Origin of the sequence: Pseudomonas sp. ANT_J28 (genome assembly GCF_008370005.1) — a bacterium.
GTDB lineage: Bacteria > Pseudomonadota > Gammaproteobacteria > Pseudomonadales > Pseudomonadaceae > Aquipseudomonas > Aquipseudomonas frigoris.
The window spans coordinates 170,047-211,093 of record NZ_VOBM01000003.1 but is presented as its reverse complement, the minus strand read 5'-3'; the positions used below and the strand labels follow the sequence as shown (position 1 = coordinate 211,093).

Genomic DNA, 41,047 nt, shown 5'->3' with positions numbered 1-41,047 from the left:
TCGCGAAGGCGGTGTGTCAGACACATCAGATGCGACTGACACACCGCCTTCGCGAGCAAGCCCGCTCCCACAGGGTCTGTGCTATGACAGACATGTCGGTTAAATTGCCAATGTCCCAACCCGTATCCATGAGGAGAGCGCGCGTGTCGCCAAGCCTGTTCCGACGATAACCATCAGCCCGCTGTGCGTTTTCTGTTTCGCCCATTTTTTGGCTGCTATTTATTACAGGCCCAGGTTCATGCCCGAATACGTTAATTGGCTTCGTCATGCTTCGCCTTACATCAACGCCCACCGCGATTGCACCTTCGTCGTCATGCTGCCCGGCGACGGCGTGGAGCACCCGAATTTCGGCAATATCGTCCACGACCTGGTGCTGTTGCACAGCCTGGGCGTGCGACTGGTGCTGGTTCACGGTTCCCGTCCGCAAATTGAAACCCGCCTGGCTGCGCGCGGCCTGACCCCGCATTACCACCACGGGATGCGCATCACCGATGCCGCGACGCTGGAGTGTGTGATCGATGCGGTGGGCCAGTTGCGTATCGCCATCGAAGCGCGGCTGTCCATGGACATGGCTTCATCGCCGATGCAGGGCTCGCGTCTGCGGGTGGCCAGCGGCAATCTGGTGACGGCGCGGCCGATCGGCGTGCTCGAAGGCGTCGACTATCACCACACCGGCGAAGTGCGCCGGGTCGACCGCAAGGGCATCAATCGCCTGCTGGATGAGCGTTCCATCGTGCTGTTGTCGCCACTGGGTTACTCGCCGACCGGTGAGATTTTCAACCTCGCCTGCGAAGACGTCGCCACCCGCGCGGCCATCGATCTGGGGGCGGACAAACTGCTGTTGTTCGGCGCAGACCTGGGTCTGATCGATGAACACGGTCGTCTGGTTCGTGAGTTGCGCCCGCAACAAGTGCCGGCGCATCTGCAGCGTCTGGGCAGCAACTATCAGGCTGAGCTGTTGGATGCGGCCGCTGAGGCCTGCCGCGGCGGTGTGGCTCGCAGTCATATCGTCAGCTACGCCGAAGACGGCGCGCTGCTGACCGAACTGTTCACCCGCGACGGTGGCGGTACGCTGGTGGCCCAGGAGCAGTTCGAGGTTGTGCGCGAAGCGGCGATCGAAGATGTCGGTGGTTTGCTGGATTTGATCAGCCCGCTGGAAGAGCAGGGCATTCTGGTGCGGCGTTCCCGCGAGGTGCTGGAGCGTGAGATCGAGCAGTTCAGTGTGGTCGAGCGCGAAGGCATGATCATCGCCTGTGCGGCGCTGTATCAGATTGCTGATTCGGATGCGGGGGAGTTGGCGTGTCTGGCGGTGAACCCGGAATACCGCCATGGCGGTCGTGGTGACGAGTTGCTGGAGCGCATCGAAACCCGCGCCCGGGCGCAGGGGCTGAAAACCTTGTTCGTACTGACGACCCGGACCGCTCACTGGTTTCGCGAGCGTGGATTTGTGCCGAGCAGCGTAGAGCGTCTGCCATCAGCGCGGGCTTCGCTGTACAACTATCAGCGTAATTCGAAGATCTTCGAAAAAACCCTCTGACCTGATCGTTCCACCCAGAGCGTGGTAACGATCATCAAACCTCTGGGTGCTTCTCGGCGTATTTGCACGTCGCCGGAAGCAATGGCCGTAACCACTTCCGGGCCGCTATTGAAACGACGCCAATCAATTTTCTGTCCTATGGTTTCTCGTACAGTCCGTCTGCCAGGGGACTTTGCTGGGGTCGATACCGGTTTGATAGCCGATCGTGAGGTTCGCCGCGTGAGCGTTCGAAGAAATTACTAGCGATACACAAACTGTAACAATTAGACTGGATAGTGCGCGTTTGGTCGTCATGGCGCTGCCTTCCGACATGGATTGATTGCGAATTGCGTCAAAGCTAATCGATCTAAATAAAGGCTAACAAATACCGGTCAGAGCTAAATGCCTAAACGGTATGAAAAAGAGCTGGGTGATTCTTTTTGGGTTTATGACGCGTTCATTACCCGGCAAGGAGCGAATTCACGGGGGATTAGACCATGGTCGTAGACGCACATAGTTACGATTGACTTGTGAGTCACGGTCTGGCGCTAATCGCGCATCTTCGGATCCCGGGCATACGACCCAGGGCCAGGAACACAAGAATTAGAAACGATAGGAGCGAAACAATGAACAAGTCCACCTTGGCCTTGGCCGTGGCTGTAGGGGTTTTGGCGCAGCAGGCAGGCGCCGCCGGTTTCCTGGAAGACAGCAAGGCTTCCGTTAGTTCTCGCACCATGTATTTCAACAACGATAACCGTGAAACCGGTCCGGATCAGAAAGAGGCCGGTGAAGGCCTCAAGTTCGATTACCTGTCCGGTTTCACCCAGGGAACGGTCGGCTTCGGTATCGACGCCCAAGCCCTCGTCGGTATACATTTGGACGGCGGCAAAGGTCACCACCCAGCCAACAGCTCGTTCTCCCCAAGTGACACCGATGGTTCTGCTGTGGGCGAGTGGAGCCGCGCGGCGGCCAACGTCAAGGCCCGCTTCTCGAAGACCGAGGCCCACCTGGGTGGCGCTCTGCAGCCTAACATGCCGATTCTGGTAGCGAACGACAGCCGCCTGCTGCCACAGACCTTCGACGGTGGCACCATCACCTCGAAGGAAATCGACAACGTGACCTTGAACGCAGGTCAGCTGGAACACTCGACGGGTCGCGCCTCGTCAAACGCCACCGGCCTGGCCGTGTCTGGCGGTACTCATGACAGCAACCAGTTCCGCTACGGCGGTGCTGACTGGAAGGTCACCAAGGACCTTACCCTGCAGTACTACCACTCGGATCTGAAGGACTACTACAAGCAGGACTTCTTTGGCTTGATCCACGTCTTCCCGATCAACGCCAACCAGTCCTTCAAGACTGATATCCGCTATTTCGACAGCAGCTCCGACGGTAAGAACGGTGACGCGGGTTATCGTTTCAACAACAACGGCGGTTACGCCAGCAAGCCGGGCGAGGTCGATAACAAGACCTGGAGCGCAATGTTCACCTACACCCTGGGTGGCAATGCCTTCTTGTTGGGCCATCAGCGCGTCAACGATGACGGCGGCTTCGTCTACCTGAACCAAGGCAGCGTGGTTGATGGCAATGGCCATGCGGAAGGCAATGCTGGCGCGAGCTTCTACCTGTTCACCGACTCCATGATCAATGGTTTCGTCCGTGCCGGTGAAAACACCACCTTCGGTCAGTACTCCTATGACTTCGCAGCGTTGGGTGTGCCGGGCCTGAAAACCTCGATCTCCTACCTGCACGGCGATAACATCAAAGCAACAAACGGCAGAGGCCCTGATGCGTCCGAGTGGGAACGCGACATGCGGATCGACTACACCATCCAGCAGGGTACTCTCAAAGGTTTCGGCGTGACGTTGCGTAATGGCGTCTACCGTGGCAGTGAAGTCAGCAACAACCCTGATGTTGACCAGACCCGTCTGATCTTCAACTACACCTACAGCTTCTTGTAATAGCCGTCAGAAAAAGCCTCGCCCGCCGGCGAGGTTTTTTTTGTGCTTTTTTCAATATTCCAAACAGATCTTATTTAGTAATTTTTTATTCTTTTTAGCTTTTAGGCCGAACGCCTAAAGTGGGTGGCTTATGAGTCGATACCTTGTGTCCCGACTCAGAGTAATAGCGCGAAGCTATATTCCTGAATGGCATGAAAAATGATGAAATAATTCTTTTTGTGTTTATCATGCGGGCCAAAATCACAGGGGCTGGCCATCGCCGTAGTCACACGGTCTGGCACTGACCGAGCATTTCAGGATCCAGGGCATTCGACCCAGGACCTCAAGAATTAGAAACGATAGGAGCGAAACAAATGAACAAGTCCACCTTGGCCTTGGCTGTGGCCGTAGGGGTTTTGGCGCAGCAGGCAGGCGCCGCCGGTTTCATCGAAGACAGCAAAGCTACTTTGGGGCTGCGTAACTTCTACATCAACACGGATTACCGTGACGGCACTGCCAGCCCAAGTCGAAACGAAGAGTGGGGCCAAGGCTTCGATCTGCGCTTCACTTCCGGCTATACCCAAGGCACTGTCGGCTTTGGTATCGACGCCATCGGCCTGCTGGGTGTACGTCTGGATTCGGGCGGCGGCACTAACGGCAACGTTAACGCCAATGGCACCCCTGGTAGCGCTTATGGCGGCACTGTTTTCCCAAGCGAGTCCAACGGCCAAGCGGTGGATAACTTCTCCAGCCTGGGCCTGACTGCCAAAGCCAAGATCTCCCAGACCGAACTGAAGCTGGGTACCCTGCAGCCGAAGAACCCGGTAATCGTGACCAACGACGGTCGTCTGCTGCCACAAACCTTCCAGGGTGGCCAGATCACTTCGGGCGAGATCAAGGACCTAACACTGGTCGGCGGTCAGATCGAGCACGCCAAAGGTCGTAACTCCAGCAACAACGAAGAGTTGTCGATCGCTGGTGCCAACGGTCGCACTGCGGCTGGTCGCGACAGCAACAAATTCTATTACGGTGGCGGTGACTACAAAATCACCAAAGACCTGACTGCCCAGTACTACTACGGCAACCTGGAAGACTTCTACAAGCAGCACTTCCTGGGTCTGGTTCACAACTGGGCAATCGGCCCGGGCGTTCTGAAATCCGACCTGCGCTACTTCAACAGCCGGGATGACGGTGCCAACGGTCACGACGCCAACTACTTCACCTCTGGCAACTACAATGCGCCAAACGGTAAAGGCAAGGTCGACAACAACCTGTATAGCGGTCTGTTCCTGTATACCGTTGCCGGCCACACCTTCGGCGGCGGCTATCAGGTCAGCAACGGTAGCAGCGACTTCCCTTACTTGAACCAGGGTGACGGCGCTTCGGCTTACCTGACTACCGACATGCAGATCCAGAAGTTCGCCCGTGCCGGCGAGCGCACTTGGCAAGCACGCTACTCGTATGACTTTGCCAAGGTCGGTGTACCAGGTCTGACGGCCGGTCTGGTCTACCTGAAAGGTGATGAAATTGATACCGTCAACGCTCGCGGTGGCGAGTTGGCTAACGGTGCTTCCGAGTGGGAGCGCGACCTGACTCTGGCTTACGTCGTACCAGAAGGCCCGCTGAAAAACCTTGGTTTCATGTGGAAAAACGCTATGTGGCGTACCGACCTGCCGAGCACTCGTTCGCAGGACGAAAACCGCCTGATCGTCAGCTACTCGATCCCGCTGTTGTAATAGCACTCGCGTAACTGAAGTAAAAAAAGCCCCGCCCGGCATCTCGCCGGGCGGGGCTTTTGCGTTTTCAAGTCAGGCTCACCCCCATAAACCTTCCTCGACATTTCGTCCCTGGACCCGGTGGATTCGCACCACAAGTGGATCGAAGACATCAACGAAACCCAGAACACCCTCGTCAACTTCCCCATCCTTGCCGACGCCGACCGCAAGGTCTCGGACCTCTACGACCTGATCCATCCCAACGCCAACGACACCCTGACCGTGCGTTCGCTGTTCGTGATCGACCCGAACAAAAAGGTTCGGCTGACCATCACCTACCCGGCGAGCACCGGCCGTAACTTCCATGAAATTTTGCGAGTGATCGACTCGCTGCAACTCACCGACAACTTCAAGGTGGCCACCCCGGCCAACTGGCAGGACGGTGATGAAGTAGTGATCGTGCCGTCGCTCAAGGACGAAGACGAAATCAAGAAACGCTTTCCCAAGGGCTATCGCGCGGTGAAGCCGTACCTGCGTCTGACGCCACAGCCGAATCGTTGAAGATCAAAAGATCGTCCACAAAGCAGGGGATTTCAGGCCGTTTTTACGGCCTATTTTTTTGCCCGGGAGAAGCCATTTCATATAGACCTACAAGGAATAACCAAATGAATAAATATGATTTATGGATATAAAAATCACCTGTTAAGGTCACTTCCATCAAAGCGAGATCGCAAACCGCGAATCGCCAACACCGTTCAAGGAATCGTCTGAATGCTGGTCGTCTCACTCGGTGGCAGTCCCAGCCAACGTTCCCGTTCCGGGGTGCTGCTGGAGCGCTCCCAACGCTGGTTGCAGGAGCAAGGTGTGGAAGTGGTGAGTTACCAGGTACGGGACTTCCCGGCCGAAGACTTGCTGCATGCGCGCTTCGACAGCCCGAAGGTGATCGACCTGCTGCAACAGATTGAAAACGCCGATGGCCTGCTGATCGCCACGCCGGTCTACAAAGCGTCGTTCTCCGGCGCATTGAAAACTGTGCTGGACCTGCTGCCCGAACGCGCCCTGGCCCACAAAGTGGTTTTGCCCATGGCCACCGGCGGCAGCATCGCCCACATGCTGGCGGTGGATTACGCGCTCAAGCCGGTGCTCTCGGCGTTGAAAGCCCAGGAAATGCTCCACGGGATTTTCGCCGTAGACAGCCAGATCGCTTACGGCGAAGGCAGCGCCCAGGCGCAGTTGGCACCGGAGCTGGAAGAAAGACTGAATGAATCACTGGAGCTGTTTTTCAGCGCCATGGCCCGACGGCCCAAGCCGATCGATCCGAACCTGCTGAATGAACGTTTGTTGAGCGCTCGCTGGAGCATTTAAGCCAGCACCTAAGCCACACCTGAATTTGAAGTACTCACCTTACTCAGCCGCCAACGGCCAAGCAGGTGCAGCCAAAACCCAACTGCAAAAAGGAGAGCGCCATGCGCACTGTCATTTTGCGTCGTGGTCTGGTCGCTCTGTTAGTTGCGGCTGTGTCCTTCGGCGTTATTTCTCAAGCACAAGCCGAGACGTTACGAATCGGCTATCAAAAATACGGCACCCTGGTGCTGCTCAAAGCCAAAGGCACTTTAGAAAAACGCCTCGCCGCCCAAGGCGTGGATGTGCAATGGACTGAATTCCCCGGCGGCCCGCAACTGCTTGAAGGCTTGAACGTCGGCTCCATCGACTTCGGTGTTACGGGCGAAACTCCACCGGTATTCGCTCAAGCCGCTGGCGCCGATCTGCTCTATGTCGCCTACGAACCACCAGCGCCTCACAGCGAAGCGATCCTGGTGCCGAAGGACTCGCCGATCAAATCGGTGCAGGACCTCAAGGGCAAGAAAGTCGTCCTGAACAAAGGCTCCAACGTTCACTACCTGTTGGTCCGCGCACTGGAAGATGCCGGCCTGAAATACACCGACATCCAGACCGTATTCCTGCCGCCGGCCGATGCCCGCGCTGCGTTCGAGCGTGGCAGCGTAGATGCGTGGGTGATCTGGGACCCGTATCAGGCCGCCGCCGAACAACAGTTGCAGGCACGCACCCTGCGTGATGGCCAAGGCATCGTCGACAACCATCAGTTCTACCTCGCGACCAAGCCTTATGCGCAGAAAAATCCGGAGGTGATCAAGACCCTCGTGGAAGAAGTGCGCGCGGTCGGCGAATGGTCCAAGGCCAATCCCGAAGACGTGACCAAACAAGTCTCGCCACTGCTCGGCCTACCGGCGGACATCACCCTGACGTCGGTGAAACGCCAGGGCTACGGCGCGCTGTTCCTCACGCCTGAAGTGGTCGCCGCGCAACAGAAAATCGCCGACAGCTTCTACCAGCTCAAGCTGATTCCAAAGCCGCTGAGCATCAAAGACGTGATCTGGACGCCTCCGGCGGCCGTTGCCAAAGCGCAGTAATTCGAATCCCTAAGGAGACCACTCCATGAGCCTCAATATCTTCTGGTTCCTGCCTACCCACGGCGACGGCCATTACCTTGGCACCGCCGAAGGCGCTCGCGCCGTCGACCACGGTTATCTGCAACAAGTCGCGCAAGCGGCAGATCGTCTGGGCTTCGGCGGGGTGCTGATTCCTACCGGGCGCTCTTGCGAAGACTCGTGGCTGGTGGCCGCGTCGCTGATCCCGGTGACCCAGCGTTTGAAATTCCTCGTCGCCCTGCGCCCCGGGATCATTTCCCCGACGGTGGCAGCGCGTCAGGCCGCAACGCTGGATCGCCTGTCCGGCGGCCGTGCGTTGTTCAACCTGGTAACCGGCGGTGATCCGGAAGAATTGGCCGGCGACGGTTTGTTCCTGACTCACGAAGAGCGCTATCAAGCCTCGGTGGAATTCACCCGCATCTGGCGCCGCGTGCTGGAAGGCGAAACCGTCGATTACGACGGTCAGCACATCAGCGTGAAGGGCGCCAAATTGCTCTACCCGCCGATCCAGCAACCGCGTCCGCCGCTGTACTTCGGCGGTTCTTCGGAAGCGGCGCAAGACCTCGCGGCAGAGCAGGTCGAAATGGTCCTGACCTGGGGCGAACCACCGGCCGCCGTTGCCGAGAAGATCGAACAAGTACGCGCTAAAGCCGCAAAGCTCGGTCGTACCGTTCGCTTCGGCATTCGTTTGCATGTGATCGTTCGTGAAACCAATGCCGAAGCCTGGCAAGCGGCGGATCGGTTGATCTCTCATCTGGACGACGAAACCATCTCCCGTGCCCAAGCCTCGCTGGCGCGCTTCGATTCCGTTGGTCAGCAACGCATGGCCGCGCTGCATGGCGGCAGCCGTGACAACCTGGAAGTCAGCCCCAACCTGTGGGCCGGTGTCGGCCTGGTGCGCGGCGGGGCCGGTACAGCGTTAGTGGGCGATGGTCCGACCGTGGCCGCCCGCGTGAAGGAATACGCGGACCTGGGCATCGACACGTTCATCTTCTCCGGTTACCCACACCTGGAAGAGTCGTACCGCGTCGCCGAATTGCTGTTCCCGCACCTCGATATCGAGCGTCCGGAACTGCCAAAAAGCGCCGGTTACGTCAGCCCGTTTGGTGAGATGGTTGCCAACGACATCCTCCCCAAAGCCGCGTCCCAAAGCTGAGGCGCGCCATGAAGAAACTTATCCATAGCCTCGCGCCTTGGGCGTTTCCGGTGTTGCTGCTGGCGGTGTGGCAGTTGTCGGTGTCGGCGGGCTGGTTGTCGACACGGATTCTGCCGGCGCCGATTGCGGTCATCGAAGCCGGCGTCCGTCTGGTGCGCAGCGGGGAAATCTGGACGCACCTGGCGATCAGCGGCTGGCGTGCGGCGCTGGGCTTCGCTATCGGCGGCAGCATCGGTCTGGCCCTGGGCTTTATCACTGGCCTGTCGAAGTGGGGCGAGCGCCTGCTTGACAGTTCGGTGCAGATGATCCGCAACGTGCCGCACCTGGCGCTGATTCCGCTGGTGATCCTGTGGTTCGGCATCGATGAGTCGGCGAAAATTTTCCTGGTGGCATTGGGCACGTTGTTCCCGATCTACCTCAACACCTATCACGGCATCCGCAACGTCGATCCGGCGCTGGTGGAAATGTCCCGCAGTTATGGCTTGTCCGGTTTCAGCCTGTTCCGTCAGGTGATTCTGCCGGGTGCGCTGCCTTCGATTCTGGTCGGCGTGCGCTTTGCGCTGGGCTTCATGTGGCTGACGTTGATCGTCGCGGAAACCATTTCCGCCAGCTCCGGCATCGGCTACCTGGCGATGAATGCCCGGGAGTTCTTGCAGACCGATGTGGTGGTATTGGCGATTCTTTTGTACGCCGTGCTTGGCAAACTCGCCGACCTCGCGGCCCGCGGGCTTGAACGCGTGTGGTTGCGCTGGCACCCGGCCTATCAGGTTGTTAAAGGAGGTGCGGCATGACGGCTCAACAACCTCCACGCCTGCTGCGCGGGATTCCGCTTGCGGTGCGCAAACTGCAAAAAACCTTTGGCTCGCGGCAAGTGCTGCGTGAGATCGATCTGCACATCCCTGCCGGTCAGTTTGTCGCCGTGGTCGGTCGTAGCGGTTGCGGCAAAAGTACCTTGCTGCGCTTGCTCGCCGGTCTCGACAAACCCACGGGCGGTGAATTGCTCGCGGGCTCCGCACCACTGAGTGAGGCGCGGGAAGACACCCGGCTGATGTTCCAGGAAGCGCGTTTGCTGCCATGGAAAAAGGTCATCGACAACGTCGGCCTCGGGCTCAAGGGCAACTGGCGGCCACAAGCGTTGAAAGCCTTGGAGTCGGTCGGTCTGGCCGACCGCGCCAATGAATGGCCGGCCGCCTTGTCCGGCGGCCAGAAGCAACGTGTGGCCCTGGCCCGCGCGCTGATCCATCAACCGCGGTTGCTGTTGCTGGACGAACCGCTGGGCGCGCTGGACGCACTGACCCGAATTGAAATGCAGCAGCTGATCGAACGGCTCTGGCAGAAGCACGGCTTCACCGTGTTGCTGGTCACCCACGACGTCAGTGAAGCGGTGGCGATTGCCGATCGGGTGATCCTGATCGAAGAGGGCGAAGTCGGCCTCGATCTGCACGTGGAACTGCCGCGCCCTCGGGTTCGTGGCTCCCATCGGCTGGCGGCGCTGGAAACCGAAGTCCTCAATCGCGTGCTGGCGTTGCCCGGCGAACCGCCGGCACCGGAACCTGTTTCACCATTGCCTACGCAATTGCGTTGGGCTCAATAACTCAAGCCTTATCCAACGACAGGAATCATCATGACGATCAAAGCCATCAACGTTCGCAACCAGTTCAAAGGCTCCATCAAGGAAATCGTACTCGGCGACGTTCTGTCCGAAATCGACGTACAGACCGCTTCCGGCATCGTCACCTCGGTGATCACCACTCGCTCGGTGAAAGAGCTGGAACTGGTGGTCGGCAGCGAAGTGATCGCGTTTGTGAAATCCACCGAGGTATCGATCGCCAAGTTGTAAGCGCGTGCATTGCGCTAAACCCCGAAGGGTGTGAACCCTTCGGGGTTTTTTATGCGCGGGTGTTCAGGGCTCGGGTGCGCAGCGCCAACCGGCTACGGGCGTGTAGGTGCCGAGTGAAGACAACAGGCGTGGGTCGCTGAATAGTTCGCTGGCGTGCGGATCGATGTCAGCCGACAACAATGGTTGGCCGACTTGCCTAGGCAGTGTGGAGTGGTCGATGTGCCACGGCGTTTGCCCTCCGTGGTGACGACCGAAGGACAGTTCGCAGGCGAGCCGTTGTTGCGCAGTTGCTCCGTCGATGTGTTCACGCAAATGACCACCGGGTTCCAGCGCGACAACCCGGCTGGCGGCGAACAGAAAGTAGTCACCGGCCAGCACCAGGCAGGCAAATCGCGCCGGATCATCGACCGCCTGCAACCACTGACCGCGACAGGTGCCGCGAGAGTCCGGCAGTCGCTCCCAAATCTCATAGTAGTTATCGTCCAGGGCGGTTTCGATCAGGCGCTCGCTGGTTTCAAAATGCATGCGCCCGATGTCGTCTTCGGTGCTGACGGGCTGGTAGTCGAGTTTGCGATGCCACTGGCAAATGTCGCCGTTGACCTCGGTTACGCCGGCGAAGCCTTTTTGCTCGCTCAGGGTCAGCAAGTCAGCGTGACTCAGTTGCTCCAGCGGCAGCGCCGCAAGCGTTGCCGGCGGGATGCGCAGGTCGGCAAACAAACGCGGGGTTTGCAGCCAGTACACGGCTGTTTCGCTGTCGACGCGCCCCGACTGGAATTTGATCAGGCGTCTTTGCCACACGCCAAGGTAGTTGTCTGGAACGTGTGCCATGAACACCTCGTTGCGTTATGCGTCGCGCTTGGACAGGTAGGGCGGCAAATACAGACCCAGATAGGCGTCGAATACCCGCATGCCTTCTTCGGCCATGCGTGGGGTGATCTGTCCGTGTTGTTGCACTGAGCGCGCATAGACGCGGTCGCCGAGCTCCATGGCCAAGGCAAACACATCAACGTCCGTCGGCAGTCTCGGCAGCTCGAAGTGGTGGTCGAAGAGTTTGTGCATCAGGTCGCCAAGTTCGATGTCGTGCTGACGGTCGGCCTGGGTGACTTCGGTCAGCCCGTGCTGGGCGAGAATGAGCTGGCGGGCGGCGGCGTCTTCGCTGTAGATCGCGAGCATGCGTTGTTCCACCAGTCGCGACAGATCGCGCCAGCCGTTCAGGGCTTCGTGGTCGATGGGTGCTTGCAGGCAGGCACGGAACGCAGCGTGGACGTCGGCCGTCAGGGCTTCGAGCAGCGCCGGGACACTGGCAAAGAAGTGGTAGACGGAGGAGGGCGGGATCTCCGCGCGTTCGGCGACGCTGTAGATCGACAGGCTGGCCACGCCCTCGGCAGCCAGCAGCGTGCGGGCGGCATCGAGTATCGAATCGATCCGGGCCTGGCTGCGGGCGCGGGGTTTGCGTGGGGTGGCGAGTCGGGTCATTGGTGTCTCCTGCGGGGCAGCGGGCATTGTACGAGCAGGGTTTGATGTTGTCTGCCCGGACGCCTTCGCGAGCACGCCCGCTCCCACATTTGATCTCCAGTGAACATAGTGTTTGTGTACGGCAGAGATCAAATGTGGGAGCGGGCTTGCTCGCGAAGCAGGCGCCTCGGTCCCGCTGAAAAAAAGCCATAAAAAAACGCCGCAGGCCTTTTCAGCCTGCGGCGTTGTTTTTACTGCAACCGCTTAAACGGTATGCAGGTACCAGTTGTACTCGAGGTCGGAGATGGAGTGTTCGAACTCCTCCAGCTCGCTCTCTTTACACGCGACGAAGATATCGATGTATTTCGGATCGATGTACTTGGCCATGACTTCGCTGTCGTCCAGCTCACGCAATGCGTCGCGCAGGTTGTTCGGCAGGCTTTGCTCGTTCTGCTCGTAGGAGTTGCCTTCCACGGGGGCGCCCGGCTCGATCTTGTTGGTCAGGCCGTGATGCACGCCTGCCAGGACCGAAGCCATCAGCAGGTAGGGGTTGGCATCGGCGCCGGCAACGCGGTGTTCCAGACGGACCGCGTCGGCGGAACCGGTCGGCACACGCACCGCAACAGTACGGTTGTCCAGACCCCAGCACGGTGCATTCGGCACGTAGAACTGTGCGCCGAAACGACGGTAGGAGTTGACGTTCGGGCAGAGGAAAGCCATCTGCGCCGGTAGGGTCTCGAGCACACCGCCGATCGCGTGACGCAGTGCGGCGTTCTGCTCGGGATCCTCACTGGCAAAAATGTTTTTGCCGTCTCTATCAAGAATCGAGATGTGGACGTGCAGACCGTTACCCGCCTGGCCCGGGTAAGGCTTGGCCATGAAGGTGGTGTCCATTTCATGGTCGTAGGCGATGTTTTTGATCAGTCGCTTGAGCAGGACCGCGTAGTCGCAGGCCTTGATCGGGTCGGCCACGTGGTGCAGGTTCACTTCGAACTGCGCCGGGGCACTTTCCTTGACGATCGCGTCGGCAGGGATGCCTTGCTCTTTCGCACCTTCCAGAATGTCCTGGAGGCAGTCGACGTATTCGTCGAGGTCGTCGATCAGGTAAACCTGTGTCGAATGCGGGCGCTTGCCGGAGATCGGCGAGCGAGGCGGTTGTGGGCGACCGTTTACGTTCTCCTGGTCGATCAGGTAGAACTCCAGTTCGAACGCGGCGCAGATGGTCAGACCCATCTCGTCGAACTTGGCAACAACTTGACGCAGAACTTCACGGGGATCCGCGAAGAAAGGTTCACCTTCAAGTTCGTGCATGGTCATTAACAGTTGCGCGGTAGGACGCTTCTGCCAAGGCTCGTTGCACAGGGTGTCAGGGATTGGATAGCAGATTCGGTCAGCATCGCCGATGTCCAGACCCAGGCCGGTGCTTTCCACCGTCGAGCCATTGATATCCAGAGCAAATAGAGAGGCCGGCAGGTTGATGCCTTTCTCGTAAACCTTGTGAAGACTGGTGCGTTCAATGCGCTTGCCGCGCACCACACCATTCATATCCGCAATCAGAAGGTCAACGTACAGAACCTCAGGATGTTCCTTAAGGAACGCGTTCGCTTCGTTAAGCTGAACGGCACGCGGGGGTACCGACATGATGCAACACCTTTGTTGTTAAAAATATCAATCATTGATCTCTTCGGATTCCAGTCAACCCGAACGGCATGCCGAAGTCAAGCGAGGCCTTTTTTGCCCTAAAAAAGCACCCATTGGGCTTTTTTGAGGCACTTTGGGGCGTTTTTACGCCTGTGAGCGCTTTAGCGTCTGCAGGCCGTGTTGTATTTTTTACGGGGGTGTTGTGTAAAAAAATGAACAAGGCTAAGCTCGATTCAAACCCATAACACCAATAATACCGGGGTGCTTCATGTCTCGCCTGCCGTTAATCGGCGTCACCAACTGCTCTAAGCAGATCGGTCTGCATGCTTATCACATCAGTGGCGACACCTACGTCAGCGCAGCGGCCTCTGAGGCTTCTGGTCAGCGGGTGATTCTCCCGTCCCTGGCGGAACACCTGTCTCCGTCCGATATTCTGGACGGCCGGGATGGCACCCCCATTACGGTTACTTCGTTCAATATAGAACCGATTCACAATAGCGGCCCGGCTATCTTACAGGGCGCCGCTCGTGATTCTGCACGCCCGGCATTTGCCGCGCAGCCCGGGGAAACACGATAGCCTGTCGCAGACACCCATTTCAACGCGACGCCGATGCGTCAACCATTGCCTGACGCATGCAAGCATCAGGAAACTCAAAGCCTAGAGGCATTTATGAGTAACAACCTCGACCAGCTCACCGATTGGTTGAAAGACCACAAGATCACAGAAGTCGAATGCATGATCGCCGACTTGACCGGGATCACCCGGGGCAAGATTTCGCCGACCAACAAGTTCATTGCCGAAAAAGGCATGCGCCTGCCCGAGAGCGTTCTGTTGCAGACCGTGACCGGCGACTATGTCGAAGACGACATCTATTACGAACTGCTCGACCCGGCCGACATCGACATGATCTGCCGCCCCGACCAGAACGCGGTATTCCTGGTGCCCTGGGCCATCGAGCCCACCGCTCAGGTGATCCACGACACCTACGACAAGCAAGGCAACCCGATCGAGCTGTCGCCGCGCAACGTGCTCAAAAAGGTGCTGAAACTCTATTCCGACAGGGGCTGGCAGCCGATTGTGGCGCCAGAAATGGAGTTCTACCTGACCAAGCGCTGCGAAGACCCGGATTTCCCGCTGCAACCGCCGGTTGGCCGTTCCGGTCGCCCGGAAACCGGTCGCCAGTCCTTCTCGATTGAAGCGGCAAACGAATTCGATCCATTGTTCGAAGACGTCTACGACTGGTGCGAATTGCAGGAGCTGGACCTCGACACGCTGATCCACGAGGACGGCACGGCGCAGATGGAAATCAACTTCCGTCACGGCGATGCCCTGTCCCTGGCCGACCAGATCCTGGTGTTCAAACGCACCATGCGTGAAGCCGCGCTCAAGCACAACGTGGCGGCGACGTTCATGGCCAAGCCCATGACCGGCGAGCCGGGCAGTGCGATGCACTTGCACCAGAGCATCATCGACATCGAGACCGGCAAGAACGTCTTCTCCAATGAAGACGGGACCATGAGCCAGTTGTTCCTGAACCACATCGGTGGTTTGCAGAAATTGATCCCCGAGCTGTTGCCGCTGTTCGCGCCCAACGTGAACTCTTTCCGCCGCTTCCTCCCGGACACTTCGGCACCGGTGAACGTGGAGTGGGGCGAAGAGAACCGCACCGTGGGCCTGCGCGTTCCGGATGCCGGGCCGCAAAACCGTCGGGTGGAAAACCGCCTGCCGGGCGCCGACGCCAACCCGTACCTGGCGATTGCCGCGAGCCTGCTCTGCGGTTACATCGGCATGGTCGAAGGCCTGAACCCGAGTGCGCCCGTGGTGGGCCGTGGCTATGAACGCCGCAACCTGCGCCTGCCACTGACCATCGAAGACGCGCTGGAACGCATGGAACACAGTGCGACTATCGAGAAGTACCTGGGCAAGAAATTCATCACTGGCTACGTCGCGGTCAAGCGGGCCGAGCATGAAAACTTCAAGCGCGTGATCAGTTCGTGGGAGCGGGAATTCCTGCTCTTCGCCGTCTGATGCGCCGGGCGCCGCTGATGTTGGCGGCGCTTCCACTGAAATCTTAGGAGAATTCGCATGACCAGCAACAACCCGCAAACCCGTGAATGGCAAACCCTGAGCAACGATCACCACCTAGCCCCGTTCAGCGATTTCAAGCAACTGAAAGAGAAAGGCCCACGGATCATCACCAACGCCAAGGGCGTTTACCTCTGGGACAGCGAAGGCAACAAGATCCTCGACGGCATGGCCGGCCTGTGGTGCGTGGCGATCGGCTACGGTCGCGATGAACTGGCCGATGCCGCCAGCAAACAAATGCGCGAACTGCCTTACTACAACCTGTTCTTCCAGACGGCTCACCCGCCCGTGCTGGAACTGGCCAAGGCCATCTCCGACATCGCGCCACAAGGCATGAACCACGTTTTCTTCACCGGTTCCGGTTCCGAAGGCAACGACACCATGCTGCGTATGGTTCGTCACTACTGGGCGATCAAGGGCCAGCCGAAGAAGAAAGTCATCATCAGCCGCAAGAACGGTTACCACGGTTCCACCGTGGCCGGCGCGAGCCTGGGTGGCATGACCTACATGCATGAGCAAGGCGACTTGCCGATTCCGGGCATCGTCCACATCGCGCAACCGTACTGGTTCGCTGAAGGCGGCGAGATGACGCCGGAAGAGTTCGGTATCTGGGCGGCCAATCAGCTCGAAGAGAAAATTCTGGAAGTCGGCGTGGACAACGTCGGTGCGTTTATTGCCGAGCCGATCCAGGGTGCCGGCGGCGTGATCATTCCGCCAGACACCTACTGGCCGCGCATCAAGGAAGTCCTCGCCAAGTACGACATCCTGTTCGTGGCTGACGAAGTGATCTGTGGTTTCGGCCGCACGGGTGAGTGGTTCGGTAGCGATTTCTACGACCTCAAACCCGACATGATGACCATCGCCAAAGGCCTGACATCCGGCTACATCCCTATGGGTGGCCTGATCGTGCGTGACGAAGTGGTTGCGGTGCTCAATGAAGGGGGCGATTTCAACCACGGTTTCACCTATTCCGGGCACCCGGTGGCTGCTGCGGTGGCACTGGAGAACATCCGCATCCTGCGCGAAGAAAAAATTATCGAGCGCGTTCATGCAGAAACGGCACCCTATTTGCAGAGTCGCCTACGAGAACTGAACGATCATCCCCTGGTGGGTGAAGTGCGTGGGGTGGGTCTGCTGGGGGCGATCGAGCTGGTGCAGGACAAGGCCACTCGCAAGCGTTACGAAGGCAAGGGCGCCGGCATGATTTGTCGCACGTTCTGCTTCGAAAACGGCCTGATCATGCGCGCCGTCGGCGACACCATGATCATCGCTCCGCCACTGGTGATTACACCGGCTGAAATCGATGAGTTGGTGACCAAGGCACGCAAGTGTCTGGACCTGACCCTCAGTGCATTGCAGGGCTAAGTGCTAGGCTCTGAGCGGGGTGTGAAGTTCGCATTTCGCTCAGAGCAAACGAAGGATAGGTCTTTCCTTGAAAGCCTGCCTTGGATCTTGCCAGACTACCGGTTGTTTTAGTTGCCCAGGAATAGGCCGCTGGCTCTTGGTTAACAAGAACGTGGTTAAAAAGAAAAATTGGAGCATTACGCATGAAGGCATTAGGTATGAAGATAGCTGGCAAGACCCTCCTCGCCATGTCCCTGATGGGCGTGATGGCGGGCGCAGTTCAGGCGGACGACAAAGTTCTTCACGTGTACAACTGGTCCGATTACATCGCGCCGGATACCGTCAAGAAGTTCGAAGCCGAGTCGGGGATCAAGGTTGTTTACGACGTGTTCGACAGTAACGAAACCCTGGAAGCCAAGTTGCTGGCAGGCAAGTCCGGTTATGACATCGTCGTACCGTCGAACAACTTCCTGGCCAAGCAGATCAAGGCCGGCGTTTACCAGAAGCTGGACAAGTCCAAGCTGCCTAACTGGAAAAACCTGAACCCTGACCTGCTCAAAGCGGTATCGGTGAGTGACCCGGGCAACGAACACGCTTTCCCGTACATGTGGGGTTCGATCGGTATCGGCTTCAACGCCGAGAAGGTCAAGACTGCACTGGGTGCCGATGCGCCAACCAATTCCTGGGATCTGATCTTCAAACCTGAAAACGCCGCCAAGTTGAAGTCGTGCGGTATCAGTGTCCTGGACTCGCCAACCGAGATGATTCCGGTGGCGTTGCACTACCTGGGCTATCCAACCGACAGCCAGGACAAGAAACAACTGGCTGAAGCCGAAGCGCTGTTCCTGAAAGTCCGTCCTTCGATCGCCTACTTCCACTCGTCCAAGTACATCTCCGACCTGGCCAACGGCAACATCTGCGTAGCCGTGGGTTATTCGGGCGACATCTACCAGGCCAAGACCCGCGCGGCTGAAGCCGGTGACAAGGTGAAAGTCAGCTACAACATTCCGAAAGAAGGTGCGGGCAGCTTCTACGACATGGTCGCCATCCCTAAAGATGCCGAAAACGTCGAAGGCGCCTACAAGTTCATGACCTTCCTGCAGAAGCCGGAAATCATGGCTGAAATCACCAACGCCGTACGCTTCCCGAACGGTAACGCGGCAGCCACCGCATTGGTCGATAAAGAAATCACCGCCGACCCAGGCATCTACCCGCCGGCAGACGTGCTGGCCAAGCTGTACGCGATTGCCGACTTGCCGGCCGCGACCCAGCGGATCCTGACTCGCAGCTGGACCAAGATCAAATCCGGTAAGTAAGTAAAACCCTGTAGCAGCTGCCGAAGGCTGCGTTGAGGTCCGAAGGACCTCCGCTTTTCGACAGCACAACTGCTTCGCAGTTGAACGCAGCCTGCGGCAGCTGCTACAGGGATCTTCATAAAGTTTGCTGGAACGGTTTTTCGAGGGTAAGTTGCGCGCCGGTTTTGTTGCCTGGCCGCCATGGCTGTCATGTAACGCTGGGCAACTTGGGCCCAACTAATTTTAGAGGACCTCCACGTGCCAATTTTTTCTTTGTTGCGCAATGCGCTGCTCATCGGTGCCGGGCTGACGCTTGCCGTTAGTGTCCAGGCCGCCGGTACTGTGCATATTTATAATTGGTCGGACTACATCGGTTCGACGACCCTGGCCGACTTCCAGAAAGAGACCGGCATCAAACCGGTTTATGACGTTTTCGATTCTAACGAAACCCTGGAAGGCAAGTTGCTGGCCGGGCGCACCGGTTACGACGTGGTCGTGCCGTCCAACCACTTCCTCGGCAAGCAGATCAAGGCGGGCGCGTTCCAGAAACTCGACAAGTCCAAGCTGACCAACTATTCCAACCTCGACCCGGTGCTGCTCAAGCGCCTGGAGCAAAACGATCCGGGTAACCAGTACGCCGTGCCGTATCTGTGGGGCACTAACGGCATCGGTTACAACGTCGACAAGGTCAAGGCTGTACTGGGCCTCGACAAGATCGATTCCTGGGATGTGGTGTTCGAGCCGGAAAACATCAAGAAACTACACAGCTGCGGCGTGGCGTTCCTCGACTCCGCCGATGAAATGATGCCCACGGTCCTCAACTACTTGGGCCTGAACGCCAACAGCACCAATCCCGAAGACTACAAAAAGGCCGAAGCCAAGTTGCTGGCGGTGCGGCCTTACGTGACCTATTTCCACTCGTCCAAATACATCGCGGACCTGGCCAACGGCGATATCTGCGTCGCGATCGGCTTTTCCGGCGACATGTTCCAGGCCAAGGCCCGCGCGGCTGAAGCCGGCAAAGGCATGAACATCGCCTACTCGATTCCGAAAGAGGGCGGCGCGCTCTGGTTCGACATGCTGGCGATCCCCAAGGATGCGGCCAACGTCAAGGAAGCCCATGCCTTCATCAACTATCTGCTGAAACCTGAGGTGATCGCCCAGGTCAGTGATTACGTGGGTTACGCCAACCCTAACCCAGGGTCGGACACACTGATGGAACAGTCCATTCGCACCGACAAATCGGTTTATCCACCGCAAGCCGTCCTCGACAAGACTTACGTGTCTATCGAGTTACCACCAAACATTCAACGTTTGATGACTCGCAGCTGGACCAAGGTCAAGTCGGGTAAATAGCAACAAGGCTCAAACTATCCAAGGTTCGCTCGCCTCGGGCGAACTGAAAATTTTGTTGGGAGTTTCGTAAATGGCAGTTGCCTCCGGCGCCTATAAGAAAGCCCTCGAGGGCGACCAGTCACCTAAACAGGTGTTGGTCAAAATCGACCGGGTCACGAAGAAGTTCGACGAGACGATTGCCGTGGACGACGTGTCCCTGGAAATCAAGAAAGGCGAGATTTTCGCCCTGCTCGGCGGTTCGGGATCGGGCAAATCCACGTTGCTGCGCATGCTCGCAGGCTTCGAACGGCCCACGGAGGGGCGCATTTTCCTCGATGGCGTAGACATCACCGACATGCCGCCATACGAGCGGCCGATCAACATGATGTTCCAGTCCTACGCCTTGTTCCCGCACATGACCGTGGCGCAAAACATCGCCTTCGGCCTCAAGCAGGACAAGATTCCCGCCGCTGAAGTCGATGCGCGCGTGGCCGACATGCTCAAGCTGGTTCAGATGACGCAATACGCCAAGCGCAAGCCGCATCAGTTGTCCGGTGGTCAGCGTCAGCGTGTGGCCCTGGCGCGTTCGTTGGCCAAGCGACCGAAGCTGTTGCTGCTCGACGAACCGATGGGTGCTCTGGACAAAAAGCTGCGTTCGCAAATGCAGCTTGAGCTTGTCGAGATCATCGAGCGGGTCGGCGTAACCTGCGTCATGGTGACCCACGATCAGGAAGAGGCCATGACCATGGCCGAGCGCATCGCGATCATGCACCTGGGCTGGATCGCTCAGATCGGCAGCCCGATCGACATCTACGAAACCCCGACCAGTCGTCTGGTCTGCGAGTTCATCGGCAACGTCAACATCTTCGACGGTGAAGTGATCGACGACGCCGAAGGTCACGCGACCATCACCTGCAAGGACCTGGACCGCCAGATTTACGTGGGCCACGGCATCAGCACGTCGGTGCAGGACAAATCCGTGACTTACGCGATCCGTCCGGAAAAACTGCTGGTTACGCCGACCATGCCGACCTGCGAATACAACTGGTCCAGCGGCAAGGTGCACGACATCGCCTACCTCGGTGGCCACTCGGTGTTCTACGTCGAACTGCCGAGCGGCAAGATCGTCCAGTCTTTCGTCGCCAACGCCGAGCGCCGCGGCCAGCGCCCAACCTGGGGTGACCAGGTTTACGTGTATTGGGAAGACGACAGCGGCGTGGTACTTCGCTCATGAACATGCGCAAATTCAAACGTCGACTCAGTCGAATAATTCCCGGTGGCCGTCAGCTGGTCATCGGGGTTCCGTTCATCTGGCTGTTCATGTTCTTCATGTTGCCGTTCTTCATCGTTCTGAAGATCAGCTTTGCCGAAGCCGACGTGGCCATTCCGCCGTACACCGAGATCTACAGCTACCTCGACCAAAAAGTGCAGTTGCTGCTTAACCTGAGCAACTACGCGATGCTGGCCGGCGACGAGTTGTACATCGCCGCCTACCTCGGCTCCTTGAAGATGGCACTGATCAGCACCGTCCTCTGTTTGCTGATCGGCTACCCGATGGCCTACGCCATCGCCAGCGCCCGCAAAGAGATGCAAACGGTGCTGGTGCTGCTGATCATGATGCCGACCTGGACCGCGATCCTGATCCGCGTCTACGCGTGGATGGGCATCCTCAGCAACAACGGCCTGCTCAATGGTTTTCTGATGAGCATGGGCTGGATCGACGAACCGCTGCAGATCCTCAACACCAACCTGGCGGTCTATATCGGCGTGGTTTATTCGTACCTGCCGTTCATGATCCTGCCGCTCTACGCCAACCTGGTGAAGCACGACAACAGCCTGCTGGAAGCCGCGTCGGACTTGGGTTCGAGCACCTTCAACAGTTTCTGGAAGATCACCATTCCACTGTCCAAGAACGGCATCGTCGCAGGCTGCATGCTGGTGTTCATTCCGGTGGTGGGCGAGTTCGTGATCCCGGAACTGCTCGGCGGTCCGGAAACGCTGATGATCGGTAAAGTGCTCTGGCAAGAGTTCTTCAACAACCGTGACTGGCCGGTGGCGTCTGCCCTGGCGGTGGTGATGCTGGCGATCCTGATTGTGCCGATCATCCTGTTCAACCGCAGTCAGGCCAAAGAAATGGAGGGTAAAGAATGAAGCGCTTCCGTTTCTCAAGCTTGATGCTGGTGCTGGGTTTGTTGTTCATCTACGCGCCGATGCTGATCCTGGTGATCTACTCGTTCAACGCCTCCAAACTGGTGACGGTGTGGGGCGGCTGGTCGATCAAGTGGTACGTCGGTTTGATGGACAACACTCAACTGATGGGCTCGGTGGTGCGCTCGCTGGAAATCGCCTGCTACACGGCGGTGGCGGCGGTGGCACTGGGTACATTGGCCGCGTTCGTCCTGACCCGTATCACCCGCTTCAAAGGTCGCACGCTGTTCGGTGGCCTGGTTACCGCGCCGCTGGTGATGCCTGAAGTGATCACCGGTCTGTCGCTGTTGCTGCTGTTCGTGGCGATGGCGCAGATGATCGGTTGGCCGCAGGAGCGTGGCATTGTCACCATCTGGATTGCCCACACTACGTTCTGTGCGGCGTATGTGGCGGTGGTGGTGTCGGCGCGTTTGCGTGAGCTGGACCTGTCCATCGAAGAAGCGGCCATGGACCTCGGTGCGCGGCCGTGGAAGGTGTTCTTCCTGATCACCATCCCGATGATCGCGCCATCGCTGGGTGCAGGCGGCATGATGTCGTTTGCCCTGTCGCTGGATGACCTGGTGTTGGCAAGCTTCGTATCGGGCCCGGGTTCCACGACCCTGCCGATGGAAGTGTTCTCGGCGGTGCGTCTGGGCGTGAAACCCGAGATCAACGCCGTGGCCAGTCTGATTTTGCTGGCGGTATCGCTGATGACGTTCCTGGTCTGGTTCTTCAGCCGTCGTGCCGAAGAAAGTCGCAAACGTGCGATTCAGCAGGCGATCGAAGAAGGCGCTGCCGACTCCTGGAAACAACCGGACGTGCGTCGCGCCCCGGCGCCGGAAGTGGCTTAAAGGTTGGCCACAAATGTGTGGCCAACCCAGATCCAATGTGGGAGCGGGCTTGCTCGCGAAAGCGGTCTATCAGTCAACATCATCGTTGAATGTTAAGCCGCCTTCGCGAGCAAGCCCGCTCCCACATTTTGCTTATGCCACCCAAGGCGATTTACGGATGATCTCCACGAAGTTCATCGGTTTGAAACCCGGCTCGCTGTCGACCAACACATCCGCGTTTACAGTGCCGAACGTGGTGTCCGGTTTGTGCTTGAAGCCATTGGCAAACGCACACAGGATGCACTCCTTGAACCCTTCGCCACGCGGGTGGGCGTGCACGACTTCTTCGCGTTGCGCGCTGGGGAACGCTGCGTAGTCGATACCCAACACATCCATTTCAACGCCAGCAGTCACCAGCGCCACGTTAGGCCGCAGGTGTTGCGGCACCCCCGGTGTGGTGTGCAGAGCAATCGACAACCAGACCTGTTCGATATCATCGTCGGACAAACCGTAAGGCTTGAGGAATGCTTTGGCAGCGTTGGCGCTATCAACTTCGAAGCGCTCGTCGTCAGTGCGATGACCTTCCACCAGACCCAAGTCATGGAACATCGCGCCGACGTACAACAGTTCGGGGTTGTAGGCCAGTTGCTTGCGTTCACCGCTCAATGCGCCGAACAGAAACACGCGACGCGAGTGGTGATACAGCAGGTCTGATTCGACGTCGCGAATGTATTCCGTGGTGGCCTTGGCCAACGCGCTGTCGGGGATTTTGATACCGGCAATGGTGCTGCTCATGGTGCTGTCCTCGTGGGGAACGCCGTGGCGGCGCTGATGGGTTCAGTCTGTCCGCGCACCCGAAACCGGACAATCGATCCATGGCTGCGATCCCGGCCAATGAGCATGCATATCGCGCCAACCTCGCTTGTTGGGCGAGGATTGGCTAGGGTTGATAGTGATCAGCCAGAAAAGATCGCAGCCTTCGGCAGCTCCTACATGGAAACGGCGCGCACCTGTAGGAGCTGCCGAAGGCTGCGATCTTTTTCACATTCAAGGTGATTTCCTGTCATGCAGAAAACCGTTGCCATCGTGGTCTTCGCCGGCGTTCAGTCCCTGGACGTCACCGGTCCCATGGATGTGTTTTGCGAAGCCAATCGTTTCCTTGAGCCGCCAGATCACTATCGACTGGAAGTGATCGGCGTCGAGCGCGGGGTGATGCCGTGTTCCAACGGTTTGGCACTCAATGCCCATCGGCATTTCAGCGAAGCGCTGGAGGCCTACGACTTGCTGCTGGTGGCCGGTGGGCCGCAGTTGCCGTTCATGGATTTCGGTGCGGCATTCGATGCCTGGCTGCGCGATGCCTGCGCGCTGGCGCAACGCTTTGGCTCGATCTGTAACGGCGCGTTCATGCTCGCCCGGGCCGGATTGCTGGAAGGGCGAACGGTCACCACCCACTGGCGCGACGCCGCGGCGCTGGCGCAGTTGTGCCCGTCGACTCAGGTCGAGGCGGATCGCCTTTACGTGGAGGATGGCGAGCTCTACACCTCGGCGGGTGTCACGGCCGGGATTGATCTGTCGCTGTACTTGCTGGCCAGGGATCACGGGCCGGAAGTAGCGCTGAGTGTGGCAAAGCGACTGGTGGTGTTCACTCAGCGCTCGGGCGGGCAGTCACAGTTCAGCCCATTCCTCACGCCACACGCTGAACCCACTTCTGCCGTGGCGTTGGCGCAGCTCTACGTGTTGGCCAACCTGACGGGCGACCTGACAATTGCCGACCTGGCCAACGCCGCCAACATGAGCGCCCGCAACTTTTCCCGGGTATTTGCCAAAGAGGCGAAAGTCACCCCGGCGGAATTTGTCGAACGGGCCAGGGTGGATGCGGCGCGTGTGCTGCTTGAAAGCACCCAATCGCCGCTGAAGACCGTGGCTTATCAGTGCGGATTTCGCGATGCCCAGCATATGCGCAGTGTGTTTAATCGCAGGCTGGGCGTGACGCCGCAGCAGTTCAGGCTGAGCTTTGCGGCGATGGTTTGATTTTTAGGGGGCAGCCCGCGCCGGCAACAGCTTCAACGTACTGCGCGTGTTGGCCGTAACTTCTTCGTCGTTGAGATGCGCCTGGTAGTAGATCCCTTCGATGTACGCCTCCGCCTGATCGTCATAGTGGCTGTCGAACGGCACGCCACTTTGGCCGACCGGGTTGACGGTCAGGCTGTGGGTCGGGTCGGCGAAGTCGATCAGGCGGCGGGTTGACGGACCATAAGTTACTGGCCACGGCGCCGGGCCGATTTTGGCCGAGAGGTTGTTCGGCACTTCGTGAGTGCCGGGTGCCGCGAACGGGCCGACATTGAAGATCCGGTCCAGCGGCTTTTGCTGCCCCAGCGGATGGCCATGGGTCAGCGTGTGCGCCTTGCCCCACTGCCATTGCGCGAAATCGGCGCCGAGGGTGGTCTTGAGGTGAGCAATGCTCGCCTGCCACGCAACCTTGACCGTATCGGCGCGGGTTTCCTTGCCGAGGGTGTTGCGGTTGTCCCACCACGGTGAATCGGCCGTCGCGGTCAGGCGAGGCAGTGCGGAATCAATCACCCGGGTCGACAGCAAAGTCTCGAAGAAATCATTGCCCAGCTCATCGTGCATCGTCGCGTCAGCCAAGTTGAACAGGAACTGGTTGAACAGCGTGGCGCTGGTGGAGTCGAGCGGGTAGTCGCCTTTCCACTGGGCCAATTGCTCAACCAGTTTGAGTTCGGCGGGATCGCTCACCACCTCACGCAGTACGGGCAACAACGGCGCGAGCAAGCGCGGGCCGTAAGCGGTGGTGGTGCCCAGTTGCAGCTTCTGACTGGCGTCCAGATCCCACTTGATGGTTTTGTCGCTGAGTTGGCGATTGAGCTGCTGACCACGATCGGCCAGGTTGTAGTAACCGGGAATCTCCATGCCGGTCGGCGACACTGGCTGGAAGTTGGCCGAGACGATGTAACCGCGTGCCGGGTTCTCTTCCTGTGGGTTGGCACTGAACGGGTAAAAACCTTCCTTGTCCGCGTCGGCGGTGCTGCCATCGAGGATGAACCCCGGACGCACGCCCGCCGGACGTTTTGGCAACTGCGCCGCTGCCCACCAGCCGATGTCGCCCTTGGCGTTGGCCCAGACGATGTTCAGGCCCGGCGCCTGGATCTTTGCGCAGGCACTGCGGGCCTTGGCCAGGGTGTCGGCGCGGTTGAGCTGGTAGAAGCCCTCGAGGATCGGATTCTGGCTTTCAAGAAAACCCCACCACATGGCGATCGGCGTTTTGCCGACGCCGCTGCCCAGCGCATCGTTGACGATCGGACCGTGGGGCGACTGGCGCAGCACCAGTGTCACCGGTGCCTGGCCCTTGACCGCGATCTGCTGTTCGCTGGTCACCATGTCCAACCACTTGCCGCGATACCAGACCTGATTGGGGTTGTCTGGATTGACCTTCTCGGCGATCAGGTCCAGGTCGTCGTTCTGGAACATGGTGATGCTCCAGCCGAAGTCGCGGTTCATCCCGAGAGAGGCGAACGGCATCAATGCCTGATAGTGGCCATAGAGCTCAAAACCCGGCGCCGAGAGCTGCGCTTCATACCACACCGACGGCGCGGAAAAACGAATATGCGGGTCGCCGGCCAACAGCGGTTTGCCGCTTTTGGTCCGACTGCCGGAGACAGCCCAGGCGTTGCTGCCCTCGAACTGCGGCAAGCCGTTGTCGGCCAGTGCCTGTTCGCTGAGACGGGCGAGGGCGTTGAGGTCTTTCCAGTCGGTACTGGCAAGGGGTGGCATGGCACCGCTGCGGTTTTTCGCCAGCACGCCCTTGGGCTGCCAGTCGAGATCGAAGACGTTCAGGTAGTTGGCGCCCAGATGATCGCGCACGTAGGTCAGCAACGGTTCGGTGCGAAATGCCGCGGCAAAACTGTAGGCCATGTAACCGGTAATGCTGATGGTGTCCTGGGCGGTGAATGGGCGTTTGGGAATGCCCAGTACATCAAACTCCGCAGGTTTTGGATGGCTGTCCTGATACTGGTTGATGCCATCCAGATAGGCTTGCATGGCGATAAAGGCCGGCGACTGTTTGTCCATATTCGCCAGGTAGGTGTCGGCGCGTTCGCGAATGCGCAGGCTGCGCATCAGCTTGTCGGTGTCGAGCAGTTTCGGGCCCAGTACCTCGGCCAGTTCGCCGCGGGCGAGGCGACGCAAGGCTTCCATCTGAAACAGCCGATCCTGGGCGTGCACGTACCCGAGGGCGCGGTACAGGTCGGTTTCGTTCTCGGCGCGAATGTGCGGGATGCCGCGCTCGTCATAGCGCACGGTGACCGAACCTTGCAGGTGTTGCAGTTCCACCATGCCCTGACGTGACGGCTGCTTGCTGAAAACGTACCAGCCTGTACCTGCGGCGAGCGCGGCAACCAGCAGGGCGAGGACGGTCAGGCTACGTTTCATGGTGATTCCTTGTTGTTATGAGTGGCAGCAGTTCCCTGGCGCCACTGTTTAACACGGCTTGGCGATAGGGCCATCGCACTTAGGAGGGATTCACGTCTCCTGTCAGCCTTACTTCACGGCGTCGACAGGCCACGGGCAGTAACAACCCACGGCCAGTGTGTGCGTGGCGTTCACCGCGCGGCCTTCGTTCAACGCTTGCAGAATCGGTTCGATAAAGCTGTTACTGGAATTGCAGGTCAGGCCTTCGCTGTACGGGCCGAAATACGCCAGTTTGCCGCTGCGATCCCAGATCGCCACGGCTGGGCTCGCGGGGATCTGTTCGGAACCTGGTAAGACGACGATGCTTTTCAGGCGGCTTAAGGTGCTCGGCAACTGACCGTGACTGCCAGGCTTTTGTACCGCATAAAACTCCACGCCTTGCGGTGCATAGTGCTCAACCAGTTCGCTCAGGTGTTGTTGGTTACCGACGTTGCACGGGCAGGCCGGGTCCCAGAAGTGCACGAGGCGGATGGCGCCGGGGCCCGCGAGGTTGTCGGGCAGGCGCAGCGGGTCACCGGAGAACACCGCGGTGTGCTCGCTGAACGCTCGCAGGTAGCGGCCCTGAAACCAGTCGTAGGCAGCCCACAGCGCGCCGGCACACACGAGGGCGAGCAGGCTGGCAAGCAGTGTGGCGCGGTAGGGCGAGCGCATGGATTTCAGTCCTCGAAGGTGCGCTAGCTTGCCATGCTTGCCTCAACAGATGAATATCGCAGGCCCATAAAGTCCGTTTCGCGTTCTGGAATTGCTCATGTCTGCCACTTTCGACTCCGATCATCTGCGTGCCAGCCTGCGGCCGCTGGCCGACTGGCAGCCGCTGTCGGTGGAAGCGCTGGCTTACCAGCGTTTCTACGGGCTGGATTTTGCGGGGCGGAACGTGCGCAGTGGTCTTGGGCGTTTCGCGGTCGATGGTTATGAAGTGGTCAGCCAGGTCTGGTGGCCCGAGCGGACGAAGGCGACGCTGTTTTTGTTCCACGGTTTTTACGATCACACCGGGCTTTACCGGCATGTGATCGAATGGGCGCTGGATCAGGATTTTGCGGTGATTGCCTGCGACCTGCCGGGACACGGGCTGTCCAGTGGCGAACGGGCCAGCATCAAGGATTTCGCCGAGTATCAGGACACGCTGCAAGGGTTGTTCACCGAAGCGCAATCCCTCGATCTGCCGCAGCCGTGGCACCTGTGCGGGCAAAGCACTGGCGGCGCGATCGTGATTGATCATGTGCTCAATCAGGGCGCCCACAGTCCGGCCCAGGGCCAGGTCATTCTGCTGTCGCCGTTGGTAAGGCCGCGGGCCTGGGGTTGGTCGCAACTCAGCTATTACCTGCTCAAGCCTTTCGTCAAAGCCATCGCCCGGCGCTTCAGCGAGAACTCCAACGACCCGGATTTTCTACCCTTCCTGCAAGCGGACCCGTTGCAGCCGCTTCGTTTGCCGACCGCCTGGGTCGGTGCGCTGGCACGCTGGATCAAGCGCATCGAAGCCGCCCCGTACAGCATGCGGCGACCGCTGATTGTGCAGGGGCAAGCGGACATGACCGTGGATTGGGAGCATAACCTTGAAGTGTTGCGGGGCAAGTTCGATCGGCCGCAGGTGCTAATGTTGCCTGAGGCGCGGCATCACCTGGCGAATGAGACGCTGGCGTTGCGGCGGGAGTATTTCGGGTTTTTGACGAAGCGGATCAAGGGGCGGAATCTTTAGTGGCAGTGATGGCCTCTTCGCGAGCAAGCCCGCTCCCACAGGAGAATGCATTCCAATGTGGGAGCGGGCTTGCTCGCGAAGGGGCCCTTTCAGGCGCTAAAAATTACTGGCGAAGCGTTGAAGTATCCTGCCCCACCGCCAACCCCGCGCGAATCGCCGCCAATGCTGCCTGGTAATAAGCCTTGCCCTCGGTGGACTCGGCGAAGGTGGCGAACTCTTCCAGTTCTTCATCCGACAGGTCGCGATAGACATACAACAGCGTGTTGTTCAGGTCGTTGCCGATCTGGTCCATCAAACGCTGACGCTGACCATTCAACATGCCTTGAGCCTGACCACCGCCGAGCAGGCCGGGGATCATTGAACTGAGGCTGTCGGCCGCGACGCCGGCAATCGCCAGGCTGACTTCCGCGCCAGCCTCGCGAGCGGGCAGGGCCTGGGCCAGATGGCCGATGATCAGCATGCGGCTGTCGCTGGCCTGGATCTTGGGCAAACCCTTGGCGTTTTTTGCCAACTGATCGCGACGGGTCGCCAGCAATTCGGCGGCCACGATTTTCTTGCCCAAGGGTGACTGAAAGAACGTCAACGCTGGTTTCGGATCGGCGAGGGTCTTGCGCAATTGCGCTTCGGCGCGCTGGTCCACGGCCTGGGGGGCAAAGCGCCGATTGCTGTTATTCACCAGCGCTTGGAACACTGCCGGAGGCAAGCTGTTCTGGTATCGCTGCTGAGCGGCCGAGAGAGCGTCGTTGAAATGCGCGCGTTGTTCTGGCCAACCGGCGACCTTGTACAACTGGTCGTGGCCGTCTGCCCAAGCGGGCAATACACAGAACATCAACAGTGAAAAAAGCAAACGGCGCATAGGGACTCCTGTCAGCAGGCGACTATTCTCCGTGTGGCATTCGTCCTTGTCGAGAATTCGTATCAACCCGCTGCGCGGCTCTGTCGGATTTTCAGGCACAGGAATACTATGCGCGGCATGCGAATACCCTCTGATCACCCGCTGCTGTTACGTATCGTCGATGACCTGGCTGAGAACGGCTGGTCGCAGCAGAATATTTTCCTTCCTCTGGGTCTGACCCGGGAACTGGCGGCTGAGTGCCGTAAACGGGCTGCCGAGGGCGAATTGGCCCCGGCCGCCGTGGGGCGCGGGTCGACATCCGAGATTCGCGAGGGGATTCGCGGCGACCATATCCAGTGGATCGAGCCCGGCCAGGCGTTGGCGTGCGACAGCTATCTGGATTTGATGGACAGCCTGCGTGAAGCGATGAATCGTGGTTTGTTTCTGGGCCTGGAAGATTTCGAAAGCCATTTCGCGCTGTACCCGCCCGGTGCTTTTTACCTCAAGCATGTCGACCGTTTTCGTGATGACGACCGGCGCATGGTGTCGGCGGTGGTCTATCTCAATGACGCCTGGCTGCCCGAGCACGGCGGCCAGTTGCGCATGTACCTGGATGAATGCGTCGAACATGATGTGGTGCCCACAGGTGGATGCCTGGTGGTGTTTCTGTCGGGTGAAGTGCCCCACGAAGTCCTGCCCGCGAACCGCGATCGCCTGTCGTTGACCGGCTGGTTCCGGCGGCGTGGCAACGAGCCGTTCTGATCATGCAAAAAATTCTGGTTAGCCGCTGTCTGCTGGGCCACCGCGTACGTTATGACGGCGGGGCGAGTGGGCCGTTCGATCAGCTTCAACAGTGGCTTGATGAAGGTCGGGTGGTGCCGTTGTGTCCGGAGGTGGCCGGCGGGTTGCCGACGCCAAGGGCAGCGGCCGAGATTCCGGGCGGGCAGGGTGCTGAAGTGCTTGATGGCCACGCCTCAGTGATCACCACCGAGGGCGAGGACGTCAGCGCCGAGTTTCTCTCGGGGGCTTATCAGGCGTTGGAACTGGTGCAAAAGCACGGCATCCGCATTGCCGTACTCAAGGCCAACAGCCCGTCTTGCGGGAATCTGTTGACCTATGACGGGACGTTCAGTGGAGTGAAGGTCAGTGGTGAAGGCGTGACTGCGGCGTTGCTCAGGCGCCATGGCGTGCAAGTCTTCAGTGAGCTGGAGTTGCCGCAAGCGGCGGCAGTCCTGGCAACCCTGACCTAACGCCCTACACAAAACCACTGTGGGAGCGGGCTTGCTCGCGAAAGCGTTGAATCAGACAACATTCATTTGACTGACACACCGCTTTCGCGAGCAAGCCCGCTCCCACATTGGATCTCCATGAATTGATCTATTTCCAGAACATCAGGGTTGCGGCGCCACACTCGTATCCGTCCCCAACCACTTCTGCGACAACGCCTCCAATCGCCCATCCGCCTTGATCCGCTGCAGTGCATTTTCCAGGCTGGCACGAAACGCCGGGTTACCCTTCTGAAACGGAATCGCCAGGTTCACTGCCGGGCCAGCCTTCGGCTTCTCTTCCGTCAGCGACTGCACCAGCAGCATCGAGCGAGGTTGCTCTTCCTTCTGCGCGATCAATTGCGCATCAGTGTGAATGTAAGGTTCGCTGAAATCGAAACGATCCTTGAGGTCCGGGGTCACTGCTATGTGGTTGATGGCGATGTCGTATTTACCGCTTTCGACACCGGTCAACAGATCGCCTGAATCGGTAACGACGAAGTCGGCCCGCACATCCAGCTCGTTGGCCAGCAGTTGACCCAACTCGACTTCGAAGCCCGAGAGTTGACCATCGTCCTTGAAATTGAAGGGCGGTGTATTAGCCTCAAGGGCAATACGCAATTCGCCTCGGTCGTTTACATCGTCAATCAGTTCGGCATGAGCCAAAGGGCTCAGAAGGGGTAGCAGGCAGATCAGGCCAGGCAAAAAACGCATGGTCACTCCTTTGAATTCATTATCGCGATGCTCTGATTCAGGCTCGCTTTGCTATGGTTGTCGAATGCCTTCGACAACGAATGACCGTGAAGTTGTCATGGCCACACGGATTTTACGAAAAAACTGGAGAAGAGAATGAAAACCTTTATGTCACGAGCAGCATTGGCTGGCCTGTTGATGGGTGCTTCGATGCTGGCAACGGCTGCGACTCCGGCCCCCAAAGGTGCAGAAGTGTCCATCGTTTCTCCTGCGGACGGAGCTACGGTTCCGCAAACCGTCGTCGTCAAGTTCGCTGTCGAGAACATGGCGCTGGCGCCTGCGGGCGATGTCACCAAGAACACCGGCCATCACCATTTGCTGATCGATGTCGACAAACTGCCCGCCGCTGGCACCCCGATTCCGAATGATGCCAACCATATGCATTTCGGCAAGGCGCAGACCCAGGCTGAAGTAAAGCTGACGCCGGGCAAACACACCTTGCAGCTGGAGCTGGGAGATAGCGGCCACATGCCGTTCGATCCGCCGATCGTGTCGGAGAAAATCACCGTCAACGTTAAGTAACCTGCTCGGAATAAAGAACCGCGCCCATGAAAAAGGAGCCCCCAAGGGCTCCTTTTTTTGTCACTCAAGTCACTATCAGAACAACACGCGGCAACGAATGGTGCCGTTAATGTGCTGCAGCTTCTCTTGCGCCATTTCCGAGTACTCGGCGTCGACGTCGATCACGACGTAGCCGACTTTCTCGTTGGTCTGCAGGAACTGACCGGAAATGTTGATACCGTTTTCGGCGAAGACCTTGTTGATCTCGCTCATCACACCCGGAATGTTCTCGTGGATGTGCAGCAGGCGGTGCTTGCCAGGGTGAGCCGGCAGGGCCACTTCCGGGAAGTTGACCGAGGACACCGACGTACCGTTGTCGCTGTACTTGACCAGTTTTTCTGCCACTTCCAGACCGATGTTGGCTTGCGCTTCAGCGGTAGAACCGCCGATGTGCGGGGTCAGGATCACGTTGTCCAGGCCACGCAGCGGGCTTTCGAACTCTTCGTCGTTGGAGCGAGGCTCCACCGGGAAGACGTCGATGGCCGCGCCGATCAGGTGCTTGTCCTTGATCGCGTCCGCCAGCGCTTGCAGTTCAACTACAGTGCCGCGAGCCGCGTTGATCAGAATGCCGCCCTTCTTGATCGCACGGATTTCTTTCTCGCCGATCATCCACTGGGTCGCAGCGGTTTCCGGAACGTGCAGGGTGACGATGTCGGACATGCCCAGCAGCTCGGTCAGGTTGCCGACTTGAGTTGCGTTGCCCAATGGCAGCTTGGTCACGGTGTCGTAGAAGTACACCTGCATGCCCAGGCCTTCAGCCAGAACCGACAATTGCGTACCGATCGAGCCGTAACCGACGATACCGAGCTTCTTGCCACGGATTTCGAAGGAGTTGGCTGCGCTCTTGATCCAGCCGCCACGGTGGCAGGAAGCGTTCTTCTCAGGGATGCCGCGCAGCAACAGGATCGCTTCGGCCAGCACCAGTTCCGCGACGGAGCGAGTGTTGGAGTACGGAGCGTTGAACACTGCGATGCCGCGTTCGCGGGCAGCATTAAGGTCAACCTGGTTGGTGCCGATGCAGAAACAGCCGACAGCGACCAGTTTCTTCGCGTGATCGAAGATCTCTTCGGTCAGTTGAGTGCGGGAGCGAATGCCGATGAAGTGCGCATCAGCGATCTTTTCCTTCAGCTGGGCTTCCGGCAGAGAACCTGTGAGGTACTCGATGCTGGTGTAGCCCGCCGACTTGAGGACGTCGACAGCCGATTGGTGGACGCCTTCGAGAAGAAGGAACTTGATCTTGCTCTTATCGAGAGAAGTCTTGCTCATCTGCGTAAACCTGTATCCCGGAGAAAAATGGCAGGAAATGGTCAACAGATGCTGACCCGGACGGCAAAAAAGCCGTCGCCGCAGAACAGCCGTCGGGCACTATCCTGCGGGGTCGGTATGCTAGCATATGCACCCCGCTAAACACTCATTCCTGCGACGTGAAGCGTTCTCAGGATGACCATGAATTGTTCGAGAGTTCTGTCGATGACCAATCCTGCCCTGATTGAAGAGCTGAAGACCCTGGTTGAGCCTGGCAAGGTCCTGACCGATGCCGACTCCCTGAATGCTTACGGTAAGGATTGGACCAAGCATTTTGCCCCGGCCCCGACCGCCATCGTGTTCCCCAAGACCACCGAGCAGGTCCAGGCCATTGTCCGTTGGGCCAATGAGCACAAAATTGCGCTGGTGCCGTCCGGCGGTCGCACCGGTCTGTCCGCTGCTGCCGTGGCCGCCAATGGCGAAGTCGTTGTGTCCTTCGACTACATGAATCAGATCCTCGACGTGAACATGACCGACCGCACCGCGGTCTGCCAGCCGGGCGTGGTCACCGAACACCTGCAGAACGTCGCCGAAGAAAAAGGCCTGTACTACCCGGTGGATTTCGCCTCGGCGGGTTCGAGCCAGATTGGCGGCAATATCGGCACCAATGCCGGCGGGATCAAGGTGATTCGCTACGGCATGACGCGCAACTGGGTGGCCGGCATGAAAGTCGTCACCGGCAAAGGCGATCTGCTGGAACTGAATAAAGACCTGATCAAGAACGCCACCGGTTACGACCTGCGTCAGCTGTTTATTGGCGCGGAAGGCACCCTGGGTTTCGTAGTCGAAGCCACCATGCGTCTGGACCGTGCCCCGAAAAACCTCACCGCCATGGTCCTCGGCACCGCCGATTTCGATTCGATCATGCCGGTATTGCACGCATTCCAGAGCAAACTCGACCTGACCGCCTTCGAATTCTTCTCCGACAAGGCTCTGGCCAAGGTCATGGCCCGTGGCGATGTCCCGGCCCCATTCGAAACCGATTGCCCGTTCTACGCGCTGCTGGAATTCGAAGCGACAACCGAAGAAGTGGCCAACCACGCCCTGGAAACGTTCGAGCACTGCGTTGAGCAGGGCTGGGTGCTGGACGGCGTGATGAGCCAGAGCGAAACCCAGCTGCAAAACCTCTGGAAGCTGCGCGAATACATCTCCGAGACCATTTCCCACTGGACGCCGTACAAGAACGACATTTCGGTCACTGTGTCGAAAGTCCCGGCCTTCCTGAAGGAAATCGACGCGATCGTCGGCGAACACTACCCGGATTTCGAAATTGTCTGGTTTGGCCACATCGGCGACGGCAACCTGCACTTGAACATCCTCAAGCCGGAAAACCTGAGCAAGGACGAGTTCTTCGCCAAGTGCGCGACCGTCAACAAGTGGGTGTTCGAAACCGTCGAGAAGTACAACGGCTCGATTTCCGCCGAACATGGCGTGGGCATGACCAAGCGGGACTACTTGACCTACAGCCGCTCGCCGGTTGAGATCGAGTACATGAAAGCCGTCAAAGCGGTGTTCGACCCGAACGGCATCATGAACCCGGGCAAAATTTTCGCTGTTTGACTTTTGAATTTAAGAGCTACGAAACAGGAGTCGGTAATGAGCTATCAGCACCAGTATGTCGACGGTACGCGTATTCATTTCCCGCTGGGGAAAGTGGTGTGCATTGGCCGTAACTACGCCGAACACGCCAAGGAACTGGACAACCCGGTGCCTACAGAACCGCTGCTGTTCATCAAGCCGGGCAGTTGCGTAGTGCCGTTGGAAGGTGGTTTCAGCATTCCGACCGAACGTGGCTCGGTGCATTACGAAGCGGAAATCGCGGTGTTGATCGGCAAACCTTTGTCGACCAAACCGAGCCGTGAAGAAGTGCTCGATGCTATCTCCGGCTTCGCTCCAGCCCTGGACCTGACCCTGCGCGACAAGCAGGCCGAGCTGAAAGCCAAGGGCCTGCCGTGGGAAATCGCCAAGTCCTTCGACGGTGCGGCGGTGATTGCGCCCTTCGTGTCCGGCAGCACGTTCGCTGACCTGACCGACATCGGCATCCGCCTGACCATCAACGGCGAAGTGCGCCAGGATGGCAACAGCAGCGCAATGCTCAACCCGATCGTGCCGATGATCCAGCACATGGCCGGCTGCTTCTCGCTGCAGGCCGGTGACGTGATCCTGACGGGTACGCCGGTTGGCGTTGGTCCGCTGAATGTCGGTGATGAACTGGTGATTGAATTGCCAGGCGCCAGCAGCTTCACCAGCAGCGTCCGCTAACCAAGACACTGCCAAACCCAGTGTGGGAGCGGGCTTGCTCGCGAATGCGGTGTGTCAGGCAACTCATATGTCGACTGATACACCGCATTCGCGAGCAAGCCCGCTCCCACATTGATTTTTTAGTTGCCGATGCAGGGCAATCCCGCCATTTCCCGTTTTTTTCACATCTCGTCCGGATAATTCCGGGACTTGCCGCGTCTGAGCCGGTCCCACTTGTGCTATTACCCATAGCCTGAATTTCTGGAACGCATCCCTCGATGTTCACCCAACCACTGCCTAAGCTTAAAACTGCCCGCCGCTCGCGTTTCGTCATGCGTTGGTATTACTGGCTTTTGCTGGTCGCGGCTGCTGTGTATGGCCTGGCGTTTGCGATGCATTGGGATGATCGCGGTGTGCTCTGGGTACGTGAGCGTTTCGAAAGCCCGGCTGAGCGTCAGAAAAGTGTCTGGCTGCCGGACTACCGCGCGGTGATCGACGCCAAGCTGCTACCGGGCATGGAGAAGGACGAAGCGTCCGACCTGGCCTACGACCCTCAAACCAAAACCCTGTTCTCGGTCATGGGCAAGAATCCGTTCCTCGTCGAATTGACCCTGCAGGGCGACGTGCTGCGAAAAATGCCGCTGGTGGGCTGGAGCAACCCGGAAGGCGTGACTGTGATGGGCAACGGTCTGTTGGCCATCGTCGATGAGCGTGACCACATGCTCTCCATCGTCAAGGTTGACGCTGACACCCGCGAGCTGAACATCGCTAACTTCCCGAAATACGACCTCGGCCCCTCGAAAGACCAGAACAAGGCCTTCGAAGCAGTCGTTTGGGATTCGCGCAATCAGCAGATGTTGCTGGGTGAAGAGCGTCCACCGGCGTTGTTCACCTGGAAAAGCAACGATGGCCAGACACTCACTGGTGACAAGCAGAAACTCGCCAGTGACGAACTGGACGTCCGCAACCTCTCGGCGCTGGCCATCGACCCGCGCACTGGCCACACCCTGGTGCTGTCTGCCGACTCCCACTTGTTGCTGGAGCTGGACGAAAAGGGCGAGCAGGTCAGCTTCATGACCTTGCTGGGCGGCTTCAATGGTTTGAAGAAGACCATTCCTCGCGCCGAAGGCGTGACGATGGACGAGGCGGGGACGCTGTACATGGTGAGCGAGCCGAACCTGTTCTATCGCTTCGAAAAGCAGAAATAAGGCCTGAATGCGTCGACTTGCCCGCCCCAAGCCTCTGCTTTTGATCCTGTCGGTCATTGCGTTGATCGCGCTGGTTGCGGCCGGCCAGTACCTGCGCCTGTTCGAGCGCGCCTGGTTCAACCTGCACACGCTATGGCAACCGGAGAATGGTCAGTCCATCGCTCTGGATCAATACCAGGTGACGCTCGAAGCCCGAATTATCGAAGGCCTGGCCGACGATGTGTCGGCGCTGACCTTCGATCCGGTGCGCAAAAGCCTGTTCACCGTCACCAACAAAAACTCAGAGCTGATCGAACTGTCGCTGGACGGCCAGATTATTCGACGCATTGCGCTGGTCGGGTTTGGCGATCCGGAAGCGGTTGAGTTCATCAGCGCCGACACTTACGTAATCACTGACGAGCGTCAGCAGCGGCTGATCAAGATTCATCTGGAGAACGACACAACGTTCCTCGACGCAGCGGATGCCGAGCAGATGACCCTTGGCGTGCACATGAGCGGAAACAAGGGCTTCGAAGGCCTGGCTTACGACTCGGTGGGCAAGCGGTTGTTTGTCGCCAAGGAGCGCGACCCGATGCTGATCTACGAAGTGCAGGGCTTTCCCCATTACAACCCGGAAAAATCCTACGCGGTGCACGTAGTGAACAACCCCAAGCGCGATGCCGGGATGTTCGTGACGGACCTGTCGAGCCTGCAATACGATGAGCGCAGCGGCCATCTGCTGGCATTGTCGGATGAGTCGCGGCTGATTCTGGAACTCGATGTGGACGGGCGACCGCTGAGCACCCTGTCACTGAACAAGGGGCGTCAGGGGTTGCAGAAGACGGTGCCACAAGCGGAAGGGATCGCCATGGATGACGACGGTACGATGTACCTGGTGAGCGAGCCGAACCTGTTCTACGTCTTCAAAAAACCAGTACAAAACTAACTAACACCCTAAAACCAATGTGGGAGCGGGCTTGCTCGCGAAAGCGGTCTGTCAGTCGACATCTCTATCGACTGACACGGCCTCTTCGCGAGCAAGCCCGCTCCCACAGGTTTTGCTATGTGTTCGGCTTACTTTGCGCGCAGGGTTTTCACGCCTTCGCTGGTGCCCAGCAGCAGCAAATCCGCTGGACGTGCCGCGAACAAACCGTTGGTGACCACGCCGACGATGGCGTTGATCTGCGTCTCCAGCTCCACCGGGTTGGTGATCTGCATGTTGAACACGTCGAGGATGATGTTGCCGTTGTCGGTCAACACGCCTTCACGGTAAACCGGGTCGCCGCCAAGCTTCACCAGCTCGCGGGCCACGTGGCTGCGGGCCATCGGGATCACTTCCACCGGCAGCGGGAACGCACCGAGCACCGGCACCAGTTTGCTGGCGTCGGCGATGCAGATGAAGGTCTTGGCCACAGCCGCCACAATCTTCTCGCGGGTCAGGGCTGCGCCGCCGCCCTTGATCAGGTTCAGGTGCTCGTCGCTTTCATCGGCGCCGTCGACGTAGAACTCCAGGTCGCTGACCGTGTTCAGCTCATACACCGGAATGCCATGGCCCTTGAGGCGGGCAGCAGTGGCTTCGGAACTGGCGACTGCGCCGTCGAACGCGCCTTTGTGCTTGGCCAGTGCATCGATGAAGCAGTTGGCGGTGGAGCCGGTGCCGACCCCGACGATGCTCTTGTCGTCGAGTTTCGGGAGGATGAAGTCGACGGCGGCCTGAGCCACTGCCTGTTTGAGTTGATCCTGGGTCATGCGGGCTCCGAAGCGGGCAAGGGGAGAACGGAAAGGCCGGCATTATAGCCCCATGCCGGGCTAAAACCTCTTGATTCGTGTGGTCGCCCGCCCGAAAGCCGGGTTAGACTCGTTGGCCCTGCCCAACCCGCTCAGTGATGCTTTCCGATGCTCGAACAGTACGTCAAAAAGATCCTCACCTCGCGCGTTTATGACGTTGCCGTAGAAACCCCATTGCAGACTGCCCGCCAGCTCTCCGAGCGGCTGGGCAACAGTATTTTGCTCAAGCGCGAAGACTTGCAGCCGGTGTTCTCGTTCAAGATTCGCGGCGCCTACAACAAGCTCACGCAGCTTTCCGATGAAGAGCGCGCTCGCGGCGTGGTCACCGCTTCGGCGGGCAACCACGCGCAAGGCCTGGCCCTGGCGGCGAAAGTGTTGGGCGTGAAAGCGACCATCGTGATGCCCAAGACCACCCCGGAAATCAAAGTCGAAGGCGTGCGTTCACGCGGCGGCAAAGTGGTGTTGCACGGGGATTCGTTCCCGGAAGCCCTGGCCTACTCGCTGAAGCTGGTGGACGAAAAAGGCTACGTCTACATTCACCCTTACGACGATCCCCACACCATTGCCGGGCAGGGCACGGTGGCGATGGAGATTCTGCGCCAGCACCCTGGCCGTCTCGACGCGATCTTCGTCCCGGTGGGCGGTGGCGGATTGATCGCCGGGATCGCGGCGTACGTGAAGTACCTGCGGCCTGAAATCAAAATCATCGGCGTCGAGCCGGACGATTCCAACTGCCTGCAAGCCGCAATGGCCGCTGGCGAACGCGTGATTCTGCCAACCGTGGGCCTCTTCGCCGATGGCGTCGCAGTGGCTCAGATTGGTCAGCACACCTTTGATATCTGTAAAGACTATGTCGATGAAGTGATCACCGTCAGCACCGACGAGATCTGTGCGGCGATCAAGGACATCTACGACGATACCCGCTCGATTACTGAACCTGCTGGCGCCTTGGGTGTGGCCGGGATCAAGAAATACGTCGAGCAACGCGGCGTCACCGGTCACACCTTTGTGGCCATCGATTCCGGCGCCAACGTCAACTTCGACCGTCTGCGCCACGTCGCCGAACGCGCTGAACTGGGCGAGGGCCGCGAAGCGATTATCGCCGTGACGATTCCCGAGAAACCGGGCAGCTTCAAGGCGTTCTGTGAGGCCATCGGCAAGCGCCAGATCACCGAATTCAACTACCGCTACAACACCGGCAGCGAGGCGCACATCTTTGTTGGCGTGCAGACGCATCCGGAAAACGATCCGCGCAGTGCGCTGATTGTCAGCCTGACCGAACAGGGTTTCCCGGTGCTGGACCTGACCGACAACGAACTGGCCAAGTTGCACATCCGCCACATGGTCGGCGGCCGTGCGGCTCATGTGGTTGATGAAGTGATTCTGCGTTTCGAATTCCCGGAGCGTCCGGGCGCGCTGTTCAACTTCCTCAACAAGCTCGGCGGGCGCTGGAACATCTCGATGTTCCACTACCGCAACCATGGTGCGGCGGATGGCCGTGTGGTCGCGGGCTTGCAAGTACCTCACGATGAACGCCACCTGGTGCCCGCAGCGCTGGAAGAAATCGGCTACCCGTACTGGGACGAAAGCGATAACCCGGCCTATCAGCTGTTTCTCGGCTGAGCGGCTACGCTGATGGCCAGGCCATAAGGAAATCGAACAATGGAAACGTTAACCGCCCTGAAAGTCGCTCATATGGTGGCGACTGTGTTGCTGCTGGTCAGCGCACTGGGTCTGGCGATCTGGGTCTGGCGTACACGCCGTAACGGTGACGCAACCGCTCACGCGCGCACGTTGCAGCGGCCGCGGGTGTTTATCTGGCTGGTGATGGGGCTGGCGCTGCTGAGCATGCCGTTTACCGGCTGGTGGATGGTGCACCTGGTGGGCTGGCCGTTGGGGCAGATCTGGTTGTTGGCTTCCAGTGTGCTTTATACCGTTGCGGCGTTGGGCTGGTTCTGGTTGCTGGTGCGGCTAAACAAACTGCGCAAGGCGCCGGCAGCGGGCAATGGGAAATTTACCTTTGCCTTGGCGTTGTTCAGTTTTGTCTGCTTTATCGCAATTGCGGGGTTGATGGGCGCCAAACCGGTTTAAGGTTTGGGACCGCGGCGGCCCCTTCGCGAGCAAGCCCGCTCCCACACTAGATC

37 protein-coding genes and 3 pseudogenes are annotated in these 41,047 nt (G+C 58.9%); 29 read left to right on the top strand and 11 right to left on the bottom strand.

What is annotated here, in order from left to right; genetic code table 11:
• The first annotated feature begins 238 nt into the window (after nucleotides 1–238).
• Nucleotides 239–1,537: an amino-acid N-acetyltransferase gene (gene argA / locus FQ187_RS03195; protein ID WP_134420805.1), complete on the top strand. Its 1,299-nt coding sequence runs from the start codon at nucleotides 239–241 to the stop codon at nucleotides 1,535–1,537.
• A 59-nt stretch (nucleotides 1,538–1,596) separates the two neighbouring features.
• Here the strand turns inward: argA and tauA are convergent.
• Nucleotides 1,597–1,831, bottom strand: a pseudogene (gene tauA, locus FQ187_RS30220) (taurine ABC transporter substrate-binding protein); the annotation flags it as partial.
• A 311-nt stretch (nucleotides 1,832–2,142) separates the two neighbouring features.
• Here tauA and FQ187_RS03185 point away from each other — a divergent pair.
• The 9 genes and pseudogenes from FQ187_RS03185 to FQ187_RS03145 all read left to right on the top strand — a co-directional run bounded on the left by FQ187_RS03185 (nucleotide 2,143) and on the right by FQ187_RS03145 (nucleotide 10,614).
• Entirely contained in the window at nucleotides 2,143–3,474 is a 1,332-nt protein-coding gene (locus FQ187_RS03185; protein ID WP_149628371.1) for an OprD family porin, read from the top strand.
• Between the two features lie 353 nt (nucleotides 3,475–3,827).
• Nucleotides 3,828–5,189: an OprD family porin gene (locus FQ187_RS03180; protein WP_149628370.1), complete on the top strand. Its 1,362-nt coding sequence runs from the start codon at nucleotides 3,828–3,830 to the stop codon at nucleotides 5,187–5,189.
• Nucleotides 5,190–5,297: 108 nt separating this feature from the next.
• A pseudogene (locus FQ187_RS03175) lies at nucleotides 5,298–5,729 on the top strand (redoxin domain-containing protein); the annotation flags it as partial.
• A gap of 210 nt (nucleotides 5,730–5,939) precedes the next feature.
• Nucleotides 5,940–6,533 (top strand): NADPH-dependent FMN reductase, encoded by a 594-nt coding sequence (gene ssuE, locus FQ187_RS03170; RefSeq protein WP_149628369.1) that lies wholly within the window; start codon nucleotides 5,940–5,942, stop codon nucleotides 6,531–6,533.
• Between the two features lie 101 nt (nucleotides 6,534–6,634).
• A complete protein-coding gene (locus tag FQ187_RS03165; RefSeq protein WP_149628368.1) occupies nucleotides 6,635–7,600 on the top strand; it encodes a sulfonate ABC transporter substrate-binding protein in 966 nt (321 codons plus the stop codon).
• 25 nt (nucleotides 7,601–7,625) lie between these two features.
• The gene (gene ssuD, locus FQ187_RS03160; protein WP_134420791.1) at nucleotides 7,626–8,774 is read left to right on the top strand and encodes an FMNH2-dependent alkanesulfonate monooxygenase; all 1,149 of its coding nucleotides are present in this window, start codon (nucleotides 7,626–7,628) and stop codon (nucleotides 8,772–8,774) included.
• A gap of 8 nt (nucleotides 8,775–8,782) precedes the next feature.
• On the top strand, nucleotides 8,783–9,565 hold the full coding sequence (gene ssuC, locus FQ187_RS03155; RefSeq protein WP_149628367.1) for an aliphatic sulfonate ABC transporter permease SsuC: 783 nt from the start codon (nucleotides 8,783–8,785) through the stop codon (nucleotides 9,563–9,565).
• On the top strand, nucleotides 9,562–10,368 hold the full coding sequence (gene ssuB, locus FQ187_RS03150) for an aliphatic sulfonates ABC transporter ATP-binding protein (RefSeq protein ID WP_149628366.1): 807 nt from the start codon (nucleotides 9,562–9,564) through the stop codon (nucleotides 10,366–10,368). Before ssuC ends, ssuB begins: the two co-directional genes overlap by 4 nt.
• A 30-nt stretch (nucleotides 10,369–10,398) precedes the next feature.
• Nucleotides 10,399–10,614, top strand: coding sequence for a molybdopterin-binding protein (locus FQ187_RS03145; RefSeq protein ID WP_003229256.1), 216 nt, complete (start codon nucleotides 10,399–10,401; stop codon nucleotides 10,612–10,614).
• Between the two features lie 63 nt (nucleotides 10,615–10,677).
• Here the strand turns inward: FQ187_RS03145 and FQ187_RS03140 are convergent, their stop codons facing one another.
• From FQ187_RS03140 to FQ187_RS03130, 3 genes are all read right to left on the bottom strand, one after another.
• Nucleotides 10,678–11,442 carry a hypothetical protein gene (locus tag FQ187_RS03140; protein WP_149628365.1) on the bottom strand — a complete coding sequence of 255 codons (765 nt, stop codon included), beginning with the start codon at nucleotides 11,440–11,442 and terminating at the stop codon, nucleotides 10,678–10,680.
• 15 nt (nucleotides 11,443–11,457) lie between these two features.
• A complete protein-coding gene (locus FQ187_RS03135; RefSeq protein WP_149628364.1) occupies nucleotides 11,458–12,090 on the bottom strand; it encodes a TetR/AcrR family transcriptional regulator in 633 nt (210 codons plus the stop codon).
• Nucleotides 12,091–12,333: 243 nt separating this feature from the next.
• A complete protein-coding gene (locus FQ187_RS03130) occupies nucleotides 12,334–13,710 on the bottom strand; it encodes a glutamine synthetase family protein (protein ID WP_129440201.1) in 1,377 nt (458 codons plus the stop codon).
• A 268-nt stretch (nucleotides 13,711–13,978) separates the two neighbouring features.
• On the opposite strand from FQ187_RS03130, the pseudogene FQ187_RS03125 reads away from it, so the two are divergent.
• From FQ187_RS03125 to FQ187_RS03090, 8 genes and pseudogenes are all read left to right on the top strand, one after another.
• Nucleotides 13,979–14,257 (top strand): annotated as a pseudogene (locus FQ187_RS03125) (gamma-glutamyl-gamma-aminobutyrate hydrolase family protein); the annotation flags it as partial.
• A gap of 123 nt (nucleotides 14,258–14,380) precedes the next feature.
• A complete protein-coding gene (locus tag FQ187_RS03120; RefSeq protein ID WP_134420781.1) occupies nucleotides 14,381–15,739 on the top strand; it encodes a glutamine synthetase family protein in 1,359 nt (452 codons plus the stop codon).
• Between the two features lie 57 nt (nucleotides 15,740–15,796).
• The gene (locus tag FQ187_RS03115) at nucleotides 15,797–17,161 is read left to right on the top strand and encodes an aspartate aminotransferase family protein (RefSeq protein WP_149628362.1); all 1,365 of its coding nucleotides are present in this window, start codon (nucleotides 15,797–15,799) and stop codon (nucleotides 17,159–17,161) included.
• Nucleotides 17,162–17,358: 197 nt separating this feature from the next.
• On the top strand, nucleotides 17,359–18,456 hold the full coding sequence (locus FQ187_RS03110; protein WP_149628375.1) for a polyamine ABC transporter substrate-binding protein: 1,098 nt from the start codon (nucleotides 17,359–17,361) through the stop codon (nucleotides 18,454–18,456).
• A gap of 237 nt (nucleotides 18,457–18,693) precedes the next feature.
• On the top strand, nucleotides 18,694–19,791 hold the full coding sequence (locus FQ187_RS03105; RefSeq protein ID WP_149628361.1) for a polyamine ABC transporter substrate-binding protein: 1,098 nt from the start codon (nucleotides 18,694–18,696) through the stop codon (nucleotides 19,789–19,791).
• Between the two features lie 70 nt (nucleotides 19,792–19,861).
• Complete coding sequence (locus FQ187_RS03100) at nucleotides 19,862–21,004, top strand: ABC transporter ATP-binding protein (RefSeq protein WP_008150457.1); 1,143 nt, start codon at nucleotides 19,862–19,864, stop codon at nucleotides 21,002–21,004.
• Nucleotides 21,001–21,921 carry an ABC transporter permease subunit gene (locus FQ187_RS03095; RefSeq protein ID WP_149628360.1) on the top strand — a complete coding sequence of 307 codons (921 nt, stop codon included), beginning with the start codon at nucleotides 21,001–21,003 and terminating at the stop codon, nucleotides 21,919–21,921. The genes FQ187_RS03100 and FQ187_RS03095 overlap by 4 nt, the downstream gene beginning before the upstream one ends.
• On the top strand, nucleotides 21,918–22,808 hold the full coding sequence (locus FQ187_RS03090; protein ID WP_149628359.1) for an ABC transporter permease subunit: 891 nt from the start codon (nucleotides 21,918–21,920) through the stop codon (nucleotides 22,806–22,808). The genes FQ187_RS03095 and FQ187_RS03090 overlap by 4 nt, the downstream gene beginning before the upstream one ends.
• A 132-nt stretch (nucleotides 22,809–22,940) precedes the next feature.
• Here FQ187_RS03090 and FQ187_RS03085 read toward each other — a convergent pair whose 3' ends face one another.
• Nucleotides 22,941–23,582 (bottom strand): HD domain-containing protein, encoded by a 642-nt coding sequence (locus FQ187_RS03085; protein WP_046045159.1) that lies wholly within the window; start codon nucleotides 23,580–23,582, stop codon nucleotides 22,941–22,943.
• Between the two features lie 270 nt (nucleotides 23,583–23,852).
• Here FQ187_RS03085 and FQ187_RS03080 point away from each other — a divergent pair, with 270 nt between their 5' ends.
• Nucleotides 23,853–24,818, top strand: a complete 966-nt coding sequence (locus FQ187_RS03080; RefSeq protein WP_149628358.1) for a GlxA family transcriptional regulator — start codon at nucleotides 23,853–23,855, stop codon at nucleotides 24,816–24,818.
• 3 nt (nucleotides 24,819–24,821) lie between these two features.
• Here FQ187_RS03080 and FQ187_RS03075 read toward each other — a convergent pair whose 3' ends face one another.
• The gene (locus FQ187_RS03075) at nucleotides 24,822–27,233 is read right to left on the bottom strand and encodes a penicillin acylase family protein (protein ID WP_149628357.1); all 2,412 of its coding nucleotides are present in this window, start codon (nucleotides 27,231–27,233) and stop codon (nucleotides 24,822–24,824) included.
• Nucleotides 27,234–27,341: 108 nt separating this feature from the next.
• The gene (locus FQ187_RS03070; RefSeq protein WP_149628356.1) at nucleotides 27,342–27,923 is read right to left on the bottom strand and encodes a DUF6436 domain-containing protein; all 582 of its coding nucleotides are present in this window, start codon (nucleotides 27,921–27,923) and stop codon (nucleotides 27,342–27,344) included.
• A 97-nt stretch (nucleotides 27,924–28,020) separates the two neighbouring features.
• Between FQ187_RS03070 and FQ187_RS03065 the strand changes: the two genes are divergently transcribed.
• Complete coding sequence (locus FQ187_RS03065) at nucleotides 28,021–28,968, top strand: alpha/beta hydrolase (RefSeq protein ID WP_149628355.1); 948 nt, start codon at nucleotides 28,021–28,023, stop codon at nucleotides 28,966–28,968.
• Nucleotides 28,969–29,071: 103 nt separating this feature from the next.
• Here FQ187_RS03065 and FQ187_RS03060 read toward each other — a convergent pair whose 3' ends face one another.
• Complete coding sequence (locus tag FQ187_RS03060; protein WP_149628354.1) at nucleotides 29,072–29,824, bottom strand: DUF2059 domain-containing protein; 753 nt, start codon at nucleotides 29,822–29,824, stop codon at nucleotides 29,072–29,074.
• Between the two features lie 108 nt (nucleotides 29,825–29,932).
• Between FQ187_RS03060 and FQ187_RS03055 the strand changes: the two genes are divergently transcribed.
• Nucleotides 29,933–30,565, top strand: a complete 633-nt coding sequence (locus FQ187_RS03055; protein ID WP_149628353.1) for a 2OG-Fe(II) oxygenase — start codon at nucleotides 29,933–29,935, stop codon at nucleotides 30,563–30,565.
• A gap of 2 nt (nucleotides 30,566–30,567) precedes the next feature.
• Nucleotides 30,568–31,053, top strand: coding sequence for a DUF523 domain-containing protein (locus FQ187_RS03050; RefSeq protein WP_149628352.1), 486 nt, complete (start codon nucleotides 30,568–30,570; stop codon nucleotides 31,051–31,053).
• A gap of 141 nt (nucleotides 31,054–31,194) precedes the next feature.
• Here the strand turns inward: FQ187_RS03050 and FQ187_RS03045 are convergent, their stop codons facing one another.
• Entirely contained in the window at nucleotides 31,195–31,782 is a 588-nt protein-coding gene (locus tag FQ187_RS03045; RefSeq protein ID WP_149628351.1) for a transporter substrate-binding domain-containing protein, read from the bottom strand.
• A 135-nt stretch (nucleotides 31,783–31,917) separates the two neighbouring features.
• On the opposite strand from FQ187_RS03045, the gene FQ187_RS03040 reads away from it, so the two are divergent.
• Nucleotides 31,918–32,343: a DUF4399 domain-containing protein gene (locus FQ187_RS03040; protein ID WP_149628350.1), complete on the top strand. Its 426-nt coding sequence runs from the start codon at nucleotides 31,918–31,920 to the stop codon at nucleotides 32,341–32,343.
• 75 nt (nucleotides 32,344–32,418) lie between these two features.
• Here the strand turns inward: FQ187_RS03040 and serA are convergent, their stop codons facing one another.
• On the bottom strand, nucleotides 32,419–33,648 hold the full coding sequence (gene serA, locus FQ187_RS03035; protein WP_129440240.1) for a phosphoglycerate dehydrogenase: 1,230 nt from the start codon (nucleotides 33,646–33,648) through the stop codon (nucleotides 32,419–32,421).
• Nucleotides 33,649–33,852: 204 nt separating this feature from the next.
• On the opposite strand from serA, the gene FQ187_RS03025 reads away from it, so the two are divergent.
• From FQ187_RS03025 to FQ187_RS03005, 4 genes are all read left to right on the top strand, one after another.
• A complete protein-coding gene (locus FQ187_RS03025; protein ID WP_134420760.1) occupies nucleotides 33,853–35,247 on the top strand; it encodes an FAD-binding oxidoreductase in 1,395 nt (464 codons plus the stop codon).
• A gap of 36 nt (nucleotides 35,248–35,283) precedes the next feature.
• Entirely contained in the window at nucleotides 35,284–35,949 is a 666-nt protein-coding gene (locus tag FQ187_RS03020) for a fumarylacetoacetate hydrolase family protein (RefSeq protein ID WP_046053735.1), read from the top strand.
• 257 nt (nucleotides 35,950–36,206) lie between these two features.
• On the top strand, nucleotides 36,207–37,136 hold the full coding sequence (locus FQ187_RS03010; protein ID WP_149628348.1) for an SdiA-regulated domain-containing protein: 930 nt from the start codon (nucleotides 36,207–36,209) through the stop codon (nucleotides 37,134–37,136).
• Between the two features lie 7 nt (nucleotides 37,137–37,143).
• Nucleotides 37,144–38,061: an SdiA-regulated domain-containing protein gene (locus FQ187_RS03005; RefSeq protein ID WP_149628347.1), complete on the top strand. Its 918-nt coding sequence runs from the start codon at nucleotides 37,144–37,146 to the stop codon at nucleotides 38,059–38,061.
• A 128-nt stretch (nucleotides 38,062–38,189) separates the two neighbouring features.
• Here the strand turns inward: FQ187_RS03005 and rpiA are convergent, their stop codons facing one another.
• Entirely contained in the window at nucleotides 38,190–38,864 is a 675-nt protein-coding gene (rpiA, locus tag FQ187_RS02995; protein ID WP_134420752.1) for a ribose-5-phosphate isomerase RpiA, read from the bottom strand.
• A 147-nt stretch (nucleotides 38,865–39,011) separates the two neighbouring features.
• Here rpiA and ilvA point away from each other — a divergent pair, with 147 nt between their 5' ends.
• Nucleotides 39,012–40,526 carry a threonine ammonia-lyase, biosynthetic gene (gene ilvA / locus FQ187_RS02990; protein WP_149628346.1) on the top strand — a complete coding sequence of 505 codons (1,515 nt, stop codon included), beginning with the start codon at nucleotides 39,012–39,014 and terminating at the stop codon, nucleotides 40,524–40,526.
• A gap of 39 nt (nucleotides 40,527–40,565) precedes the next feature.
• The gene (locus FQ187_RS02985) at nucleotides 40,566–40,994 is read left to right on the top strand and encodes a DUF2269 domain-containing protein (RefSeq protein ID WP_149628345.1); all 429 of its coding nucleotides are present in this window, start codon (nucleotides 40,566–40,568) and stop codon (nucleotides 40,992–40,994) included.
• The last annotated feature ends 53 nt before the right edge of the window (nucleotides 40,995–41,047 follow it).

Coding starts and splice junctions, on each gene's coding strand:
- FQ187_RS03040 (WP_149628350.1), top strand. CDS start 31,918: ATGAAAACCTTTATGTCACGAGCAGCATTGGCTGGCCTGTTGATGGGT.
- FQ187_RS03130 (WP_129440201.1), bottom strand. CDS start 13,710: ATGTCGGTACCCCCGCGTGCCGTTCAGCTTAACGAAGCGAACGCGTTC.
- ssuC (WP_149628367.1), top strand. CDS start 8,783: ATGAAGAAACTTATCCATAGCCTCGCGCCTTGGGCGTTTCCGGTGTTG.
- ilvA (WP_149628346.1), top strand. CDS start 39,012: ATGCTCGAACAGTACGTCAAAAAGATCCTCACCTCGCGCGTTTATGAC.
- ssuD (WP_134420791.1), top strand. CDS start 7,626: ATGAGCCTCAATATCTTCTGGTTCCTGCCTACCCACGGCGACGGCCAT.
- FQ187_RS03095 (WP_149628360.1), top strand. CDS start 21,001: ATGAACATGCGCAAATTCAAACGTCGACTCAGTCGAATAATTCCCGGT.
- FQ187_RS03050 (WP_149628352.1), top strand. CDS start 30,568: ATGCAAAAAATTCTGGTTAGCCGCTGTCTGCTGGGCCACCGCGTACGT.
- FQ187_RS03185 (WP_149628371.1), top strand. CDS start 2,143: ATGAACAAGTCCACCTTGGCCTTGGCCGTGGCTGTAGGGGTTTTGGCG.
- FQ187_RS03060 (WP_149628354.1), bottom strand. CDS start 29,824: ATGCGCCGTTTGCTTTTTTCACTGTTGATGTTCTGTGTATTGCCCGCT.
- FQ187_RS03045 (WP_149628351.1), bottom strand. CDS start 31,782: ATGCGTTTTTTGCCTGGCCTGATCTGCCTGCTACCCCTTCTGAGCCCT.
- FQ187_RS03115 (WP_149628362.1), top strand. CDS start 15,797: ATGACCAGCAACAACCCGCAAACCCGTGAATGGCAAACCCTGAGCAAC.
- FQ187_RS03180 (WP_149628370.1), top strand. CDS start 3,828: ATGAACAAGTCCACCTTGGCCTTGGCTGTGGCCGTAGGGGTTTTGGCG.
- FQ187_RS03120 (WP_134420781.1), top strand. CDS start 14,381: ATGAGTAACAACCTCGACCAGCTCACCGATTGGTTGAAAGACCACAAG.
- FQ187_RS03090 (WP_149628359.1), top strand. CDS start 21,918: ATGAAGCGCTTCCGTTTCTCAAGCTTGATGCTGGTGCTGGGTTTGTTG.
- serA (WP_129440240.1), bottom strand. CDS start 33,648: ATGAGCAAGACTTCTCTCGATAAGAGCAAGATCAAGTTCCTTCTTCTC.
- FQ187_RS03020 (WP_046053735.1), top strand. CDS start 35,284: ATGAGCTATCAGCACCAGTATGTCGACGGTACGCGTATTCATTTCCCG.
- FQ187_RS03100 (WP_008150457.1), top strand. CDS start 19,862: ATGGCAGTTGCCTCCGGCGCCTATAAGAAAGCCCTCGAGGGCGACCAG.
- FQ187_RS02985 (WP_149628345.1), top strand. CDS start 40,566: ATGGAAACGTTAACCGCCCTGAAAGTCGCTCATATGGTGGCGACTGTG.
- rpiA (WP_134420752.1), bottom strand. CDS start 38,864: ATGACCCAGGATCAACTCAAACAGGCAGTGGCTCAGGCCGCCGTCGAC.
- FQ187_RS03065 (WP_149628355.1), top strand. CDS start 28,021: ATGTCTGCCACTTTCGACTCCGATCATCTGCGTGCCAGCCTGCGGCCG.
- FQ187_RS03140 (WP_149628365.1), bottom strand. CDS start 11,442: ATGGCACACGTTCCAGACAACTACCTTGGCGTGTGGCAAAGACGCCTG.
- FQ187_RS03005 (WP_149628347.1), top strand. CDS start 37,144: ATGCGTCGACTTGCCCGCCCCAAGCCTCTGCTTTTGATCCTGTCGGTC.
- FQ187_RS03070 (WP_149628356.1), bottom strand. CDS start 27,923: ATGCGCTCGCCCTACCGCGCCACACTGCTTGCCAGCCTGCTCGCCCTC.
- FQ187_RS03110 (WP_149628375.1), top strand. CDS start 17,359: ATGAAGATAGCTGGCAAGACCCTCCTCGCCATGTCCCTGATGGGCGTG.
- FQ187_RS03010 (WP_149628348.1), top strand. CDS start 36,207: ATGTTCACCCAACCACTGCCTAAGCTTAAAACTGCCCGCCGCTCGCGT.
- ssuE (WP_149628369.1), top strand. CDS start 5,940: ATGCTGGTCGTCTCACTCGGTGGCAGTCCCAGCCAACGTTCCCGTTCC.
- FQ187_RS03025 (WP_134420760.1), top strand. CDS start 33,853: ATGACCAATCCTGCCCTGATTGAAGAGCTGAAGACCCTGGTTGAGCCT.
- argA (WP_134420805.1), top strand. CDS start 239: ATGCCCGAATACGTTAATTGGCTTCGTCATGCTTCGCCTTACATCAAC.
- FQ187_RS03075 (WP_149628357.1), bottom strand. CDS start 27,233: ATGAAACGTAGCCTGACCGTCCTCGCCCTGCTGGTTGCCGCGCTCGCC.
- ssuB (WP_149628366.1), top strand. CDS start 9,562: ATGACGGCTCAACAACCTCCACGCCTGCTGCGCGGGATTCCGCTTGCG.
- FQ187_RS03055 (WP_149628353.1), top strand. CDS start 29,933: ATGCGCGGCATGCGAATACCCTCTGATCACCCGCTGCTGTTACGTATC.
- FQ187_RS03165 (WP_149628368.1), top strand. CDS start 6,635: ATGCGCACTGTCATTTTGCGTCGTGGTCTGGTCGCTCTGTTAGTTGCG.
- FQ187_RS03145 (WP_003229256.1), top strand. CDS start 10,399: ATGACGATCAAAGCCATCAACGTTCGCAACCAGTTCAAAGGCTCCATC.
- FQ187_RS03080 (WP_149628358.1), top strand. CDS start 23,853: ATGCAGAAAACCGTTGCCATCGTGGTCTTCGCCGGCGTTCAGTCCCTG.
- FQ187_RS03085 (WP_046045159.1), bottom strand. CDS start 23,582: ATGAGCAGCACCATTGCCGGTATCAAAATCCCCGACAGCGCGTTGGCC.
- FQ187_RS03135 (WP_149628364.1), bottom strand. CDS start 12,090: ATGACCCGACTCGCCACCCCACGCAAACCCCGCGCCCGCAGCCAGGCC.